The organism is Staphylococcus sp. AS1337 (assembly GCF_051408735.1).
In the GTDB taxonomy this organism is placed as follows: Bacteria; Bacillota; Bacilli; order Staphylococcales; family Staphylococcaceae; genus Staphylococcus; species Staphylococcus xylosus_B.
In genome coordinates, this window is record NZ_JBOIHZ010000002.1 from 346,029 (window position 1) to 403,699 (window position 57,671).

Genomic DNA, 57,671 nt, shown 5'->3' on the forward strand with positions numbered 1-57,671 from the left:
ACTTCATCGAGCGATTTAAAACGAATTAATAAAAAGACAATTCCGTTTTGTTTATAACAGGCATCCATGTGTTTCACTTGATGATCATGCATGTTATTTAAAGGAAAGGACGTTTTATTTTTCGTTTCTTTCGCTTCAAAGTCTAGATATCGGCCATTATAAATACCGTTATAGTCGGTGGTCGACGGCGTTCTGAAATAAGCCTCATTTATAACAGCTTTACTTCTCATCGGATAGTGAACATTTACTATTTGAACAGGTGTAGGTTTCTTATGTATTACAGCTATACCATGATTCAAATAATAAGTATTCGACAATTCTATATCGTTTTCTAGCGACATACCTCTGCCACCGTAATCAATTTTACTAGTTTTCCCCTGATGAGTTCGTCCGTCTTGAGACTTATTTCCATTAAATGGCTTTCCATTTGGGTAATTCATTTATTTTCACCACTTTAGTTTGGAAATCAAAAACTTGCTCCATTATACATGAGTACAGCAATTTTTTCCAAACTATGAAATTTGAACCAATGTATTTACAAATACATCACATACATTTTAACGTGCTTTGCCCAATTAAACAATATTTGAAACAAAATATTATAGTAATATAAGGTAAATGTTAGGCGACTCTTTAAAAAATGACTGAAAATCAATTTTATGGTAAATTTGAAGTGTAGGGGGCAGTCTCAATGCAACAAATTGTTACACAACTATTAAATGATGTTTTGTTAATGCAAGAAAGGTATGAATCCGTGAAAGCATCAGGAGAAGATTATGACTTTTATTCTACTGTTGTACCGTTTACCACTGGGATAGACCAACGCTTAAACACACTTTTGAACCGAGAATCACAAATCCTTCAATTACAGTATATGAACAAAAAGAAGTTCGACCTTTTAATTTCAAATATCGAGTCACTTTCAGTTGAATGCCATTTCAAGCGTACAAGCCGAAAATTGTTCACAGAAAAATTAAAAGCTGTACAATATGATTTAAGTTATATTCAAAGAAACGAGTTTTGCTTATGATGAAAACAATTTATGTTACTGGCTATAAATCATTTGAACTCAACATATTCAAAGATGATGCACCAGAGGTTAGCTATTTAAAGAAATTTATCGAACATAAATTAAATCAGTTGATTGAAGAAGGGTTAGAGTGGGTATTAATACAAGGACAGATGGGCATAGAATTATGGACGGCAGAAGTGGTTCTTGAGTTGAAGGCGAGCCATCCTGATCTAAAATTAGGTATAATAACGCCTTTTTATGGACATAGTGAAAGGTGGAACGAACAGAATCAAGCTAAGTATAATAACATTACACAAAAAGCAGACTTCGTTGACAGTGTGTTCCATGCACCATATGAAGGCCCACATCAGTTTAAACAAACGGATCAATTCATGTTAGATCATACAGATCAGACACTTTTAATTTACGATGAAGAGCAAGAAGCTAGTCCTAAGTTCTTTAAGCACATGTTAGTTGATTTTATGGAAAAAACAAATTATACTTGTGATATTGTGACGTTCGATGAATTAACTGAGTTCATCAACGACTTACAGTGGTCTCAAGAACAAAGTTTTGAATGAGGTGGAAAAAATGTCAGATGTTTCATTAAAATTATCAGCAAAAGATATTTATGAAAAAGATTTTGAAAAAACTATGACTCGTGGCTATAGAAGAGAAGAAGTAGATGCCTTCTTAGACGATATTATAGCAGATTATCAAAAGATGGCAGATTTAGATAATGAAGTTGTAAAACTTTCAGAAGAAAACAATAAACTAAAAAAAGAATTAGAAGAGTTACGTTTACGTGTTGCTACATCGAGACCACAAGAAAATAAAAATTTCTCTTCAAACAGTAATGCAACAACTAAAAGTAATAACAATAATAACAACAATAACAATGTAGATATTCTAAAACGAATATCTAATCTAGAAAAAGCAGTTTTCGGAAAATAACATACACGTGCATTGTGCTGATGAAATGTTATTAGCGTAGATTTCATATCATCTACATAAAGATAAGTTTTGATTTTTTCAAAACTTATCTTATTTTATTTGTTTAACAACTAAAATAATGATATACTTCTTGGGATGGTGTTTCGGGTAATCGCTATAGCGATATAGAGGAAAGTCCATGCTCACACAATCTGAGATGATTGTAGTGTTCGTGCTTGATGAAACAATAAGTCAAGGCATTAAGTTGACGGCAATGAAATAACCTAAGTCTTAGGATACGGTTAGATTAGTTTGAAAGTGCCACAGTGACGTAGCTTTTATAGAAATATAAAAGGTGGAACGCGGTAAACCCCTCGAGTGAGCAATCCAAATTAGGTAGGAGCACTTATTTAGCGGAATTCAACGTATATTTAAGGCATACTTTAGATAGTATGTAGACAGATGGTTACCACCAGCGTACGAGTGTTTCTAGTACACGTTCGCAGTACAATGGTACAAAACATGGCTTACAGAAATATCATCACTAGACCCAAGCTCTCCCAATATAGGAGAGCTTTTTTAATTGGTTAAAATGAATTGAAATAATCATCAGTTCACTATAGAACTTGATGCAATGTCATATCTATTTAAAATAACTTTTGATAAAATAAAATAAAATCTTTAATAAGAAGGAGCAAAACAATGTATCAATTATTAGCTGTATGTCCAATGGGATTAGAAGCAGTTGTAGCCAAAGAAATTCAAGAGTTAGGTTATGAAACAACTGTCGAAAATGGCAAAATCTTCTTTGAAGGCGATGAAACTGCAATTGTTAAATGTAACTTATGGTTACGCACAGCCGACAGAATCAAAATAGTAGTTGGACAATTTAAAACTACAACTTTTGAGGAACTATTTGAAAAGACAAAAGCATTGCCTTGGGAAACATTGATTGAACAAAACGGTAACTTCCCTGTACAAGGTCGTAGTGTTAAATCAACATTATATAGTGTGCCTGACTGTCAAGCTATCGTTAAGAAAGCAATTGTAGAGCGCTTAAAGCACGCTTATCAAGAACGTGGGTGGTTAAGTGAAAATGGAGCAAAATATCCAGTTGAAGTGGCTATTTTAAAAGATAATGCACTGTTAACTATAGATACTTCTGGTTCAGGCTTAAATAAACGTGGCTATCGTTTGGCACAAGGTGAAGCTCCAATTAAAGAAACACTAGCAGCAAGTTTAATCCGCCTAGCTAACTGGACAGGTGACACGCCTTTGGTTGATCCATTTTGTGGGTCGGGGACAATCGCAATTGAAGCTTGTTTAATCGCTCAAAACATCGCTCCTGGTTTCAATCGTGATTTTGTATCAGAAAAATGGGATATTATGCCAGATAGTTTATATGACGAAATGAGAGACGAAGCCGATCAACAAGCAAATTATGATCGTGAGCTAGAAATATATGCCTATGATATAGATCCAGAAATGATTGAAATAGCGCGCAGAAATGCTGAAGAGGTTGGTCTCGCTGATATTATTCAATTTAATGTTAAAGACGTTAACACATTAACTTTAGACGATGAAAAACCATATGCATTAATTGGTAACCCACCATACGGCGAACGTATAGGTGATAGAGATAAAGTCGAAGAAATGTATCGTTATATTGGATCACTTATGCAAAATCATCCACAAATATCAACTTACGTTCTTACAAGCAATACTGAATTCGAATTTTTAGTTAATAAGAAAGCAACAAAACGCAGAAAATTATTTAATGGTTATATTGAATGTACTTATTATCAATATTGGGGAGAGAAAAAACCTCGCAAGTAAATTTTTCTCATGTCTTGATTATTAGAAAGAGGTGTTACAATTGAATACAGAATTTAAAAAAGGAATTATCTTTGCTTTTGGAGCATATTTCTTATGGGGAATACTACCCATTTATTGGGGATTAATTGACGATATAGGAGCATTTGAAATATTAGCATTTCGAATTGTACTTTCAATGATTTTTATGCTATTTATCGTTACCCTTACTAAAAATACTGCGCCATTTAAACGAGATATTCAACGACTATTTACGAATCCAATACAACTCATTGCGATTATTGCAGCTGGCTATGTGATAACAATTAATTGGGGCACATTCATATGGGCTGTTACAAATGGACACGTGTTACAATCCAGTTTAGGTTACTACATAAATCCACTTGTAAGTATTTTACTTGCATTAATATTTTTAAAGGAGCGATTCAATAAACTTGAATGGATTGCCATAGGGCTTGCTGTTGTAGGTGTGTTATATATGACATTGAAAATAGGGGTATTTCCTGGTATTTCTTTATTGTTAGCAGGTTCATTTGGAATCTATGGATTGATTAAAAAACTTGTTCCTATAGATGCTATAAGCAGTATAACTATCGAATGTATTGTAACAGCGCCTGCTGGATTTATCTATTTATGGTATATATGGCATCACGGTGGACTTACATTTGGTATGAACGTTTCTTCTTTTTGGTTGTTATTCTCAGGAGCCGTTACAGCAGTTCCACTTATATTGTTCTCAGCCGGTGCCAGACGCATACCGTTATCATTAACTGGCTTCATACAATATATCGGACCTACTTTAATGTTTTTAATTGGCATCTTCCTATTCAAAGAGCCATTTGATTTAGATCAACTCATTACATTTATCTTTATTTGGGTGGGTATTATAATTTATAGCATTTCACAATATGTAAAAATCAAAAAAGATAAAAACCCAGTGATAAATTAAATTAACTATAAAATAATGTCTCTAGCGCAAGGACATCGTATTACATTTATGTGTGTAAACCGTCCTTGAACTAGGGTTTTTATTTTTTGAAAATATAATTTATAGCTTTTGACAATTCTACTTTCACGTTTACTTAACTAAAAATAGGATAACTATAATATTGTGAGTGTAAACATAAGAAGTGAATTATTTAGAAAAAATAATTATACTATACATAACACTATTAAATAATAAGAGAAAAATAAGGTCTCGTATAATAACTAAAATGTACAGGAGTGATTAGATGACAAGAGTATTGATACTAGGAGCTAATGGTGCGATTTCTAAAGCAGCTATCAACTCATTTTTAGAAAATACAACATATACCTTAAGATTATTTTTAAGAGATGCAAACAGATTACCTGACTACGCCTCAGATCGTATACGAGTTCGTGAAGGCGATGCCACAAATTTAGATGATGTTACTAATGCAATGGAAGATGTTGATATTGTTTTCGCCTCATTATCCGGTAATTTAGATAAAGAGGCACAAACAATTGTCGAAGCCATGGATGCAAATAAAGTAAAACGACTTGTATTTGTTACATCACTTGGTATCTACAATGAAATCCCAGGTAAATTTGGTGAGTGGGTACAAACTCAAATTAGCGAATCATTACCAGTCTATAAAAAAGCTGCAGACATAATTGAACAATCCGGTCTTGATTATACAATATTCAGACCAGCTTGGTTAACTGATATAAACGAAATTGATTACGAAATCACTAAAAAAGATCAACCATTTAATGGGACTGAAGTATCTAGAAAAAGTGTAGCTGCAGTAGCAGTACAAATTGCCAAGAATCCAGAACTATATTTAAATGAAAACATTGGTATAAATAAACCAAATACAAATTTCGATAAACCAAGATGGAAATAATTGATTTAAAATTAACATATTAAAAGCCAGTCCGAGACATCAATAGTTGCCTCGGGCTGGCTTTTGTAAATATAGAGAAAACAATTACAAATATTAGAGAAATATGACGAAGTCAATTCAGCAAAAAAGCATTTCTAATACGTCATATCATTGAATTTTAAATTTTGAAATTCAAAAAATATTAAAGGATTATACAACTTGTACCTATAACATCTTTAATTAAATGGTAGTATTTTCAATTTCTAACAACTTATTTTAAAATACTTACTTTAGACAAGTAACGATTTGTTATACAATAAGTAGTAATTACATATAAGTAATAAAGGGGATACGAAACATGTCTAATACTGAGCAACTCGATATTTTATATAAATTAAAAAAAGAAGTAGAAAAATCTAAAAATGGTAGATTAGTCCATATTATCAATCAAGTAATTAAAAAAGTGTTTTTAGAACAATATACTGCTACTTTTGTAGGTCATTTTTCAGCAGGAAAATCCACATTAATCAATTTACTACTAGAAGAAACGATATTACCAAGTTCTCCCGTGCCTACAACTAGTAATACCGCAATTGTTTCTGTCGCAGAGCAGCCAGGAATTATTGCAAATCTAAGTAATAAACAATATACATTATTAAATAATTACGATGATGTAAAAAAAATGAATCGCGAAAATTTCGATGTGGAATCTGTGGAAATTAAATTCCCGTCTGATAAATTTCGCAAAGGATTTACATTACAAGACACACCTGGAGTCGACTCTAATGTATCTAGCCACCAATCTAGTACAGAAGAGTTTATGTATACCAGCAACGTCCTCTTCTATACAGTAGATTATAATCACGTCCAATCTGCTTTAAATTTTCAATTTATGAAACAACTGAATCAAGCAGGTGTTCCAGTCGTGTTTGTAATTAACCAAATTGATAAGCATAATGAAGACGAAATCAGTTTCGACACATTTAAATCACGTGTTGAAAAATCAATAGCAGAATGGGAAATCGATTTAGATAAAACTTTTTATGTTTCTAAATTTAGTCATACACATAATGAAATCGAAGCACTTTCAAAATATCTCGTAGAAAAAGATAACAATCGTGAAACAATTGAGGATTATGTTAATCGAATCGTAAAATTCATCACAGAAGAACAATTATCCTATATTAAATACGAAATCCAAGATCTTTTAGATAAATTGGATATTTTCGAGGCGGACTTTGAACAAGCTTATATCAATTTCAAACAACACCAGCAGGTTAGCGAAGAAGCAAAGCTATTAAACAACCCCAATGAGTTGTATGAATTTTTAAAACAAAAAAGACAAGCAATTATCGATAATGCTTATATAATGACACACGATACAAGAGAAACGATTCGAATATATTTAGAAAGCCGTACTAAAGACTTCACAGTTGGCGGACTTTTTAATAAAAAGAAAAAAACACAAGAGGAACAACAGCGTAGATTAAATCAAGCACTTGCGCAATTACAAGAAAAAGTTAACCAAGAGATCAGACAACCACTTAGAGAAGATATGTCATTTTTAACTCGCTTTATAAATGATTCTGAAATAAATGAAGCTATATTAAATCAACATTATGAAATCCCAGAATCATTAATAACTGATTTATATCAAACACAGATTACCATTAGCAATCAGTATGTATTAACATTTTGTGATGATTTAATGAAATCTCTTAAACAGTATATCGGCAAATCATCTGATCCATTGTTCAAAGAAGCTATCAATCATGCTCAAGCAAATGATATTGGTATAGAGCAAGAAGATGACTATAATGATTATGAAAAATTTATGGAAATGCGTAATCTAAGGGAATCACTTGAGACACAAAATTACTTACATTATTACATTCACATAGATGACTCTCTCGATAAACTTATAGATAGAAAAGAAATCACTTACACACCAAAAGTAAATAAAGTAAAATCCGTTAATCATTCGAAAACAGAAACTTCTATAGAACCAAACCAAGAAGATAAAACACAAAATATTAAGCATGCGCTTGAAATTATTAAAGATGTACCGTTGTTCGAACAGAGCAAACAAAATATAGATGACACACTTACTCGACTAGATAACAAAATAGTCAAAATTGGTGTGTTCGGGACGTTTAGTGCTGGTAAAAGTAGTTTAATTAATGCTTTATTAGGTGATAATTATTTAGTAAGTTCACCGAACCCTACAACAGCAGCTATGACAGAACTAACATACGGTCACGAAAGCCAAATTACGTTAAAATCGGCCGAACAACTTTTAGAAGAAATAAACCAAGTTTTTGAAGTGGAAAATATTACATTTGATAGTATCGAGGCACTTTTAAATAAAAATACCAATAAATTAAAAGCATCACTAGAAAAAAATAAGCTAGCTTTTGTGAATGCAGTAGAGAAACATTATGGCATGTATCAAGACATGCTTAAAAATGGTTTAATACACACAATCGACCAAGATGAAATTAAAAAATGGAGCGCAGAAGACGAGTATGCTACATTTGTTAATACTGTTCATTTAAAATTACCTGTAGATTGGTTAAAAGATAAAATTATAGTAGATTCACTAGGACTGCACTCTAATAATCAACGTCATACTAATGAAACTGAAAAAGTATTAACATCAGCTGATTTAATTTTGTATGTTAGTTACTTTAACCATTCATTTACAGATAATGACAAACGCTTTATTGAACATATGAAAGCAATGAACCAATTAAACGAAAACCAAGCATTTAAAATGATAATTAATGCAACAGATTTAGCAGAGACAGAGGAAGATTTAAATGCGGTTATTGAATACGTAGGAGATGCTTTAACTCAAGTTAATATGGATTCAGACATCTTCGCAGTTTCAAGTAGAGAAGCATTAAAAACAAACGACATTGGTATCGAAAGACTTAAGAAGAGTATTGAACATTTTGTTCAAGTTGAATCCAAAAATATCCTACAAAAACAAATGTTGGGTCAACTTCACCATATTTCTGAAGCATATGAACAAATGATTGAAGCATTTCATAATGATAAAGCAGAAATCAACCAACGTAATCAAAAATTACAAAGTTATGATAAAACAACAATTTTCAAAAACAATCTACTTCAAATCGCTGAACAACGAACATCAAATGAAGTAGACGATCAAATCTATCATTTAAATGAACGATTAAAATTACAATTATTAGATGAAGTTAAATCTATCTATAATGGACAAATGACTAAAAACACGAATTTCAATGAGGAAAAACGTCAATCAACAAAATTATACTTAGATCAAATTCACCAGCGATTATATCTAGAGCAATCACTGCTTGTAGAACGTATAAAAAAATATTTCCATGAACAATTACACACTGAAATTGCACCATTAAAACAAAAGTTACAACAGTTGCACGTGTTTATAGAACCTGAATTTGATAAAAGTGAAATTGAGTTAGATAATCCTTACTTAAAAATCGATTTAACTCAAATGATTGACGCATTACCAAAATCACTTTCTAAAAAGAATATCTTACAGCCTAAAACGCAAAGCACAATTCAAGAACAAATAACACAAGAAACGATTAATTTATTAGCACCTTGTATTGCTAATTTAAGACAAGCTGTTAACGAAACAGTTGTGCAAATGCAAAGTAATGCTGAAGATAAATTTAATCAATTTGAAAATGATGCACATAGCAAAATTAAGGAACTTTTATCTTTTGAAGTTGACGATGCATTTATTCAACAACTACAAGAAACAAATAATAATTTAAAACCATATATGTAATTAGAGGAAGAGGTACTTTTATGTCCAAAAAAATATTATTAATTGATGGCATGGCTTTACTATTTCGCCATTTCTTTGCCACAAGTCTGCACAAACAATTTATGAGAAACTCTTCGGGAACACCAACAAATGGTGTTCAAGGGTTTGTACGCCATGTCTTTACTGCAATAAACGAAATTCAACCAACACATGTAGCTGTATGTTGGGATATGGGGAAATCTACTTTTAGAAACGATATGTTCGATGGTTACAAGCAAAATCGTCCTGCACCCCCAGACGAACTGATACCACAATTCGATTACGTCAAAGAAGTCTCTAACCAATTCGGTTTTGTTAATATAGGAGTCCAAAATTTTGAAGCAGATGATGTCATTGGTACTTTAGCAGAAGCCTATTCTGAACAAAACCAAGTTTATATCGTGACAGGGGATAGAGATATTTTACAATGTATTAATCCAAATGTTGAGATTTGGTTAACCAAAAAGGGATTTAATATCTACAATCGTTACACATTAAATAGATTCCAAAGTGAATATGGTTTGAACCCTTCACAACTTGTAGACGTTAAAGCATTTATGGGCGACACTGCGGACGGATATCCTGGAGTAAAAGGTATCGGAGAAAAAACAGCAATCAAACTAATTCAAAATCACGGTTCAGTTGAATCTGTTATTTCTTCTTTAGAACAATTAACACCTGGTCAGCGTAATAAAATAGAAACCGATATGGACAATCTTAAACTTTCAAAAACCTTAGCAAAAATCCATACAGAAGTTCCTTTAAATACAAATGACTTATTAGATGATATGGCATTTGGTACTGAAATAACAAAAGTTTTAAATATATGTAACGAACACGAGTTATATGTATCTGGTAAATATCTAGCTACTCATTTTAGTTAACTCAAATACATGTGACTAAGACTTATAAACTTTATACAAAGCGGACATATAAATTCAAAGTTTTTACTTTGATTTCATATGTCCGCTTTCTTCATTTTTAGTAAATTACTAGTAAGGTACTTATTTTTTATTTTGCTTTGTTATTTTATAAAGTTCATTTTTAGCATGATGATTTGCCTCTTTGTTTTGGTTTCTAGGTACCCATCTAACGAAAAACAATTCGAAATGCTGTTCTAACACTAACATCTTATCATAATAAAGTTTGAATTTTTCATTTTTAACGCTACCTTTATTAATACTATCCTCTATAAGTTTCGAATCTGTAAACACTAAAGCTGTGGATATATCATGTTTAACAGCACATTCCAAAGAAAATATTAAAGATGCCCATTCAGCACTATGATTATCCATAACACCTAAATCTTTTGTATAGTGAAAGCGCTCATCGTCAATTACTAACACGACTGCACATGCGCTTACGCCAGGATTACCAGCTGTAGCAGCATCAAAGTAAATTTTTGCCATAATTTCCACCTTTATCTATCATTTATGTTTATTTTATTTTATCAAACCAAGCACATATATACTATTTACACGACATTAAATTTCTTGTGAAATTATATGATATAGCTTATACTTTTAATTATCCATACTAAATGAGTCGGATTTGAAAGGACGTTGATATATTTGAAAAATATGTTTATTATACACGGTTATCAAGCAACTACTAAAAGCCATTGGTTTCAGTGGTTAGCTGCCGAAATGAAGCAGTTTGGTTATTCTACGGAAATCGTGTATTTACCGAATACAAACCAACCCAATTTAGATGAATGGATAACAGCTATACAAAATAGTTTAGAAAATAAGCTAAATGCAGAAACCATCATTGTTGCACATAGTTTAGGTGTAATAACTATACTTGATTATTTTTCTAAGCTTAAACACGCTCCGAATATTAAAGGCCTATTTCTCGTTTCTGGATTTAATGAGCAATTAACAAATTTACCAGAACTTGATCACTATATATTACAAACTCAGATTGATTTCCGTAAGATTAATGCACAGCACATCGTAACGATTGCCGGTAGCCATGACCCAATTGTCAATATTGATGCAACCGACAGATTGTCTCATGAATTAAAGACGGAAACATTACATGTGTCACACGAAGGTCATTTCCTTGATAGTGATGGATATAGGACTTTCAATTTTCTAAAAGACCAAATCACTCAAACATTAAATAATAAAAACTCTAGGACTGGTAGTTAACCAATCCTAGAGTTTTTTAGTAACCTTCATCTAGTTTGTTTATTTTACCCTTGCGGTACATTGATTTAGCCCAATAACCAAAAGGAACATTAAATATCGTTGATATCACTTTCAATAAGTAAGTAGTTATAAAGATTTCAAAAACTGCAGCATTTGGCATAGAACCGATAAATGCAATCGATACAAATAGTGCAGTATCAATAATATTACTGATGATTGTACTGCCGTATGCTCTAATAATAAACGTTTTATCTGAACTAAAAAGTTTTTTTATTAAACTAAATAATAATACGTCTAAATGTTGGCCGATAATGTAAGCAATCACAGATCCCAATGCAATTCTAGGAACAAGGTTAAAGATACTTTCTAATGCTTGTTGAGAACTATCAATTGGCGATGGTGTGAAATGCAATGACATTTGCATAACAATAATCATAACCAAGGTAGAACTAAAACCTATCCAAACTGCCCGTTTTGCAACTTTTCTACCATAAATATCATTTAATATGTCTGTCGCAAGATAGATCGAAGCGAACATGACATTACCCAAAGTTGCAGAAATCGTAAATACATCTACAGTTTTAATCACTTGAATGTTTGCAATAATCGTACCTATTGCAACCCAAGCAATCAGACCATGTTTACCAAACAATCTATACATGGCTACTAATAAAAGAAATGTTACTAAAAATGTTACTACTCCAAATATTTCATTAAACAATTTATTTGCCTCCTAAATTTTGTTGATGCGGGTGTTTAGAAACCGCAAAATAAACAACTAAATAATTTTACCAAATAAAACAAAAAATACAAGCAAATTAAATAAAATCATTGCCAAATGTAGATAAAAATTGTGCATAAATTTTAAGATTAAACAAACATTGTTACAAATGATATAATGATTCTAAGTGTCAAATCCTTGTAAATTTAATGTATTTATTAGGGACATTTTACTTATAGAATAACAGGAGAGTGGCGAGTATTCTAACTTATTCTGAAAAAGAAGCAATAGAAGCAATAGATCATCTTATGAACACATATTGCAATAAATGCTTACTTAAACATCACATTAATAAAACTCAAGGAAAAACACATGCCCACCATTTTTGCATATCAGAATGTTCGGTAGGGAAAGAAATTAAACAATTAGGCAATGAGCTGCAATAATTAGGAGGAATTTTAAATGGAAATCGTAGAGGTAGCACAAACACCAAACCCAAATACAATGAAAATCGTTTTACAATTATCAGGTGAGGACTATAAACCTAACACGTATACTTCTGTCAAAGAAGGTCAACCTGATTTTATCAATGCAATACTTGAATTAGAAGGCATTAAGTCTATTTTTCAAGCTATGAATTTCATATCCGTTGATAAGAAATCTGATTCCAATTGGGACGACTTATTACCAAGAGTAACCAAAACATTAGAAAATATATAATAAGGAGGTTCTTAAATGGAAATCGTACGTGTTGAACCTACGCCAAGTCCTAACACGATGAAAATTGTACTAAATGATAAGAGAAAAGATAATAAATCAAATACGTATACTACCATCCAAGATGACCAACCCAACTTTATCAATGACGTATTAGCCGTAGAAGGTATCAAATCTATATTTTATGTTATGGATTTTCTTGCAATAGATAAAAAACCAAAATACGACTGGGAAACATTATTGCCTAAAGTCACTGCTACATTAAATAAAGATGTAGCAGAATTAGAAGAACCTATGCCAGATGAACATTTTGGAGAAGTTAAGGCTGAAGTTTTAAAATTTAAAGGCATTCCTTATCAAGTAAAACTAACAACTAATTCAGAAGAAAAACGTAAGCAATTACCTGAAATTTTTGTAGATAGCATGCTTGCAGCACAGAAGGACGACGATAATATCGTTTTTCAACGCAAGTGGGAAGATTTAGGAGTTCGTTACGGTGAACTTGATGAAATTATGTCAGAAGTTTTTGAAGAGATATTAGCAATTTATCCCGATGACAAATTAGAAACACTCGTACAAGATGCATTAAACACAGATGTAGTAATTCCTGAAAAGCATTACCAGCATGTGTCACTTGAAACTTATCAAGCTACAGAAGATTGGAAAGAACGTTTAAGAATGTTGAAGGCTTTCCCAACACCAACAGAACAAGATTTCCCATTATTAGGAGATGCTGTCAGTGAAGAAGAGAAAACACCTTTAAGACGTGAAGCTATCGTCTTACTTGGAATGGTAGAAGATAAGGCTGTGCTGCCATATCTATTTAAAGGTTTACGCGATAAGAGTCCAGCAGTAAGACGAACTGCAGGTGACTGTTTAAGTGATTTAGGTTTTAAACAAGCCTTACCAGAGATGGAAAAAGCATTAGACGATCCACAAAAAATTGTTAGATGGAGAGCTGCGATGTTCATTTTTGACGAAGGTGGTCCAGAGCAATTAGAATCTTTACATGCACACGAGAATGATTCAGCATATGAAGTTAAACTTCAAATCGAAATGGCGATTGAAAGAATTGAAAATGGAGATCAAGCTCTGGGCTCAGTTTGGAAACAAATTGCTAACAGAAATAAAATATAATTGTTAAAATATTTATTATTAGATTTTAAGGAGTGTTGGAAATGAATGCATATGAAGCATATATGAACGAACTTGCTACACAGATGCGTAGCGAATTAACCGGGCGTGATTTTGAAAGTTTAGAGACTTCAGATGATGTGACGAACTATATGAATAACGTTTCAACAGACGACACTACATTCGTTGTAATCAATTCAACGTGTGGATGTGCAGCTGGTTTAGCTAGACCAGCTGCTGTAACTGTTGTAGAGCAAAATGAAAAAAAACCAACTAATAAAGTGACTGTTTTTGCCGGTCAAGATAAAGAAGCTACTGAGACGATGCGAAATTACATTCAACAAGTACCATCAAGCCCATCGTATGCATTGTTTAAAGGACAAGAGTTGAAACACTTTATCCCACGCGAACACATTGAAGGCAGAGATATTCAAGATATATGCATGGATATCAAAGATGCCTTTGATGAACATTGTTAATATGGTCAAAAATACATCTTATCTTAATTAAGTAAACTTATATAAATTCGAAACGGTAAAATAAATTTATACAGTTTAAAATTAATACTAATTAAACATATTTAAATGCCAACTTACTACGTATCTATTTTTTAATCTTGAGATATGACTAAGTTGGCATTTATTTTTTAAAATAATGCTACTTTTATAACGTTTACACTGAAATGTTGTATAATTTACCTAACATGCAATATTTTTACACAATCTTTTTTACACAATCTATAGTAAATTCTTTTAATTGTTGCTAATATCCAATAAGATTAAATAAAAATATAATTGAAAGGAGTGTGCTATTATGTTAAATAGTTTCGACCAATCTTACCATAATCTGTGTGAAGAAATTCTTGAGATAGGAAAACAAAAAAACGATCGCACAAATACCGGCACAATTTCAAAATTTGGACATCAACTCAGATTTGATTTATCTAAAGGATTTCCTCTACTGACGACAAAAAAAGTTTCATTCAAATTAATCGCTACTGAATTATTATGGTTTATTAAAGGTGATACGAATATCAAATATTTACTTCAATACAACAATAATATTTGGAATGAATGGGCTTTTGAAAATTACGTAAATTCATCTGATTATCATGGACCAGACATGACTAATTTTGGTCATAAAGCACAAACTGACGAAGCTTTCAATGCAATTTATAAAGAAGAAATGCAGAAATTTAAGCAACAAATATTAAATGATAATGATTTCGCTTCAAAATACGGTGATTTAGGTAATGTTTATGGTAAACAATGGCGCGATTGGGAAGATAAACAAGGTAACCATTTCGATCAGTTAAAAACAGTAATTAATCAAATTAAAAATAACCCTAATTCTCGTAGACATATCATTTCTGCGTGGAATCCAACTGAAATTGATACAATGGCTTTACCACCATGCCATACGATGTTCCAATTTTATGTTCAAGATGGAAAATTGAGTTGCCAATTATATCAGAGAAGTGCTGATATATTCTTAGGTGTGCCATTTAACATTGCAAGTTATAGTTTATTAACGCACTTAATAGCTAAAGAATGTGGTTTAGAAGTCGGAGAATTTGTGCATACTTTTGGTGATGCTCATATTTACTCAAATCATATCGATGCAATAGAAACACAATTATCACGTGATAGTTTTGAACCACCTAAACTTAAAATTAATTCTGATGCTTCAATTTTCGATATAAATTATGAAGATTTAGAAATTGTAGATTATGAATCTCATCCTGCTATTAAAGCACCGATTGCAGTTTAAAACATAAGCTTTTATTTAAATTAATAAACCTTTTACTATATAATTAAGACCATGAACTTTATAAATACTTATTTAGAATTTCACTATTAGGAGGAAAATTATGACACTGTCGATACTAGTAGCTCATGACCAACAACGTGTCATCGGGGTAAATAATCAATTACCTTGGCACTTACCTAGTGATTTAAAACATGTTAAAGCTTTAACAACGGGCAATACGCTTGTCATGGGACGTGCAACATTTGATTCTATTGGGAAACCACTTCCTAATAGACGTAATGTTGTTTTAACAAGAAACAAATCATTCCACCATGAAGGTGTAGATGTCATACACTCTATGGAAGATATTTATAACTTACCAGGGCATGTATTCATTTTTGGTGGTCAATCACTCTTTGAAGAAATGATTGATAAAGTTGATGATATGTATATCACTGTGATAGAAGATAAATATAATGGCGATACATTTTTCCCGCCATATACTTTTAAAGAATGGGAAGTTGAATCATCAGTCAAGGGGGAAATTGATGAAAAGAACACAATTCCTCACACTTTTTTATATTTGACACGTAAGGAAACTTCATAGGAGGAAATTATGATGAAAAAGAAAATTGTAACCGATTCAACATCTGATTTGTCACACGAGTATTTATCTGATAATGATATACATGTGATACCACTTAATTTAACAATCAATGGCGAAGCCTATGTAGACCAAGTAGATATTTCATCTGAAGCATATATTCAAAAAATGCAGGAAGATGCAGATGTTAAAACAAGCCAACCCGCAATTGGTAAATTTATTGAAATGTATGACGAACTAGGTGCAGACGGTTCTGAAATTATAAGTATTCATATGACTTCAGGTTTAAGTGGCACATATCAAACAGCGCTACAGGCGAGTCAAATGACTGATAGTAAGATAACAGTTATTGATTCTAAATCCATTTCTTTTGGGCTAGGTTATCAAGTACAGCATATTGTAGACTGGAATAACGAAGGATATGACACTACAGATATCGTATCTAAAATTACTGAATTACAAAAAAATATAAAACTGTATGTTGTAATAGGTCAATTGAGTCAACTAATCAAAGGTGGTCGCATTAGTAAAACTAAAGGTTTGATTGGTAATATGATGAAAATCAAACCAATTGGAACACTTGAAGATGGCAAAATCGAATTAATACACAATTCAAGAACTCAAAATGCAAGTGTACAATTTTTAAAGAAAGAAATTAGTTCATTTATTGGTGATAGAAATATAAAATCTATAGGAATTGCACATGCAAATATTATTGAATTTGTAGATAAAGTTAAAAAACATTTTTCAGAAGAATTCAACTTTACACAGTTCGACACAAATGTAACAACACCTGTGATTAGTACACATACAGGTCAAGGTGCAATTGGTCTCGTAGTTTTAAAATCATAAGTCCATTAAAGGGTCGCTATGAATATACTTGAAACAATATGTCTTAATTAATAAATAAACAATTTTATAGCGTATCTCTTAAAATAATGGTAACTTTATGACAAAATAGACTTAGGAGGTATATTATGGCTTATGCAACATTAGCTGGAGGTTGTTTTTGGTGTTTAGTTAAACCATTCACTTCATATCCAGGTATAGAGAGTGTTATTTCTGGATATAGTGGTGGTCATACTGATAATCCTAATTATGAAAGTGTAAGTACTAACCAAACGGGTCATGTAGAAGCAGTACAAATCACCTATAATCCGGAAATTACTTCCTTCGAAAATATATTAGATGTTTATTTTAAAACATTTGATCCAACAGACAATGACGGTCAATTTTTTGATCGTGGTGAACATTACGAGCCAGCAATTTTTTATCATGATGAAACACAAAAAAAAGCTGCCGAAGCAAAGATACAACAATTAAACGAGCAAGCAATATTTGATAATCCTGTTATCACGCCCATTAAACCGTATAAAAACTTTTATCCTGCAGAATCTTATCATCAAGATTATTATAAAAAAAACCCGCTACATTATGAACAATATCAACGCGGTTCAGGACGTAAAGGTTTTATAGAAAAGCATTGGGGGAAACAAAATGATTAAAAAAAATAAAAATGATTTAAACGAAATGGAGTACTTAGTTACACAAGAAAATGGTACTGAACCTCCATTTCAAAACGAATATTGGAATCACTTTGATAAAGGTATCTATGTAGACAAAATTTCTGGGAAGCCATTATTCACTTCAGAAGAAAAATTTGAGTCAGATTGTGGTTGGCCAAGTTTTTCAAAAGCATTAGATAATGAAGAAATTATTGAACTTGTAGATAAAACATTTGGCATGGTAAGAACGGAAGTTCGTTCAGAAGATGCAAATAGTCATTTAGGCCATGTATTTAATGATGGACCAAAAGAAAGTGGCGGCTTGAGATATTGCATTAATTCTGCTGCAGTACAATTCATACCATTCGACAAGCTAGAAGAACTAGGTTATGCAGATTTAATACCACATTTTGAAAAATAAGGAGCGAACAAGATATGTTTAAAAAATTATTCGGTAAAGGTAAAGAAGTAAATAAAGATAGCGCTATTTATGCACCACTTTCTGGAGAATATGTAAAAATTGAAGACATACCAGACCCAGTATTTGCTCAAAAAATGATGGGTGAAGGTTTCGGTATTAACCCAACAAATGGAGAAGTCGTTTCACCAATTGATGGTAAAGTAGACAATGTCTTCCCAACAAAACATGCTATTGGCCTTAAAGCTGATAACGGATTAGAATTACTTGTTCATATCGGTTTAGATACTGTTCAATTAGATGGCCAAGGTTTTGATATCCTTGTCGAAAGTGGCGACACTGTAAATGTTGGAGATCCATTACTTAAATTTGATTTAGACTACATTAAGGAACATGCTAAGTCCGTTATTTCTCCAATCATTATTACAAATTCTGATAATACATCTTCAATTTCTGTTTCTGATGTAACTACAGTTACAAAAGGCGAAACTAAAATCGTTGATGTAACAATGAACTAATGAAAGATCATTCATTTTATCAATTTGCACTTACGGTACGAGGCCGTAGTGACGCAAAAGGCGAATTAGCAGAAGAAATTTTTGATGACTTATCTTTCCCAAGACAAGAAAAAGATTTTCATATACTTTCTGAATATATTGAAACTCGAGGAGACTATACAGTTTCATTAGCCGTATTTGATGATTTATATGAAGAATATACAGAGTGGCTAAAATTTTAATACTTAAATAATTGAGGAGATATAGTAAAATATATTAAAATATTTAAGTATCATTTACAGGGCTGGGATTAAACTAAATGGTTCAATCCCAGCTAATTTTATTTTATGACAAATGGATAGATTTTATTTTTACATATGTATTGGAAGTGATTAAATGTCAGATCATAAAGACATAAACGAACAAAATATTGATGCTAACGAAGATAAAGATCAACAAACAAATTCAAAAACCTTTAAATTCAAACGCAGTTATTTCATTTTACTATTATTAGCTACCATACTTATTACAGCAGTAATTACTGTTTTCGCTACAATATGGATAGGTAATTGGAAAAGTGGTTTAACAAGCAACCAAAGGCATGAAGTACAAAAGATAGAAGAAGTTTATAAAACTTTAAACAATGAATATTACAAAGATACAAATCCTGAAAAACTTTCTTCTGCAGCAATTGATGGTATGGTAAAAGATTTAGATGATCCTTATTCAGATTACATGACAAAGGATGAAACAAAATCATTTAATGAAGATGTTTCTGGTGATTTTGTTGGTATTGGCGCAGAAATGCAAAAAAAAGGTGATAAAATTGAAATTACAAGTCCGATGAAACAATCACCAGCAGAAAAAGCAGGTATTCAACCAAAAGATATCGTTAAAAAAGTGGATGGTAAATCCATAAAAGGACAACCTTTAGAGGCTATTGTTAAAAAAGTGAGAGGCAAACAAGGTACAGACGTTACTTTAACTATTGAACGAGCTAATCAAACGCATGATATTACAATTAAACGTGATAAAATCCATGTAAAAAGCGTTGAATATGAAAAACATAAAAATGTGGGTGTCTTTACAATTAATAAATTTCAAAATAGTACTTCTGGCGAACTAAAATCATCATTGATTAAAGCACATAAAGATGGTGTACGTAAAATCGTTTTAGATTTACGCAATAATCCTGGGGGCCTTTTAGATGAGGCTGTAAAAATGGCTAATATTTTCATAGATAAGGGAGAAACTGTAGTTCAACTTGAAAAAGGCAAACACAAAGAAAAGATACAGACTTCAAATGATGCCTTAAAAGAAGCAAATGATATGGACGTATCTATTTTAGTTAATAAAGGATCAGCCAGCGCATCAGAAGTTTTTACTGGCGCTATGAAAGACTATGATAAGGCAAAAGTTTATGGTGCTAAAACATTCGGTAAAGGTATTGTTCAAACAACACACGAATTTGATGATGGCTCCTTATTAAAATTCACTAATATGAAATGGTTAACACCAAAATCTCATTATATACATGGCAAAGGTATTGAACCTGATACTAAAATAAGCGAACCAGCATATCAATCTTTAAATGTCATTCCTAATGATAAAACGTACCACTTGGGTGATAATGATAAAAATGTTAAAACAATAAAAGTAGGTTTAACTGCATTAGGTCATAAGACGTCAAATGAATCCAATGAGTTTGATAGCTCACTAGAAACTGCAATTAAGTCATTCCAAAAAGAAAATGACTTAAAAGTGAATGGCACTTTTAATAAAGAAACAAATGAGAAGTTCACACAACAATTAGTAAATAAGGCAAATAAAGAAGATACTGTACTCAATAAACTTTTAAAAACAATAAATTAAAATTAGAGAGGTATAAGTTTCATGATTAGAATTGCTAACAAAAATGATTTGTTAAGTATATTAAATATTGTTGAAGAAGCTAAAGCAACTATGCAACAAGATAACAATAATCAGTGGGATGAGCACTATCCTTTAGAAGAACATTTTAAGAAAGATATAGAGAAAGAAGCACTCTTTGTAATAGAAGAAAATGATGAAATTTTTGCGTTTATAGTTGTCGACCAAGAACAAGCAGAGTGGTATGATAATTTAGAATGGCCTGTTAATAGACAAGGTGCATATGTCATTCATAGACTTGCCGGTTCAGCAAGCTATAAAGGGGCTGCAACACAATTATTTGATTTTGCAGTTAATCTTGCACTTGATCATGATATTCATGTGATATTGACAGATACTTTTGCATTAAATAAGCGTGCGCAAGGTCTATTTAGTAAGTTTGGATTTAATAAAGTAGGCGAAATAGAGATTGATTATCATCCTTTTAATAAAGGGGCACCATTTTATGCCTATTATAAAAAATTAGAAGAATAGAGGTAATAATATGACGAAAATCGCATTTACCGGTGGAGGCACAGTTGGTCATGTATCAGTTAATTTAAGTTTAATTCCAACTGCACTCGAAGAAGGTTACGAAGCCTTTTATATCGGTTCAAAAAAAGGCATTGAACGTGAAATGATCGAATCTCAGTTACCTTCTATTAAATATCATTCGATATCTAGCGGTAAATTGAGACGATATATATCATGGGATAATATCAAAGACGTATTTAAAGTTTTAAAGGGTATATTAGACGCGAGAAGTGTATTAAAAAAGGAAAAACCTGATTTATTATTTTCTAAAGGTGGGTTTGTTTCTGTACCTGTAGTTATAGCAGCTAAATCTTTAAAGATTCCTACTATTATACATGAATCTGATTTAACACCAGGTCTAGCAAATAAAATTTCGCTCAAATTTGCTAAAAAGATTTATACTACATTTGAAGATACCCTACAATTTTTACCTAAAGAAAAAGCAGATTTTGTAGGTGCAACTGTTAGGGAAGATCTTAAAACTGGAGATAAAAAGAGAGGTTATCAACTCACAGAGTTCAAAGATAACAAAAAGGTACTATTAGTTATGGGCGGTAGTTTAGGAAGTAAAAAGCTTAATAGTATCATTAGAGAAAACCTTGATGCTTTGCAGGCTTCTTATCAAATTATTCATTTAACAGGTAAAGGGCTAATCGATGAACAATATACGAATCAAAAAGATTATATTCAATTTGACTTTGTTAAAGATGATTTAACTGATTTACTTGCTATTACTGATACAGTAATTAGTCGCGCTGGTTCAAATGCAATTTACGAATTCTTAGCCCTTCGTATACCGATGCTTTTAATACCATTAGGACTCGATCAATCACGAGGTGATCAAATTGATAATGCTAAGAACTTTGAAACTAAAGGTTTTGGTAAGACAATCCCTGAAGATGCTTTAACCGAACAAAAATTAATAGATCAATTAAATGATATTGAAACTAATCGTGATACAATAATTAATCAAATGCAAACATATAAAGAAAGTTTCACGCGACAAGACTTATTTAGAAAAATAATTAAAGACGCATTAAGTTAATAAGGAGGTTATGCAATGAGTCGTTGGAAAAGAATATCTTTACTCATCATTTTCACGTTAATATTTGGCATCATTGCATTCTTCCACGAATCTAGGCTAGGTAAGTGGATTGATAACGAAGTGTATGAATTTATATATTCTTCTGAAAGTTTTATCACTACAACTATTTTTCTTGGTGTTACTAAAATTGGAGAAGTATGGGCAATGGTTTGTTTATCGCTTTTATTAATAGCTTATTTAATGTTAAAACGCCTAAATATCGAAGCACTATTTTTTGCAATTGCTATGGGGTTATCAAGTACACTAAATCCTTTATTAAAAAATATCTTTGATAGAGAACGTCCAACATTACTTAGGCTAATAGACATCTCAGGTTTCAGTTTTCCAAGTGGACATGCAATGGGCTCTGCAGCTTTTTTTGGAAGCGCCATGTATATTGCCAATCGAACAATGAAAGGTAGATCAAAAGCCTTCATGGTTGGTTTATCTGCTTTATTTATCATTATGATTTCAACATCGCGTGTGTATCTTGGTGTCCATTATCCTACCGATATCATTGCAGGTATTATCGGTGGCGCATTCTGCGTAATTCTATCAACATTAATATTACGTCACAAATTACAAATTTAATTCCTGTTAATCAAGTGCTCTCCGAAAAGTTCAAACTTTGCAGAGAGCATTTTTGCATTATCTTAATAGAGCAATAACTTAAATGAAATGATTTAAATAATATAAACTGAGAAATTCTCAACGTAAAAAGACAGTTAAATGATAATGTAATCATCTAACTGTCTAATATGTGTCAAAATTTATTATAAAAACCGATTTTACAAAGTAAAACCGGTTTTTATATTCACGTTGTCTCGCAACGTTAGTCTTTTACGGGCATATAAAAGGGGATATTTTTGAAAATGATCAATCCAAATAAGAACGAAATATGTGTGGGGGGGAATGTCTTACTTTTGGAATTGATAATCATTTTCAATTACATTATACAATACTGAGAATGATTGTCAATTGAATTTCCGAAATTTTTTAATTTCGTAAGAAAACTCTGTAAATTAGCATCGATCGTATTAATTCATAAGGACTTTTAATATATAATTATTTTTAGCAATGACTTTCTACAATTAACTATTTCATATAATATATAACTTGAGGTGCTACTTATGACAAAAATTTTAATAGTAGAAGATGAACAAAATCTTGCTCGTTTTATTGAACTTGAACTTGAGCATGAAAACTATGAGGTCGATATTGAATATGATGGACAACCTGGTTTAAATAAAGCATTAACTAATGATTATGATCTAATTCTCTTAGATTTAATGTTACCAAGTATAAATGGCCTAGAAATATGTAGGCAAATTCGTCAACAACAAACAACGCCTATAATCATTATTACAGCAAAAAGTGATACGTATGATAAAGTAGCTGGATTAGATTACGGCGCAGATGATTATATAGTAAAACCATTTGATATAGAAGAATTATTAGCTAGAATTCGCGCTATGTTACGACGCCAGCCACAAAAAAATGTGATTGATATTAAAGGTATTATCATTGATAAAGATGCATTTAAGGTAACCGTCGATGGCCAATCTTTAGATTTAACTAAAACAGAGTATGATTTATTATATCTATTAGCAGATAATAAAAATCACGTATTACAAAGGGAACAAATTATTACGGATGTATGGGGATATGACACAGAAGTAGAAACAAACGTCGTTGATGTTTATATACGTTATTTAAGAAATAAACTCAAACCATTTGGTAAAGATAAATGTATAGAAACTGTTCGTGGCGTTGGGTATGTGATTAGACAATGAAACAGCGTAAATTAAAAACTAAATGGATGATGATTACTACAACCATTACATTTTTAACTATATTTGTATTTAGTCTAATTATTATATTCTTTTTAAGTAGCTCACTCAGACATAACGAATTAAGCGAAGCTAATCGTAGTTCTGATGATATTGTTCAATTATTTGAATCAAAAAATATTGATCATATAACGCCCTTGGATTTAAATGCTTCATTAGGAAATTTTCAAAAAGTGATTCTATTTAATGATGATGAAAAAAAATTAATCGAAACTTCAAACGACAAATCAATTACCTTCTCACCAGAAGTAGTTCCTAAAGATAGAAATAATATTGTGATTAAAAAACATCACAACACCGATTATTTAATAATAACGGACCATATAGAATCGCCAAAATTTAACGGTTATAGTGTGATTGTACATTCTTTGGAAGATTACAACGCACTCGTTAATTCTCTTTACTTTATAGCATTAATCTTTGGGGTAATCGCTACGTTTATTACAGCAATTATTAGTTATTTCTTTTCATCACAAATCACAAAACCTTTAATATTGATGTCTAACAAAATGCAACAAATACGTCGAGATGGCTTCCAAGAAAAAGTTGAGTTATCTACAAACTACGAGGAAACTGATAACTTAATCGCTACGTTCAATGAAATGATGTTTCAATTGGAAGAATCGTTTAATCAGCAAAGACAGTTCGTTGAAGATGCTTCACATGAACTTCGAACGCCTTTACAAATTATACAAGGTCATTTGAATTTGATCAATCGATGGGGGAAAAAAGATGCAGCTATTTTAGAAGAATCTTTAGATATATCGTTAGAAGAAATGTCTAGAATTACAAAATTGGTAGAAGAATTATTATTACTTACGAAAGAAAATAATAATAGTCGAGATGGAAACATTGAAAATGTAGAAATCAATGCAGAAATTACGTCACGTATTAAATCATTGAAGCAACTTCATGAAGATTATACTTTTGAATTTGATGCATTTCCTAAGCCATTGAATATAAAAATCGACCGCTATCAATTAGAACAAGTTTTGATTATTTTTATTGATAATGCAATGAAATATGATCAGGTTAACAAACATATCCATATTCAGACAAAGTTAAGAAATAAACAAACATCTATAGAAATTACAGATCATGGTGTTGGTATTCCTAAGGAGGATATTGAATTTATCTTTGATAGATTTTACAGGGTAGATAAATCACGTTCACGTAAACTAGGCGGTAATGGATTAGGGCTATCAATCGCCAAAAAGATAATAGAATTAAATCATGGTAAGATTCAAGTAGATAGTGTAGTAGGTCAATATACAACTTTTAAAATTACATTTTAATAATACTTCTATTGACTTTTAAAAAATAATACAGCAACAAACAAAAACACCTAAACTAATATTAAAGGTACATTCAGCGCGGGTTAATTCTAATCTATTGTTATTCAAAAAATGTACTTGTGACACTTTCCAAGAATACAAAATACACTTACAACGAATTTTTTCACTATTGTATATATTTACTGGAGGTGAGGTATAAATCTTATTATTATAATTAGATTTATATTGCACCTCCTTTTTTCGTATTAGTGAGTTATTGGTACTTTAATTTGTATATATTTAATGCTATTATTGATTTGTAAGCGTTTCAACTATTTTGTGGAGGGTGTAAAATGAGCAACGAAAGTCAGGTTTCCGAGGCACCTGTAAATTTCGGAGCAAATCTTGGATATGTTTTAGATTTATATGATATATATCTAAATGATCCTGGTGCAGTTCCTGAAGATTTGCAAGTCCTTTTTAGTACAATTAAAAACGGTGAAGCAAACATCACAACAAATAATGAAAGTCAGAGTAACATAACTAAGGGAGATAGCACAATCAAACGTGTTATGCGCCTTATCGATAATATTCGTCAATATGGGCATTTGTTGGCAGATATTTATCCAGTTAATAGGCCTGAAAGAGAAAATGTTCCCAAATTAACAATAGAAGATTTTAATTTGGACAAAGAAACACTTGAATCAATTTCAGCCGGTATTGTTTCTGACCATTTTAAAGACATTTATGATAATGCATATGAAGCAATTGTACGTATGGAAAAACGTTACAAAGGTCCAATTGCCTTTGAATATACCCACATTAATAATAATAGAGAACGTGTGTGGTTAAAGCGTAGAATTGAAACTCCATACAAAGCAACATTAAATGATAATCAAAAAATCGAACTATTTAAAAACTTAGCCCACGTTGAAGGTTTTGAAAAGTATTTACACAAAAACTTTGTTGGAGCTAAACGTTTCTCCATCGAAGGTGTAGATACTTTGGTACCTATGCTACAACAAACATTAAGAATTGCGAGCGACGAAGGCATCCAAAATATCCAGATAGGTATGGCCCATCGTGGTAGATTAAATGTTTTAACACATGTTTTAGAAAAGCCATATGAAATGATGATTTCTGAATTTATGCACACAGATCCGATGAAATTCTTACCTAAAGATGGTAGCTTAGAATTAACATCCGGCTGGTCTGGTGACGTTAAATATCATCTTGGTGGTGTGAAAACAACCCAATCATATGGTACTGAACAAAAAATCTCCTTGGCGAACAATCCAAGTCATTTGGAAATCGTATCACCAGTAGTCCTTGGTAAAACACGTGCTAATCAAGATACAACTGATAAACCAGGCTCAGTAACTACGGAATTTAAAAAATCTATGCCTATATTAATTCATGGTGACGCCGCTTATCCTGGACAAGGTATTAATTTTGAAGCTATGAACTTAGGTAACTTAGATAGTTATTCAACAGGTGGTTCACTACACATTATTACAAATAACCGTATAGGCTTTACAACCGAACCGCAAGATGGCCGTTCTACAACTTATTCTTCAGATGTTGCAAAAGGATACGACGTTCCAATCATGCATGTAAATGCTGATAATGTCGAGGCAACGATTGAAGCAATTGAAATTGCAATGGCATTTAGGAAAGAATTCCATAAAGATGTAGTTATCGATTTAGTAGGTTACCGTCGCTACGGTCATAATGAAATGGATGAACCATCAATTACAAATCCACTACCATATCATGAAATACGTAAACATGAGTCAGTTGAAATCTTATACGGAAAACAACTTGTCAGCGAAAATATAATTTCAGAAGATGAAATGAATAATATCATTGACGAAGTTCAAAAAACTTTAAGAACTGCTCATGACAAAATTGATAAAAACGACAAAATGGACAACCCAGAAATGCAAAGGCCTGAAAGTTTAGCAGAACCAATACAAAATGACGATTCGCAATTAAGCTTTGAACAGTTAAAAGAAATTAATGATGCAATGCTTACTTATCCGCCAAACTTCAATGTATTGAAGAAGCTAAATAAAGTACTAGAGAAACGTAAAGAGCCATTTGAAAGTGAAGATGGATTAGTTGACTGGGCTCAAGCAGAACAATTAGCTTTTGCAACTATCACTCAAAATGGAACACCAATACGTTTAACTGGTCAAGATAGTGAACGTGGTACTTTTAGTCACCGTCACGCTGTGTTACATGACCCAGAAACTGGAGAACAATATGTACCATTACACAATGTTCCTGATCAAAAAGCAACATTTGAAGTGCGTAACTCTCCATTATCAGAAGCTGCTGTTGTAGGTTTTGAATATGGCTATAATGTGCAAAATAAATCATGTATGACTATTTGGGAAGCACAATACGGGGACTTCTCAAATATGGCTCAAATGATTTTTGACAACTTCTTATTTAGTTCACGCGCTAAATGGGGCGAACGTTCAGGACTAACTTTATTCTTGCCTCATTCATTTGAAGGACAAGGTCCAGAACATTCATCTGCACGTTTAGAAAGATTTTTACAATTAGCTGGGGAAAATAATTCAACTATCGTTAATTTATCTAGTTCAAGTAACTATTTCCATTTATTACGTGCACAGGCAGCTAATCTTGGTACACAGTCTATGAGACCATTAGTAGTTATGTCACCGAAGAGTTTATTACGTAATAAGACTGTTGCAGATCCTATCAGTAAATTTACTTCTGGTAAATTCGAACCAATTTTAGCAGAAGATCACGATAAAGCATCAGTGAAAAAAGTTATTTTAGCATCAGGTAAAATGTTTATTGATTTAAAAGAGTATTTGGCTAAAAATCCGAATGATTCTATTTTAATCGTAGCAGTAGAAAGACTTTATCCTTTCCCTGCTGATGAAATTAATGCATTATTAAACGAATTACCTAATTTAGAAAATGTAGCTTGGGTACAAGAAGAACCTAAGAACCAAGGTGCATGGTCATTCGTTTATCCTTATCTAAAAGAATTAACAACTGATAAATATGATTTAAGTTATCACGGTCGCATCCAACGTTCAGCTCCCGCTGAAGGTGATGGTGAAATTCACAAACTCGTACAAAATATGATAATCGAACAAAGTACAAACATTAACTAGGGGGAAGTTAAGCATGCCAGAGGTAAAAGTTCCAGAATTAGCAGAATCCATAACAGAAGGTACCATTGCAGAATGGTTAAAACAAGTCGGTGATAGCGTAGACAAAGGTGAAGCTATTGTTGAATTAGAAACAGACAAAGTGAATGTAGAAGTTGTTTCAGAAGAAGCAGGCGTGCTTCAAGAGCTATTGGCTAATGAAGGCGACACTGTAGAAGTTGGTCAATCAATCGCAGTTGTTGGAGAAGGTAGCGGTAATAATACTTCCGAGTCATCAACGAAACAAGAAGATACAAAAGCAACTGACAATTCAAATAAAGAACAACAATCATCTGAATCAACTGAAAGTAAATCAGATATGTCATCACAAGATAATGGACAACGAGTAAATGCTACACCATCTGCTCGTAAATATGCCCGTGAAAAAGGTATTGATTTATCTGAAGTATCACCATCTTCTAACGATGTAGTGAGAAAATCTCATGTTGATCAAAGTCAACAACAATCAAATACCCAACAATCACAACCAGCTGCTAAAGAAGAAACTAAAAAACCAACGCAACAAAACCCATCAAAACCAGTTATTAGAGAAAAAATGTCTCGTCGTAAGAAGACAGCTGCCAAAAAATTATTAGAAGTATCTAATAATACAGCTATGTTAACTACTTTTAACGAAATCGATATGACAAATGTTATGGACTTACGTAAACGTAAGAAAGAACAATTCATCAAGGACCATGAAGGTACGAAACTTGGTTTCATGTCATTCTTTACAAAAGCAGCTGTAGCAGCGTTGAAAAAATATCCAGAAGTAAATGCTGAAATTGATGGCGATGACATGATTACTAAACAATATTATGATATCGGTGTTGCAGTTTCTACAGAAGACGGTTTACTTGTACCGTTTGTTAGAGATTGCGATAAGAAAAACTTTGCCGAAATTGAAGATGAAATTGGTAATTTAGCTAAAAAAGCGCGTGACAAAAAACTTGGTTTAGATGATATGGTTAACGGATCATTTACAATTACAAATGGCGGTATCTTTGGTTCAATGATGTCTACACCTATCATCAACGGTAGTCAAGCTGCGATTTTAGGTATGCATTCAATTATAACTCGTCCAATTGCTATCGATGCAGATACAATTGAAAATCGTCCAATGATGTACATCGCTTTAAGCTATGACCACAGAATCATTGATGGTAAAGAAGCTGTAGGTTTCTTAAAAACAATTAAAGAATTAATTGAAAATCCAGAAGATTTACTATTAGAATCTTAATCCACAACACAAAATAGTTTACTAACCCTAATACAACGGCGTTCAGCGTCGTTGTATTTTTATAGTTATATATAATTTTAAAAGTCCTGATCAAAAACCATCTAATTTGTATAAAGTTATATATCAAAAAACTTAGAAAGCAAAAGAGAGTGGCATATAGGCACAATTTTCAAATTCGTAGGGTTGGGCGTCAGAAATTCTATTATAACGTTAAAAACGCCTTTAAAATACAAATTCTAAATATTTAACACTTAGGAATTTAAAACACACACTTTCGGAATTATAAAACATTCACAATATAAAATTGTTATTATGTAATGTAAGATATAGGTTTAAAATTATTTGTAAAAGGAATGATTTTATAACTTTTTAAAATGCTTTAAAATTTGGTATCATTATGTCATTAGTCATGTGCACAGCTTTTTATATTATCCCGCCACCTGAACACATTTTAGGGAAAATAGTTTATTCATTAATTACTACTTGCATAGGTTTATTGCTAGTTTATTTTATAATAGGCAAAGAAAACATGAAAAGAAGATAATACTGAAAGTTCATAAACAAATTCTAAATCTAATATTTTATTAACTTTATGTAATAAATGATGATTAGGAAGTACATACGAAAACATACACAGTAAAAGAGAGTGCCTACACATAAAATTGCGTAGGCACTCTTTAATTTAATAATGAATGACCATGTTCAGTCTCATTGTTGTCTCATGCTCGTTTAAATATTTATGAAACGTGTTCCCATTAAACTTTATTGATTCATTTGTTTTCACAACAACTCGTTCGTCACCCAATACAAGGGTCAATGTACCATCAAATACAGTAATATATTCATTTGCACTTGAGCCATGTGGTTCTCCATTCATGGCGCCTCCAGGCTCTATTACAACCATATGGCTTTCAAATTTTTTGGCAATATCAAATTTGAAGTAAGGATAAACGCTATATTTATGCTCAGGTGACAATAAAGGTTGTATGTCTTGAACCGTAATTTTTTTTACAAATTCTTCATTGTCTTGTGTCAATTCCGCAAAAGATACTTTTAAACCGTTAGCAATTTTCCACAATGTAGTAATGGATGGTATCGATTCTTTGCGTTCAATTTGTCCTAACATCGTTTTACTTACCTCTGTAAGAACTGATAAATACTCTAATGAATAACCATTTTGTTTTCTATATAATTTTAGATTTTCTGCGATAACGTCATTGATTTCTTTCACCTAAAAACACCTCATATTACAATATAACGTACAAAAAGAACAATATAAAGTACTACGTTATAACGTTTTTAAAGACGTTATAACGTAGTATCCGGTGGGGTAGGGGAGCTTGTTATGCTTAAATACCTTCATGACAACGTTTTGTGGAATGAAATCATCTCACAAAATTATTTATAATGACCACAACTATATTCGTAAAGTAGACTTATCACTATATTATTTAACCATTTGTTAAATGTTGTTGATAATAACTTTTAGGACTACATCCGTATATTGTTTTAAAACGTCTATAAAAATTCGAATAATCAGTAAATCCACATAAAACTGCTACTTGTTGAGGGCTTTCTCCTTTTTTTAACATTCTTTGTGCATTTTGTAGCCTTATTTGTAATAAATAGCGGTAAGGAGGATATCCTACTATTCGTGTAAAGTACTGTGTTATTTTATATCGACTAACATAGAATTTCTTTTCCAAATCTTCTAAAGATATCTGGTCAGCATAGTGTAATTCCATATAATCTAAGACTTGTCTAACTAACTGCATTTGTGGATCGTCATCCATCTTTGCTTCAGTATTTTCTATGGAAACTCTGTTGAGCAATACGAAAAATTGAGTCAACATAGATTCTTCAGCTAGTTTTTTGCCGTATCTATTATTTTCTTGCTCATTCAAAAGGCCTTGTAGTAAATAATAAAGCTCCCGTTTTTGTACTTCTGTTAACTGTAGTGAATGTTTAAAGTTAGGTGATTTGGTATCAAAACATTGCATTAAATTACATTCAGGAGTGGAAAGTGACTCTAATAACTGCGCATCGAACCTCAGACCAATTCTTTCAGCGTGTCCCTCCATCTGTTCATTCAACTGATGAAATTCGTACGGTGTAATTACCAACATAGAACCCACGTCTAATTGAAATTGCTGTCCCTCAATCGTGTACAGCATATTTCCAGATAGTGAAAAGAAAATTTCATAATGATCATGATAATGTAGCTCATTACCAAAGTGGCCATCACTAATTTTATGCCATACTGCATATTCTCCCTCGAATGGTAGTGAAATAGTATCAAATTTTAGTTTAAATGTTTCATCGTCTAACATTGATAGACCTCCCGCTCAAAATACAATCTTTTTATCTTTTTTTACAATGTTTAAAATTTTCTAATAATTTATACTCACATTATAACACTTAAAGTTTATTATTATGAAAGGATGATTTATATGGCCAAACCACAAATTGGAGTACAGATGATGATGTTAAAGCAAAAAGTGAAAGAAGATGGGATCTACAATGTATTGCGAACTATTCATGGTCTTGGATACCAAGCTGTAGAAGTCTCACAAATTGAAATGACCCCTCATAACATTTCTGAAATGCAAAAAGCCATCAAAGATTTCGATATGAATATTGCTGCCATGTCATGTGGAGTAGAAGATATTTCACCTGATCAAAAATATCCTGGAGATACTTTACAAAATGATTTTGAAAAGATTGTTGCAGATTGTAAAGCAGTTGACTGCAATATATTAAGAATTGGTATGTTGCCGGTGAATTACATGGGGTCAAAAGACCGTATACTAAACTTTGCAAAAATTTGCGATGATTATGCACAACGATTAAAAGCAGAAGGCATTGATTTATATTATCACGCACACAATCTTGAATTTGTTCGCTATGACGGACAATTTATGCTTGATTTAATGCGCGATAATACAGAGAATTTAGGATTCGAATTAGATGTACACTGGATATGGAGAGCTGGTCTTAATCCTATAGACGTTATACCAAATTATGCGCAACGAATTCGCGCAATCCATTTAAAAGATTTTCGCGTAGGCGAAATAGACATGGATCAATATCCTGGTGAAGGTCATGAAAAGATATACTATATGCTACATATGATTACGCAATTTGCAGAACTAGGTGAAGGTACCTTACCTTTAAAAGACATTATTGAAGTTGGGTTAAAAAGTGGTAGTGAATACTTCTTCGTTGAACAAGATGAATTGTATGGTGCCGATCCTTATGATTGCTTAGTTACAAGTCGAGATTATTTATTAGAACTAGGTTATAAACATTGGTTTTAATATCTGATTACAATTATAGGCAAAGTGGAGATTTCACAAATTCACGACCAATAAAATGTAAGCGATTACAATAATGTGCATTATTTTAAAACAAATGGAGGTAAATTCATGCTAAATAACATTGCTATATCAGGTTTTTCTGATGAAATTTCATCAGATTTAGACACACAATTGCAAAAGGTATCAGAATTAGGTATGCGTTACATTTCATTACGTGGCATTGACGATGAAAATATAGGTGATTATACAGTCGAGAAAATAAAGAATAACGTTATACCAAAATTAAAAGAATGGAATATTTCAGTCTCATCTATTGGTTCTCCAATAGGTAAAATATACATTCAAGATGAAGAAGCATTCGAAAAACAATTAGATGTCTTAAAAAACTTGTGTCAAATCGCAAATGTATTATCTTGTAAGTATATTAGAATTTTCAGTTTTTATATACCTAAAAATCAAAATTTTGATGATTACCAACATACAGTCATTAAAAAATTAAAAGTATTTGCAAAAATCGCAAAGCAATATAACGTCGTTTTACTGCATGAAAATGAAAAAGATATTTTCGGTGATATAGCTCGTCGTTGTAAATTCATCCTTGATGAAGTAGAATCTGACCATTTTAAAGCGATTTTTGATTTTGCCAATTTCGTTCAATGCGGAGAAGACACACAAGCTTGTTATGAACTCTTAGCACCTGACATTGAATACATCCACATTAAAGATGCGGTCTATAAAGACAGTATTAACGTTGTTTGTGGCACAGGCGATGGCCAAATTGAGTCTATTCTTAAACAAGCGATAGATAGCGGCTATGAAGGTTTCTTGACTTTAGAACCTCATCTTGTTGTATTTGATGCAATTAAAGATTTAGAAATAGAGCATTCTACTGAAACAATTCAAAATACAGCTGCAAAAGATGGCGCTGAAGGATATCAAATTCAGTATGAAGCGCTTTTAGAAATTTTAAAAAATATTGAAAATAAGGAGAATGTATAATGACAAATATTCGTTTAGGCATAATTGGATTAGGAGCGCAAGGCAATACTTATGCTAACTTTATCAATGAAAATAAAGTGAAAAATGTAGTTATTGGAGCAATTTGTGATATCGATCCTGATAAAAAAGCATTAGCTAGCGAAAAATATCCAAATACGCCTTTTTATAAAGATTATATCGATTTATTAGAAAGCGGAGATGTTGATGCTATTGTGACAACAGTACCACATTATTTGCATACTGATATAGGTAAAGCCGCATTGGATAGAAACATACATGCACTATTAGAGAAACCAGCTGATATCTATGCCGAAAAAGTAAAAGAAATTAGTGACTTAGCCGCTTCTAAACCTGAATTAACATTCGGTATTTTCTTTAATCAAAGAACCAATCCACTTTATCAAAAAGTTAAAGCCTTAATTGATGATGGAGAAATCGGACAAATTAGACGTACAAATTGGATTATTACTACTTGGTGGCGTCCGCAAGCATATTATGATCAAAGTTCATGGCGTGCAACCTGGAATGGAGAAGGTGGTGGTGTATTAGTTAATCAAGCACCACATCAAATAGATTTAATGCAATGGTTGTGTGGACTACCAGAAAAAGTATATGCCAATGTAAAGTATGGGTCTCAGAGAGATTTAAATGTTGATGATGATGTGACGACCGTATTAGATTACGGTAATGGGGCGACAGGTGTTTTCATCACATGTACTCATGATGTCATAGGCACGGATCGACTAGAAATCACAGGAGACAAAGGAAAAATCTTAGTCGAAGATAGTAAGAAAATAACTATCAAACGCTTAAAACAGTCAGAAAATGAAATGAACCAAACCATGACTTGGGCAGATGTAGCAGAAATCTTCAAAGGTGACGGTATGGGAGATATCTATGAGATAGATACTTTTGAATTTGATAGTGTATGGGGGAAGCAACACATAAATGTACTTGAAAACTTCGCTGCAAATATCATTGATGAAACACCGCTTATAGCACCTGGTAGCGATGGAGTTAATGGCGTTAACTTCGTAAATGCAATTTATCTTTCTAGTTGGTTAGGCAAAGAGGTAACATTGCCTGTAGATCCAACAGAATTCAAAAAGGCTTTACAACATAAAATCAATACAGAAGATAAATAAATCCACCTATAACAGGAGATGATAAAATGTTGAAAGTTGGTGTAGTCGGTTTAGGAGATATCTCACAAATTCATATACATGCAATACAACAAAATCCTAAAGCTCAATTAATCGCAGTTTGTGATGAAAATGAGTCATTAAAAAACAAATTACCTCATAGCAATTTTTATAATAATCTAAATAACATGTTAGATTCAGAAAAGTTAGATTGTGTTCATATTTGTTTACCTCACCACTTACATGTATCTGCTACTACAACATGTGTTGAAAAAGGTGTACATGTATTACAAGAAAAACCCTTAGCTGTGAATGCGAAAGAAGGACTCGAATTAGTCGCTTTACAACGTCAATATTCAGAAATTAAGATAGGTGTATGCTTCCAGAATAGATATAACGACACCTTCCAGACATTAAAAAACATTGTTCGAAGCGGACAATACGGAGAGGTCGTTGGAGTAAAGGGTCTTGTTACATGGTTTCGACCTGAATCCTATTACACAAAGAAACCTTGGCGTGGACAAATGGCTTATGCAGGCGGAGGTGTTCTAATCAATCAATCCATTCATACATTAGATTTAATGCAACTACTTTGCGGGAATGTAACCTCTATTAAAGGAACCGTATCTCAATTATTAGATTATGATATTGAAGTAGAAGATACAGCATCTGCACATATTAAATTTGAAAATAATGCGAACGGTATGTTCTTTGCTACTAACGCTAATTTTGGAAATTCAAGTGTAGAGTTACAGGTTATATTTGAAAACGAAAAATTAACAATTAAAGATAATATACTTACACGTATGAATAAACAAGGTTATAAGATTCAAATTAATGAAGATGAAAAGCTAGATGGTGATAAATCGTATTACGGTCCTAGCCATGGCAAGTTGATTAACCAATTCTACGATTGCATTATTGAAGATACTGATGATTATATACAGCCTAAAGATGCATTAGCATCTATCGCCATGATTGATGCTATACAAAAATCTTCCAAATCAAACAGTGTGGTTCATTTTGCTAGTAATTAAATAGTTTTATTATCATTCATAATTTATTGCACATCGATTTTTATCGTTGTGCATTTTTAATTCGAATATAATTATATTAAAATTATTATCAATTGAATTTATACATATATTTCCATATACTAAACATAATATCGATAACAGTAGGTGTATTAATGTGAACAATCAATCAAAAGTTATTTTAGACCTCGCCGTAAGTCTCGATGGCTATATAGAAGGGCCAAACGGAGAAATTGACTGGTGTATTATGGACCCAGAAATGAATTTCAATACTTTTTTAAAACAAATTAGCGCTATCATATTCGGTAGGAAAAGCTATGATTTATGGGGGACTTATACACCTCAATTAGGTAATGAAGAAAATGGAGACTATAGTATGTGGCAAGAGATTCACAGCAAACAGAAATATGTATTTACGCACCAAAAAAATCTTGTTTCTGCAGATGTCGAATATATAAATCCAGAAGATATGCTAGTTAATATAGACAAAATAAAAGCTCAACAGACTAAAGATATTTGGTTATATGGCGGTTCTAATATTATAACTTCTTTTATAAATAATGACTTAATTGATGAATATCGCTTATCTATACACCCTATTGTGTTAGGTTCTGGAAAACCTTTATTTGAACATTTAGCAAATAGAATTAATCTGATACATGTAAAAACTAATACGTACCAAAGTGGCGTTGTACAACTTATATATAATAAAAACAAATCATTATAGCTGCGTATTGTATAAAGGAGTATATATATGACTGAAATAGCAGTAGAAATGGATCAGGTAACATTAAAGCTTAACAATAAAACAATCATCAATAATTTATCATTTCAAATACCCAAAGGTTCAATCACCTTATTAAAAGGGAAGAATGGCGTCGGTAAAAGTTTGACACTCAAATTGATGACAAAATTAATAACACCAAATACCGGTATTATTAATGTCTCTGGCTACACAAGTTACGCGCCTGACAGTTTCCCTAAAAACATAAAACTAACAACAAAATCATTTCTAACAACTATTCAAAATTTGAATATGAAGCGGAAATCTGACAGTCATACCGTCGATGACTATTTAGCACTATTAAACCTATCTTCATTACAAAATACTAAATTACATCATCTTTCAAAAGGCTCTTTACAAAAAGTGAATATCATCCAAACTTTATTAACGGATGCGGATATAATGGTGTTTGACGAACCATTTTCAGGTTTAGATAAAATGTCAGAAGCACAATTTTTAACTCGTTTAAAACAACTATCGAAAACTAAAACAATAATTATTACAGATCATGATTCTAATATTGAACATACAATTGCGACTCATATATTAAGTTTAGATGATTATACATTTATGCCACAATCTAATTATCAAGAATTGAAGTCTATCACGATTACCAACCAACAATATGTTAGTGAAATCATTGAACGTGATTTAGCGTCGTGGGTATGTGCTAAATTAACTTCAAACCATCAATATGTAACCTTGCAAGTTGACAAACAAAATTTAAATGTCGTTTTACAACATTTACTAAAGCATAATTGCGAAATAATCGAAGTAAAGGATCTTTAAAATGCTATATTCTTTTTTAAAATATGAACATCTAAAATTTTTAACATCTTATCAATTCATTGCACCGGTATTTACATACTTACTGTGGGTCATTGGCATTTATATCTATCGAGATATGCCTGTGCTATCAAGCTATGGCTCTACAGCGATTGGTTTATTTATAGTAATGACGTGGATAACTATTATTAACTTCAGTCGTGACACTTTAAATGAACGTCATATTTTCTATATGCAATTAAAATCAAAGGCTACTTATTTGTTAATAAAAATACTATATTTATATATATTTAGTACATTGCTGCTTATTTTCTCATTGATCTATCCATTTTTACTTAATGTATTTGATAAACCTGTTTCATTTAATTTTGTCTTAATTGGGATAGTTACTCATCTGCTATTAAGTATGTTTGGTATTGTATTAGGCGCTTTTATTACAAATACGAAAATTGCCACTAAATCTTACAGGTGGTTATTAACAATATTTATTATGCTCATCATTTTCACTAAAGAGGTACTTATAACGACCGTACCATTTACAAAATGGTTATTCTGGTTATTACCACCAATTAGCAATCTTTTAAATCAATTGAATAGCGATAATTTGTCAATTCTTAATATCCATTTCCTTCTGTTATGTTTATTTGCTGTAATTTATATTTTAATAGCACTTAAATTGCTTATTGTACTATTTAAAAAGACCTAATTAATTCACTATAAAAAGACATCCCTACAAGTTAGAATGTATAACAATCTTGTAGGAATGTCTTTTTATTGATTTAAATAGTTATAATGTACCTAAAATTACAATTAAGCAATATAAACAAATAGTTCAATAATAGCAATAATTAAAAACACCAAAAATACAACGCCGTAAATATTATTCTTTTTAGCGCTCTGCTCATTTTGAGATTTTTGTTTTGCTTTATTGTTTACGTTAGTGAAGAAGGTAATACCAGAATAAACTGCAATAAGTACGGTTATACCAAACACAAACCACATACCACCCATTATGACAAGCCTCCTTTATTAATAATCAATATACAACTAATCTTTTTATAAGATTAAAATCATGATATATACCTATATTAATACATTTTTTCAGTTCATCCAATGTATATTCTAAAAATTTAATTAATATACACATTTGCCATAAACTTCATCGTATAAATAACGCGTAAAATAAGTTATAATGATTGAAAAGCTATGAATAAAGGGGTTAATATAATGAATGGTCTTAGAAGTGTAACCACAGGGACAGATAATTTAGAAAAAACTAAAACTTTATTTAAAGATGTATTAGGTCTAAACGTTGCAGATAAAGGGCAAGCTCTCCGTTTTGGTGATGCAGAACTAAACTCCGGCACACGTATCCATTTTGTAGAAATACCAAACTATACAAATCAAGAGAATCATATTGAAAATATTGGTTTACGTTTACCAAGTGACGAGGGTTTAGATGAATACCAAACTATCTTAGATGACCATCAAATTGATCATAGTGAAATTACTGATTTAAATGGGCATAAGTATTTTGAATTTAATGACCATAATCATCAGACATTCAATATTTATTCAAACGAACATAATACGGGTGCACCTTTAGGAATGCCCACATTTGATAGTACTGTTAACCCACTGCATCAAATTCAAGGTTTAGGGCCAGTCTTACTTAAAGTAAATGAATTATTACTTACTCAATCTATTTTGACAAAAGTGTTTGGCCTTACGCATTTCGCTGAATACACACCACATCCTGACGCAGACTATAAAGTACAAGTCTTCCGAATCGGGGAAGGTGGTTTAGGTGGGGAATTACACTTACACGCTACTGAAGAAGATTTGAAAATGCCGAAACATGGTATTGTAGAACAAATTGAGTTTGCAACTGAATCCAAAGCACAATTCCAAAATGCATTACAACAACTTGAATCTATAGGTATTCCTTACCAATCGTTAGATCAAGAAGGTGAAAAATCCTTAAGAATTAGTGAAAAAAGTGGTATCACTTTTATATTGACTTTAGAAATTAAATCATAGAAAGAGGAATGTTTATTTATGTTACACGAAACATGGAAAGAAAATACACCAGTGAAAAAAGTTGAAGTTATTCATACAAATGCTAAGAAATTCACAGTTTCTGATATGTTAACTGTTGGGCAACAATATGATGTTATAAATGAAACTGAAGAATATTACCAAATTATTGATAACTCTGGGCTTGTTGGTGGTTATTACAAAGAATATTTTAAAGAGGTATAGAATTAACAAATAAATCTTGCGCTCATATTGTGTTGAGCGTTCAAATAATTTCTTAACAAATAGGGCTAGGGCGAAATATGATGATGTATTCATGCCCCAGTCTATTTTTAATGATTTTTTATAAATAAGTAAGCCATATTTTATATAGAGGAGACAATTCATGATGACAAGTACAAACTATATTAATAGAGATAAAACAGTCTTTAACGATGCAGAAGCTTTAATGCAACTAAATAAAAACATTTTACTAAAAGGACCTACAGGATCTGGTAAGACGAAATTGGCAGAAACATTAAGCGAAACAATGAATCGCCCAATGCACCAAATCAATTGTTCAGTCGATTTAGATGCGGAAAGCCTACTTGGATTCAAAACCATACAAACCAACGACAACGGAACACAAGAAATTGTTTTTATAGATGGACCAGTAATTAAAGCCATGAAAGAAGGCCATATCCTGTATATTGATGAAATTAATATGGCTAAACCTGAGACGTTACCTATTTTAAACGGCGTGTTAGACTACCGTAGAAAACTGACGAATCCATTTACAGGAGAAGTCGTTAATGCAGCACCTGGATTCAACGTCATTGCAGCAATCAACGTTGGATATATAGGAACTTTGCCAATGAACGAAGCATTAAAAAATCGTTTTGTTGTCATTCAAGTAGATTATATCGATGGTGATATTTTAAGTGATGTCATTAAACAACAAAGTCAGTTAAATGACACTGTATTAATTCAAAAAATCATTAAGTTTAATGAAGACTTACGTACGATGACAAAACAAGGTCAAATATCTGAAGAAGCGGCTAGTATTCGTGCAATAATAGACTTAAGTGATTTAGCTACTATTATGCCAATTGAACGTGCCATTCAACGAACAATAATAGATAAGTTAGAAGATGAGCGAGAACAACAAGCTATTTTAAACGCGGTAGAATTAAACTTTTAGTGAGGGATAAACATGAGTGACCGTTTTATAAAATTCAATGACGAGCAGCTAGATGCTAAACAAGTGATGATGCTTCAGGATTTAGCACGTCTTTTATTGAAAAATGAGCAAACACAAGTTAAGATTCAAAAGTTCCCTTATTACGATCCAATTAATAATACTTTAATCACGAGTTCTTTTTGGTCACATAGGGATGAATATGTTGAAACTACAGGATTAAAAACTGACGTCATGCTCGCTACTTATGGTTATCAGATGATGGATGAAAAGGTTGTGAATCATGTTATACAGAATCAGGAGTTCAAACATCCTAAATTCTATCAACAGCTTTTCAAACTACTCGAAGATCAACGCATCTTAAGCACGATAGCAAAGGAACGCCCATCAACAAAATCAGCTATTCAGATGCGTAATGAAGTTAGGCTTAACTACACTAAGACACAAATAAATGTATACAGAACCAAAACTACTTTTACAGATTTATTATTTCTATATCTGGAGGCTTCTTTTATAACAGAAAACTTTTACGATATACCACAAATACATCCACAAATTGATGATGTGTTAAATAATATGTATATGTACTTACCGAACTTTTTCTATAACAAGACTTCTGAAGATAATATGTATTTAGTAGAGCGAATTATGTTCCAAATTGACGATATATTAAAAGAGGATATGCTAAACGAATATTATCATTTACCAAAAAAAGTTTATGAATCTATACAAGCACTTCAATTCGAGGATTTAACTAGAACAGATGCGAGCAATACAGACGGTAGTTCAAATGAAGATAAAGACGAAGATTCAGTAAGTGAAGAGATGGAATCAAATAATCAAGATAGTGCCTCACAAGGTGGCGCATACTTAGAAATGGAATTAAATGAAGGGGAAAATAGCCAAGTCATGGGTGATAATGATAATGCGCGTGAAGGCGATCCTGCTGATGATATGACTGATATGCAAACCAAAAAGGGGAAAGGTTCATCTAATAATATAGAAGACGATCAAGGCGGTTCTGTTGGGCATAATCAAGCTTTCGCTTTAAAAGGAATTAATGAAAACGTCGAAATCAAATGGAACATCCCTGAAATTCAACCTCAATTTATCCACCAATACCAAAAGGTTGAATCTGATGTCCAGTTTGAAACCAAAGATTTAATTCAAATCATACAAAAAACGATTGATAGAGAATATCAAGATGAACGACATAATTTAACAAAAGGCAGATTACAAAAAAACCTACTCAATTGGTTTATAGACGATCAATATAAACTATTTTATAAAAAACAAGACTTAAGTCAGTCATTCGATGCTACGTTCACATTATTAGTAGATGCTTCAGCCAGTATGCAAGATAAAATGGAAGAAACAATTAAAGGTGTCGTACTATTTCACGAAACATTAAAGAGCCTAAATGTAAAACATGAAATATTGGCATTTAATGAGGATGCCTTCGATGCCGATGAAGCAAACCAACCCAATACTATAGATGAAATCATCACATACAATCGTTCTATGATGGATAAAGATGGGCCAAGAATAATGGCATTAGAACCACAAGATGATAATAGAGATGGTGTTGCTATTAGAATTGGTAGTGAAAGACTCATGCGTCGCTCCCATAATCAGCGTTTCTTAATTGTATTTTCAGATGGAGAACCTTCTGCATATAATTATAGCCAAGATGGTATATTAGATACTTATGAAGCGGTTGAAACAGCTCGTAAAATGGGCATTGAAGTCTTCAATGTGTTTTTGAGTCAAGAGCCTATCACAGAAGATATTGAGCAAACGATTCATAATATATATGGACAATACGCTTTATTTGTAGAAGGTGTTGAAAATCTCCCATCCCAATTATCACCATTATTGAAAAAACTATTATTAAAATCATTTTAAATAGGCTAATTTTGACAAATAATAAACGATATATTTAAATATTCTGAAATTTATATGGACGATATCTAATTAACCATGATAGAATAGGTAATATTATTTTATTGGTTAGAAGGAGCAAGTCATATGAATAAAAATACATGGATTATAGGTTTTACATTGTTCGCAATGTTTTTTGGGGCAGGTAATCTTATTTTCCCACCAAATTTAGGCTTAGATAGTGGACAGTATTTCTGGCCATCAATCTTAGCATTTGCTTTAACAGGTATTGGACTCCCACTATTAGGCGTTATCGTAGGCGCGTTAGATAAACAAGGTTATATTGGATCATTAAATAAAATTTCACCTAAGTTCTCTATCATATTCCTAGTCATCATCTATCTTACAATTGGACCACTGTTCGCGATTCCTCGTACAGCATCGACATCGTTTGAAATGACAGTGACACCGATTGCACACACAAATAGTAGTTTAGCATTGTTTATCTTTACTGTAATATATTTCTTGATAGTTTTATATTTATGTATTAATCCAACTAAAATGGTAGATCGTATTGGTTCGCTATTAACACCATTGTTATTGATCACTATTTTAGCAATGATTATCAAAGGATTTGTTGATTATGGTAGTAATTCCCATAGTCAAGCTACTGAAGCATTCACATCGAACTTTGCAGGTTTCTCACAAGGATTCACAAATGGTTATCTAACTATGGATGCCATTGCAGCTATAGCTTTCTCAATGATTGTTGTTAATGCAGTAAAATCAACAGGTATTACACATGCCAATCAAATTTTCAAACAAACGTTAATGGCTGGCGTTATTGCAGCTGTAGCTTTAATGTTTATTTATATCTCATTAGGATTTATAGGTAATCATATGGCAGTACCTCAGGAAAAAATAGCGAGCCTGACTGCAAATGACCAAAATATTGGGACATATTTATTAACGACTATGGCCAGTGTTGGATTTGGAACATTGGGTAAATATTTATTAGGTATTATTGTGGCACTTGCTTGTCTTACAACAGCTTGCGGTTTAGTCGTAGCTGTATCAGAATATTTCCACAGAATTTTCCCAAGAATATCTTATAAAATATATGTAATTGTGTTTACTCTAATTAGTTTTATTTTAGCAAACCAAGGACTTAACTCAGTTATTACTATGTCTGTACCAGTACTAAGTATTGTGTACCCTGTAGCAATTACATCAGTATTACTTATTTTATTAGCACGTTTTGTACCTACAAAACCAATTACACAACAAATTCCCGTTACTATTGTTACAATCGTATCTATTTTAAGTGTCATTCATACACAAGGCTGGCTAAAATTGAGTTTCATTGATAGCTTGCCGTTAAAAGACTATTCACTTGAATGGTTCCCAATTGCTGTTGTGACAACAATCATAGGTTATATTGTAGCTACAGTGGTAAAAAATCAAAAACCAATTGTTTACGAAAAAGAATAATATTTAAAATAAAAGCAAATCGGCGCTTAAACTGACGTTGATTTGCTTTTTTATATAAATAATCGATAAATATATGCTTTTATATTATTTAAACTTTTTACTAATCCCCAATAATATATTGATTATAATAAGCGATATATTTCACAATCATATTCATAAAACACGATGATTTGGAGAAAATGAATTTGAAAAGTCGATTTGATTAGTTTTTAAAAATAAGCTATACTCTTTACTTCAAGTGTTTCGTCAAAGAGCAATATAAGAGTATTATGGTGATAGTCACTTTGTATTTTCATAAGTTCAAAATAGTGTATTTTATAGAATATGACTTTTTAATATAGATAAAACAAGCTTAAATTAATTATTTATGGTTTTCACATAAACAGTTACACCTCTCATATTATAGATTCAGCTTTACTATTTAATGTCCTAATAAATCTCTTATTAAAATTATTAAAAATAGCATCACACACTCAATAATTATATTGTTCAGAACACGTATAATAGAGGGGTCGAATAATATTAAATATTCACAATGGAAAGAAAAATTAGATTGGCCAGTATTTTTAATTAGTGGGGGCATCCTAGTTTTATTTGTACTGATGTCATCCGTTTTTACACAGGCAACTTCGAATTTAGTTCAGAAAGGTTTTCAAATCTCAATTACTTATTTCGGAGCTTTTTGGCAAATATTACTTCTTGCAACGTTTGCCGTAGGTGCGTTTTTAGCATTTTCAAAATATGGTCGTGTTCGACTAGGAAACGCTTCTAAACCAGAAATGGGTTATTTTAGGTGGGCTGCCATCGTAATTACATCAGGCTTAGGCGCAGGAGCTATTTTTTGGGCTGCAGCAGAACCAATGTATTATTTTATAGATGTCCCACCAACAATGGATTCTGATATTAAAAATGGCAGTACTCAAGCCATACCAGCTGCTATGGCACAAAGTTTTACCTCTTGGGGCTTTACAGCGTGGGCAGTTTATGGAGCAATCAGTGGTATAATTATTATGTATGCACACTATAATAAACATTTAAAAATGCGTCCACGTACACTACTATATCCAATTTTTGGTAGTAAAATAGAAAAAAGTAAAATTGGATGGATTATAGATGTTTTTTGTATTTTAGGTGCTGTAGCTGGTACTATTGGTACAATTGGGTTCTTCGGTTTTCAATTTAGTTACTGGTTACATAGTATTTTTGGTATACCAGATAATATAATTACTCAAATATTATCTGTCACAGGATTAATGGTTGTTGTGACCATTTCTGCCACTACTGGCATCGAGAAAGGCATACAATTTTTAAGCAAATTAAATGTATGGCTGGCACTAGCACTTGCAGCATTTATATTATTATTAGGTCCTGGGCACTTTATTATAGATACATTTATATCTTCATATGGTGTTTATATAACTCACTTTTTAGAAATTAGTACATTTAGAGGAAATGATAAATGGGCTGGCACGTGGATGTTATTTTTCTTTGGTTGGTTTATAGGATATGGGCCTTTAATGGGAATGTTAGTTGCTCGTGTATCTAGAGGTCGTACAATTAGAGAAATATTTTTACTTGTATCTATAGTAGCTGCAGTAGTTTCTCATATATGGTTTTCTATTCTTGGTGGTAGTGGTCTATCTTATGAGCTCAAAAACAGTGGTACAATTAGCGGGCCATTAACGAATAATGGATTACCTGCAGCAGTCATTTCAATTGCATCTCATTTGCCATTAGGTACCGTAATGGTAATTGTTTTATTATTGTTGACGTTAATATTTGTCATCACAACTGCTGATACGATGTCGTATTCAATTTCGATGTCTGTTACTGGAGAAGGTGATCCACCGAAAATGATAAGACTCTTTTGGGTTGTTATTATGGGTGTTATATCAATCATTTTAATAAATATAGGGGAAGGTAGTATCAATGCCATTCAATCTTTTATTATTGTTACAGCCGTTCCGATATCAATCATTATGTTGCCAGCAGTTTGGACAGCACCAAAAATTGCACATAAATTAGCTATAGAACAAAACATAGCAGTGAATAAAGAAAAAGAAACTTCAAAAAACAATATTTTAACTGAAAAATCTTCTGATAACGATTAAACTTTTAGCATAGCAATGCCAGAACATATACTATAACTGTTTAAGTTTAGCGCTAAAATAAAATTGAAAGTAAATTTATTTTAGATTCAAAAAGGGCGTATTCATTATTAAAAATGGATACGCTTTTTAACTATAATAAATTTTTTGGCGTAGACGATACTAGGAAAAAATAGCCTTATAACAAGTTTTCACGACTTAATGTACTATCAACAAAAACTCCGAAACATCTATTTATGTCCCGGAGTCACTGATCGAATTAAATATTTAATTAAGCATCAAAAATTTATTTGTTTTGTTTCATATCTAAAAGTTGATTTTGTAATTCAGTTTCAAGTTGATTTAATTCGGACTCAGCTTGTTTACGTTTATTACGACCTTGTTCTTGAATCTGTAGTGTCTGTTCTATTGTTTCAATAATATCATTTTGCGTTGTTTTTAGAGTCTCAATATCAACGACGCCACGTTCATTTTCAGTAGCAGTTGCTAGAGCATTTTGTTTCAGTAGTTCAGAGTTCTTTAATAATAAATCATTAGTCGTATCGGTAACAGCCTTTTGAGCAGTTACTGCGTTTCGTTGTCTCATTAAAGTTAGTGCAATTGACATTTGATTTTTCCACAAAGGAATACTTGTGAGAATAGAACTTTGAATTTTTTCTGCTAATGCTTGATTAACATTTTGAATCATTCGTATTTGCGGCGCTGTTTGTATCGCAATTTGTCTAGATAGTTGTAAATCATAAATACGTTTATCTAATCGATCAATAAATTGTTCCATATCCGATGCAGCTTGCACATCCATCTGATTACCTGTTGATTTTGCCTGCGCTCTTAATTTAGGCACATCTTCTTGTTGCAGATCATGTTGTTTCTTTTTGGCTGCTTCAATATACAATGATAATTCATCAAAATAGTCTTTATTCATATTGTATAATTCATCTAACATATCTACATCTTTGACTAAGTTGTTTTTATGTTTGTCTAACTCGATAGATATGCGATCTATTTGTGAACCAACCGATTGCATCTTTGAAAAAATTTCATTTACAGATGCCTTTGTTCTTCTAAAAATACGCTTTAATTTAGATTGATTTTCTGGATTCAATTCATCAGGGTTTACTGATTTCAGTTTACTCATTAGTCCATTCAACGATTCACCAACTGGTCCAACATCAGTTGTTTTAACTTCATTTAAAATACGGTGTGAGAATTGTGACATATGTGATTGAGCTTCTGTACCATAATTCAATAAGCCATCATGGTCCATGGGTTTTATTTTTTCACTCAACTCATTAATCTTTTGTTGGTCTTCTTGAGTATACTGGGTAGAATTCACGACTTCAGATTCACTTGTAGAATTTTCTTCTATATATTTATCTAATGGATGTGAATTTATATAGTCTTGTTCTCTTGCCATAAAATCTCTCTCCATTCTTGTTTTAATTTGCTACTTCTTATTCCGACTTTGTTCTATCTTGTTTAATTCCATCTCTATATCTAACTTACTATAATCCTCATCATTAATTCTTCTTAAATCAGCTACCAATGTTCTTTTAACTTCATCCAAAGTAATTCTTGTTTGTTCTAATTTTTGTTTTTCTTCTTTAGTCTTCTTAGGTGATTTTGACAACCTTGTATAAGCTTCAATTAAATTTAATGCATTATCAATATGCGAATAGAAGAAACTTTCGACTTTAAAAAATGAACTTGGTTGTTGTTTTACTGCATAAAATATAGCTCGAGATATTCGATAGATTTCATTTACTTGTCTAAAGTCTTTAATAGATCTGACATTTACAAATGATTTGAATATCCGTCTGATTTTATCCTGTGCATTGTTTAATTGACTGTTTACAAAGTGATAATCTCGACGAGTTAGACCAATTTCTTTTAAATATTTTCTAGAAGTTAATCGTTGAGTAGGGAAGTAAAACGTTATAAATGTTGCTATAGAAATCAACAAATCAAAAATAAAATAAATATCTAAGGCAAATATACTAACAAACCATGCGATAACTGCTGCTGGCAAAGCAATAATTGTCCCGAAAATACGAGAAATATTATATCTCAAACTTCATCTTCCTTTATATAGTTTTAAAATCTTTCAATGATTGCTCAATTTCTATCTCTTCAGTAGTAAAGTCCTCAACATGGGAGGCTGGGGAAGCACCTTCTGTAACTGCATTAATAAACTGTGTTAATGATTGTTCATCACCTTGAGCATATATATCAACGTAATTATCTACATTTTCAACAGTACCAACAATATGATACTTTTGTGCTATTTTTTGGGTATAATAACGAAAACCTACACCTTGTACCATCCCAAATACTTTAATGTGTTTACGTTTCATAAAATCACCTCTTAATTAATATTATACGAAATTTAACGCTACAAAACTAATATTTAAGTTTATAAACTGATAGTTTATCGGCCAAAAGTATGAGTCAGATAACTTGATTTTGTATCTTAACTCGTTAAAATATTACACATAGACAAAAATTGTACGTCTCTAAATCAAAATAAGAACGTCTATATTTAGTTTTATTTTATTTCTATTTATAAACATGGGGGATTTAATTTAGAGTATATGTGTGATCAAAATACATACATAGGTATAAGCACTTTGTTCTATAGGTCTAAATAACGAGGTGCACATTTAGTTACACCAAAAAAGTAATTTGGGCTATATATGAAAGGGTGAAGATTTACAATGTGGACAGTTGCAAAAATTCGAGCTGATTATGAAGGCTGGTGGTTATTTAGTGACTGGACTGATCATATCGTAGAACAGTATGACTTCGAGACTTACGATGAAATGTTAAATTTTTATACATCATTAATTTTTAAAAGCAAAAATTCATTCGATAACTATTTAGTTGGAAAGCACAATATTCATGCGTTTTATAACAATTGTGAATTAGGATTTTGTGAAGATTGTGATGAAGATTTACAAATATTCTATAGTTTTATAGTTTTAAATGAAAATGAAGTTTATTTTAATTTGCCTATAATTGAATAAACAATTAATTAACGTTTGCCTTGCAATTCAACTGAAAATATCCTATAATATTAGTCAAGCAATTGTTTTATTCCATATTGCAAAGAATATTGTACTAACAGATTCATCCTGTTTCATTGTATTTTTTGTAATATGCGAATAACGCATATTGAATGAATATTAGTCTTGGAGGTTTCACATTTATGAAACAAGGTACAGTAAAATGGTTTAACGCTGAAAAAGGATTTGGTTTTATCGAAGTTGAAGGAGAAAACGACGTATTCGTACACTTCTCAGCAATTAACCAAGAAGGTTACAAATCATTAGAAGAAGGTCAATCAGTTGAATTTGAAGTAGTTGAAGGCGACCGCGGTCCTCAAGCTGCAAACGTTGTAAAACTATAATATAGATTGCAATATTGACTATTTAAAGAACCTTGTTAAAGGTTCTTTTTTTATATCACCCCTAGCGATGAGCTAGGGGCTCTTAATACACATGCATTCTCTCATGTGCTCCTTTGCTATTAATTGTCATATTGCTTAATTACAGTGGCTTAATGCATACATAAGTTATATTATTTTACATCAGTATCAACTAAATAAAAAAGTGGTTCCATCAACCTTAAAGGAGATGGAATCACTTTTTTTAATTTATTTCGTATCATTAATGATCAATTGACGTAATGATTGACGTTTAATAACTTCTCTAGCTTTACCGTCTTTCAAGAAGAATACTGAAGGCTTCTGCATTTGATTATAGTTTGAAGCCATTGAATAATGATAAGCACCTGTAGATAAAACTGCTAAATAATCGCCACGTTTTACTGTGCTAGGTAATTTTGCATCCTTGATAATAATGTCACCAGACTCACATAATTTTCCTGCAATCGTAACTGTTTCATCTTTAGGATCATTTCTATTAACAAGTAGGGCTTCATATTGTGCATCGTATAATGATGTTCTAATATGATCACTCATACCTCCATCAATAGAAACGTATTTATTAACATTAGGGATTTCTTTAATTGTTCCAACTTCGTATAAAGTGATACCAGCTTCACCTACAATTGAACGCCCAGGTTCAATACCGATTTCAGGAATAGGGTAACTAGCTTCTTCAGCAATCGATTTAACCGCAGTAGTAATTTCCTCAATACCTTCTTCAATAGGGAAACTTACATCTCCTTCAACATATTTAATACTGAAGCCACCGCCAAGATTTATTAGCTCTACTTCAATATCATTTTCTTTCAACCAATGAACTACAAGTTTTGTAGTCTCAATCATTGCTTCAGTACCTTCAATTTGTGAACCTACATGAAAATGAACACCTTTAAGTTTTAAATATTTTGAAGTTTTAACTTTCTGTACACCTTGAATAGCTAATCCATGCTTGATAGATAAACCGAATTTACTATCTTCTTGTCCAGTTTGAATAAATTCATGCGTATGCGCTTCAACTCCTGGGTTTAATCTAATAACTACATTCACTTCTTCATTTGCGTAACGGTCAATAAGATCAATTTCTTCCAATGAATCTATAACGATATAGCCAACTTTGCTTTCTAAAGCATATCGAATTTCATGTTTCGTCTTATTATTTCCGTGAAAGTGGATATGTTGTGGGTCAAATCCAGCTTCTAAAGCCGTGTATAGTTCACCCTCAGAGACAACATCTAATTCAAGATTTTCTTCTTGAACCAATTTAACCATTTGTAAACAAGTAAATGCTTTAGATGCATATGAAACATTATAATTTAATCCACTTTTTTTAAAGGCTTCATGAAAACGTCTCATTTGATTTCTAATTTGTACTTCATCATAGACAATTGTAGGCGTCCCAAAACTTTGCGCTATAGTTTTAAGACTTGTACCTCCCATTGTAAGTTCGCCACTATCATTATATTCTACTACCATAATTTATCTATACTCCTTTATTAGTGAGTCGTGATTCATTGCACTCAGTTGTTCGGAATTGGCACCGACACCTTTAAACGTGTATTCATCAACACGTATATCATTATTATATAATATAACTTCATCTCGTGCATTCACACTATCATCGACTTCTACGAACATATGACTCATCATCAACGCACGTATAGGGAAACGTTTGCCGTTTATCATTGCTTCATGCTTCGCTCTTGATTTAAGAATGCCATCACCATAACCAATATCAACTACTGCTAGTTTAGTCTGATCTTTTGTTGCTTCAAACGCAAAACTATAACCACAGTAATCACCTTGATTTACTTCTCTTACTTGAATGATATTGCCTTTAACCGTTAATGATTGTTGAATGACTGTTTCGTCTATCGTACTATATGGTCTTGATCCGTACAAAGCAATACCCACACGTGCATGTGTATGATTAGGAAATATACCTTCTTCTCTATAATAACTTGCACTATTTTGAGCATGAATCATATCAAATTGATAGTTTTCAGCAAATAATGCCTCTACAATATCTAACCAAGCTTCACGTTCAATTTTATAATCAGTCACGTCAAATTCATCTGCATAGCCAAAATGGGTCCACAAACCCACAATATTCATTTTATTTGTATTTTGATTTTGCTCATGATGTGAAAGTAGTTCTTTAATTTCATCTATCGTCTTCATTCCTGAACGATGTAATAAATTCTCATATTCCACATGTACTTGTATATCATATAGTTCATTAAAATTCTCATAATAAAATGATAGGGAAGGTAAAGTCATTTGTATGTCATAAGCACGTACTTTATCAAATTCATAGACAGCATTCATTAAAAAAATAGTAGCATCTGGAGCTAGTTTACGAATCCGTATAGCTTCTCTTAATGAAGTCGTGCTAAATGTATTAATACCTATTGCCAAAAATTGTGTGACTGCAAACTCTAATCCATAATGATATGCATTATTTTTAACGACTGCCATCAATTGGTTGTCTTGTTTTACATTTTCAGCGTTTTTTCGAAATTTTGCTGTATCCACAGACCAAATAGCTGTCATTTTACGCGCACCTCACTGTAAGAATTTAATATTTGTTCATAATAATCAGCAATTCTAATAAGCATATGTTCATTAAAATTCAAATGAGAGGTATGTAACCCTGTAACAAATCCTTTGGATTCGTCACGTACACCTACAAAAACAAAATAACTTGGAGCTAGTTGACTATAAAAACTAAAATCTTCTCCAAATAAATATGGTGTAGGTTTATCAATCACTTCAAATTTCGCATTTCTCAAACCAGTTTCTACACGTTTACGCAAATTCGGATCATTATAAGTAGGGGGATAACCTTCTTCAAATTTCACTTCACAGTCGACATTGAATAATAATTTCACACTTTCTGCAATTTTAGCCATTTGTTGCTTAACTATTTCTAAATCATTAATATCATAAGTGCGAATAGTACCTTCCAAATATCCATGACTAGGTACCGTATTAATAGCTTCTCCAGCTTCAAAATGCCCCATATGAACTATATTTCGTTTCAAACCATTCAAATGATATTGTTGAATTTGACCAACTTGACCCAGTACATGTTGCAATGCTTCTCCACAAGAATATCCTTGCTCTTTATCTGCTACATGACTTGATAGACCATTTAAATAAAATCTATATTCTGTAGCACTTGCAGTAATTTCTTCATCTCTAATGACAACACGACCTTCATTTTCAAATGGCATCACATGGACACCAAACACAGCTTCAATAGGGTAATGACTAAATGCACCAGCTCTAATTAGTCGATTGGCGCCACCACCTGTTTCTTCAGCAGGTTGAAAGATAAAGACAATATTTTGAGGAAGTTCACCACGATCAGCTATGACTTTACAACGTTTGACAAAGAGCATTAACGCCGTTGTATGTCCATCATGCCCACATGCATGCATCACATTATCCGTTTTACTTTTAAAATCTATATCATTTTCTTCAAAGATTGGCAACGCATCGATATCTGCTCGATAAGCAATTGTGTGTTCGCCATTACCAGGTAAGTACGCAATAACCCCTGTATCAAGGGGTCTTTGATATTCGACTCCTAATTCTTCTAAAAAGTTAGCAATATATTCAGTTGTTTCATATTCATGTAAGCTCAACTCTGGATGTTGATGCAAGTAACGTCTATGTGTTGTAACAAATTCTAACTCATTCATCAAAATCAAATCCTTTTAGTTAAAGTTATATTTAGACTCTATTTTGTTCTTACAAGTCTATTATGTATCATTCTATATTATAAAAATGAGGAGGTAAGACGACCTTGTTATATATGAAATCACTATCACATATAACAAGTTGAGACATTATAATAAATTTTATGCAGTCTCGTCTAAACCTCCCATTTTGCTATTTCAACATTTACTTAAATTTCATCAATATGTTTTCATTTACAATAAATATCTTTTATTTTAATTAAGTATTAGTCATTTAATTTTCTTAACGCTGAAACAATCTCGCGTTTTGAATCTTCAACTTCGCTTGTTTGTTTAATGACTTTTGCAGGAGTACCAGCTACTACAGAACCTTCAGGTACATCTTGTGTTACAATTGCGCCTGCCGCAACAATAGAACCTTTACCAACACGAACACCTTCAAGAATTACTGCATTTGCACCAATTAATACATCATCTTCAATGACTACTGGTGATGCGCTTGGTGGTTCTATTACTCCTGCTAATACTGCACCAGCTCCAACATGAACATTTTTACCAGTAGTAGCACGTCCACCAAGCGTTGCATTCATATCTACCATAGTACCTTCACCAACTACAGCTCCGATATTAATTGTAGCACCCATCATGATTACTGCACCATCTTCAATAATCGCTTGTTCGCGAATAAAAGCGCCAGGTTCAATTCGTGCATTAGTGTTTGTTAAGTCTTTCAACGGAATTGCAGAGTTGCGACGATCCATTTCAACTTCTAATTGATCAATACTTGATTGATTGCTTTCGTAAAATTGTTTCCATTCGTCAGCTTCACAAAAGATTACTTTTGAATCAGCGGAACCAAAGACTTTAAAACTTTCAGGGAAGTTCATATTTTCAAACTTCCCATTTGCATATACTTTTAGTGGTGTGGATTTTTTTGCATCACTAATAAATTGAATAATTTCTTCTGCCGTTAAATGTTGTACCATAATTAAATACGCTCCTTAGGGTTTATAGGTTGTCAAATGTATAATAGTCATTTGCTTTATTGATTAATTTTTCTGCTGCGCCAATTGCACCATTGGCAAAAATATCTTTAGACTGTGCACGATGAGTTATTTCAATCGTTTCATCTGTACCAGCAAAAAGTATATCATGTTGTCCTACGATAGTGCCTCCACGAATTGAATGAACTCCAATTTCATCTTGAGTACGCTTTTCATTGTTTTCATGTCTATCATAAACTGGTGTAGATTGTGTACGTAATGATTCAATCACATCGTAAAGTTTAACTAGAGTACCACTTGGTGCGTCAACTTTTTTATTATGGTGAGCTTCTGTAAGCTCAATATCAAAGTCTTCTAGTAATGGCACAGCAGCTTCTAAAATTTTAGTTAGTGCGTGAACGCCATAACTCATGTTTGCACTGAAAAATACAGGCATACGATTACTTAGTTCTTTTAGTTTATCGATAATTGTATCTTTTTCACCAGTGGTCGCAATTACCAATGGTAAAGTGAAATCTTCTTCTAATAGAGGTAATAATAATTCAGGGTTTGAAAAATCAATAGCAACGTCTGCGTCTGTAACATCCGCAATATGTTGATAAGTAGGGTAAGGGTAGTCTTTAGTTTCATTTCTTACAATTATCCCTACAATTTCATGTCCCTTTTCTTCAGCTAGTCTAGCAACACGTTGATTCATTGCGCCATAGCCAATAAGTACTACTTTCATGCTTTTTCACCTGCTTTAAAATTTTCATAAGCTTGTTCTAATGTTTCTCGTTCACTGTCTTCAAGTGGAACTAATGGTAAACGAACTTCATAATTTCCAAATCCTTCCAATGCTGTTAATACTTTTACTGGAATAGGGTTTACATCTACTGATAGGGCATCAAGCAATGTTTGAATTGGTTGAAATTGCGTTTCAATATTTTCTCCATTTTGTTTAGCGTCGTATAGCGCTTGGAATGATTTCGGAATCACATTTGCAACAACTGAAATCACACCGTGACCATCTTTATTAAAATATTCAACCACATTATCGTCATTCCCACTATATAATGCGAAGTCATCTAGGTTAAGACGTTTTTTTAAATCGTCTAAATAATCAAAATCATTTGTTGCATCTTTTAGTGCGACGATATAATCATTTTGACTTAAAGTTTCGACAGTTTCTGCTTCAATTGTCATATTCGTACGGGAGGGAACATTATATAAAACGACTGGTAATTTAACTGCATCAGCAATTGTCGTAAAATGTGCAATTAAACCACGTTGGTTTGTTTTATTATAGTAGGGCGTAATCAACATGATTGCATCTGCGCCTAATTCTCTAGCACGTACTGAGGCTTGAATAGATTTTTGTGTATTGTTAGTACCTGTCCCTGCAATTACCGGTACTCGACCATCTACATGATTAATGACACTTTCTAATATTTGATCTTTCTCATCATCATTAAGTGTAGGGTTTTCTGCAGTAGTACCATTGACTACGATAGATTTCGTATCGTTCTCTATTAAATAATCAACATGTCTTCTAATGGCTTCATAGTCTACTTCATTGTGTGTGAATGGCGTTGCTAAAGCTACACCAACACCTTCAAAAATATGTCCCATGTTATTTAACTCCTTTCAAGCTCATCACTTGTTCAAGAATTTGTACTGCATTTAATGCTGCACCTTTCAATAAGTTATCAGAAGTACACCAAACGTGGAATGTATTATCTAAACTATCATCACGTCGAATACGTCCTACAAAAATTTCATCTTTATTAGTAGAATGTATCGCTAATGGGTATTCATTCTTCTGTGGATTATCAACAAGTACAACGCGATCATCATTTTCAAATAATGCTTGTATTGCTTCAACTGTCGCTTCTTTTTCTAATGTTACACTCATGTGCACGCTGTGACTATCTTGTACTGGTACACGAACACATGTCGCTGTAACTTTTAAATCATCTGTATTTAAGATTTTACGTGTTTCATCAATCATTTTTTGTTCTTCTTTTGTATACCCGTCTTCTAGGAAACTATCTATATGTGGTAACACATTATTATAAATTGGATGTGGGTAAGCTTCAGGCGATTTGCCATTTGCACCTTCTGCTAAATCTGCCTTACCTTTAACACCAGATCCAGATACTGCTTGATAAGTTGTGTATGCTACGCGTTTCAAACCATAAGTTTCTTGTAATGGTTTAAGTGGCACAACTGATTGAATCGTAGAGCAGTTAGGATTCGCAATAATCTTTCTATCTAATTTAGGTTCATTGACTTCTGGTACGATTAAATCGATACCTTCAGTCATTCTCCATTGGCTGGAGTTATCAATAACAATAGCACCTGCTTCTTCAAAGATAGGTGAGAAGTGCTCACTTGTACTACCACCTGCGCTCATCAATACATAATCAAATGATTCTTTAGCCGCATCTTCAGTTAACTCTCTAACTGTATACGTTTGACCTTGGAATTCTACTTGTTGTCCAGCTGAACGTGCTGATGAAAACAGCACCAATTCATCAAATGGAATCTCTTTTCTATCAATAGTTTCTAACATTTTTCTTCCTACTAAACCAGTTGCACCTGCAATTGCTAATCTTGTCATATACAATACACTCCAATGTTATTTTTTAATAGTAATATAATTTTGAAAATTCAGATATCAAAGGCTTGATAAAGGGTTTGAACAGCTCGTTCACCATTCATAGCATCAATAACACATGAAATACTAATTTCTGAAGTTGTTG

At 32.1% G+C, this 57,671-nt stretch carries 60 protein-coding genes and 1 other RNA gene (2 of these 61 cut by a window edge); 44 read left to right on the forward strand and 17 right to left on the reverse strand.

The features are described 5' to 3' along the window. Nucleotides 1-440, reverse strand: partial view of a Holliday junction resolvase RecU gene (recU, locus tag ACSUE0_RS04400; RefSeq protein WP_436956247.1) — the 5' portion only. 187 nt of this gene lie to the left of the window's left edge; the window shows 440 of its 627 coding nt (coding positions 1-440); the start codon lies at nucleotides 438-440; the stop codon falls past the left edge of the window. A gap of 251 nt (nucleotides 441-691) precedes the next feature. Here recU and ACSUE0_RS04405 point away from each other — a divergent pair, with 251 nt between their 5' ends. The 9 genes from ACSUE0_RS04405 to ACSUE0_RS04445 all read left to right on the forward strand — a co-directional run bounded on the left by ACSUE0_RS04405 (nucleotide 692) and on the right by ACSUE0_RS04445 (nucleotide 10,326). Then, nucleotides 692-1,030, forward strand: a complete 339-nt coding sequence (locus ACSUE0_RS04405; RefSeq protein ID WP_119614775.1) for a DUF1798 family protein — start codon at nucleotides 692-694, stop codon at nucleotides 1,028-1,030. Next, nucleotides 1,027-1,593 (forward strand): DUF1273 domain-containing protein, encoded by a 567-nt coding sequence (locus ACSUE0_RS04410; RefSeq protein WP_119614774.1) that lies wholly within the window; start codon nucleotides 1,027-1,029, stop codon nucleotides 1,591-1,593. Before ACSUE0_RS04405 ends, ACSUE0_RS04410 begins: the two co-directional genes overlap by 4 nt. A gap of 10 nt (nucleotides 1,594-1,603) precedes the next feature. Further along, a complete protein-coding gene (locus ACSUE0_RS04415) occupies nucleotides 1,604-1,966 on the forward strand; it encodes a DivIVA domain-containing protein (RefSeq protein WP_017724491.1) in 363 nt (120 codons plus the stop codon). A 139-nt stretch (nucleotides 1,967-2,105) separates the two neighbouring features. After that, nucleotides 2,106-2,480, forward strand: an RNA gene (gene rnpB / locus ACSUE0_RS04420) — RNase P RNA component class B. 167 nt (nucleotides 2,481-2,647) lie between these two features. Then, a complete protein-coding gene (locus ACSUE0_RS04425; RefSeq protein WP_017724489.1) occupies nucleotides 2,648-3,781 on the forward strand; it encodes a THUMP domain-containing class I SAM-dependent RNA methyltransferase in 1,134 nt (377 codons plus the stop codon). Between the two features lie 40 nt (nucleotides 3,782-3,821). Beyond that, nucleotides 3,822-4,727 carry an EamA family transporter RarD gene (gene rarD / locus ACSUE0_RS04430; RefSeq protein ID WP_119614772.1) on the forward strand — a complete coding sequence of 302 codons (906 nt, stop codon included), beginning with the start codon at nucleotides 3,822-3,824 and terminating at the stop codon, nucleotides 4,725-4,727. Between the two features lie 283 nt (nucleotides 4,728-5,010). After that, nucleotides 5,011-5,646, forward strand: a complete 636-nt coding sequence (locus tag ACSUE0_RS04435) for an SDR family oxidoreductase (RefSeq protein ID WP_119614771.1) — start codon at nucleotides 5,011-5,013, stop codon at nucleotides 5,644-5,646. 337 nt (nucleotides 5,647-5,983) lie between these two features. After that, complete coding sequence (locus ACSUE0_RS04440) at nucleotides 5,984-9,424, forward strand: dynamin family protein (RefSeq protein ID WP_436956251.1); 3,441 nt, start codon at nucleotides 5,984-5,986, stop codon at nucleotides 9,422-9,424. Nucleotides 9,425-9,444: 20 nt separating this feature from the next. Further along, on the forward strand, nucleotides 9,445-10,326 hold the full coding sequence (locus tag ACSUE0_RS04445; protein WP_119614948.1) for a 5'-3' exonuclease: 882 nt from the start codon (nucleotides 9,445-9,447) through the stop codon (nucleotides 10,324-10,326). A gap of 120 nt (nucleotides 10,327-10,446) precedes the next feature. Here the strand turns inward: ACSUE0_RS04445 and ACSUE0_RS04450 are convergent, their stop codons facing one another. Beyond that, a complete protein-coding gene (locus tag ACSUE0_RS04450) occupies nucleotides 10,447-10,851 on the reverse strand; it encodes a ribonuclease HI family protein (RefSeq protein ID WP_436956253.1) in 405 nt (134 codons plus the stop codon). A gap of 171 nt (nucleotides 10,852-11,022) precedes the next feature. Here ACSUE0_RS04450 and ACSUE0_RS04455 point away from each other — a divergent pair, with 171 nt between their 5' ends. Beyond that, nucleotides 11,023-11,595 (forward strand): RBBP9/YdeN family alpha/beta hydrolase, encoded by a 573-nt coding sequence (locus tag ACSUE0_RS04455; RefSeq protein WP_343237131.1) that lies wholly within the window; start codon nucleotides 11,023-11,025, stop codon nucleotides 11,593-11,595. Nucleotides 11,596-11,611: 16 nt separating this feature from the next. Here the strand turns inward: ACSUE0_RS04455 and ACSUE0_RS04460 are convergent, their stop codons facing one another. After that, nucleotides 11,612-12,316, reverse strand: a complete 705-nt coding sequence (locus tag ACSUE0_RS04460; RefSeq protein ID WP_107556252.1) for a queuosine precursor transporter — start codon at nucleotides 12,314-12,316, stop codon at nucleotides 11,612-11,614. Nucleotides 12,317-12,567: 251 nt separating this feature from the next. Here ACSUE0_RS04460 and ACSUE0_RS04465 point away from each other — a divergent pair, with 251 nt between their 5' ends. The 19 genes from ACSUE0_RS04465 (at nucleotide 12,568) to sucB (ending at nucleotide 30,021) form a co-directional block, all read left to right on the forward strand. Next, the gene (locus tag ACSUE0_RS04465; protein ID WP_119614945.1) at nucleotides 12,568-12,762 is read left to right on the forward strand and encodes a zinc-finger domain-containing protein; all 195 of its coding nucleotides are present in this window, start codon (nucleotides 12,568-12,570) and stop codon (nucleotides 12,760-12,762) included. A gap of 16 nt (nucleotides 12,763-12,778) precedes the next feature. Next, entirely contained in the window at nucleotides 12,779-13,036 is a 258-nt protein-coding gene (locus tag ACSUE0_RS04470; protein ID WP_119614944.1) for a NifU N-terminal domain-containing protein, read from the forward strand. A 15-nt stretch (nucleotides 13,037-13,051) separates the two neighbouring features. Beyond that, nucleotides 13,052-14,170 (forward strand): conserved virulence factor C family protein, encoded by a 1,119-nt coding sequence (locus ACSUE0_RS04475; RefSeq protein ID WP_436956256.1) that lies wholly within the window; start codon nucleotides 13,052-13,054, stop codon nucleotides 14,168-14,170. Between the two features lie 41 nt (nucleotides 14,171-14,211). Continuing rightward, nucleotides 14,212-14,646 carry a bacilliredoxin BrxA gene (gene brxA / locus ACSUE0_RS04480; protein WP_119614942.1) on the forward strand — a complete coding sequence of 145 codons (435 nt, stop codon included), beginning with the start codon at nucleotides 14,212-14,214 and terminating at the stop codon, nucleotides 14,644-14,646. A gap of 334 nt (nucleotides 14,647-14,980) precedes the next feature. Then, nucleotides 14,981-15,937 carry a thymidylate synthase gene (locus tag ACSUE0_RS04485; RefSeq protein WP_436956258.1) on the forward strand — a complete coding sequence of 319 codons (957 nt, stop codon included), beginning with the start codon at nucleotides 14,981-14,983 and terminating at the stop codon, nucleotides 15,935-15,937. Between the two features lie 100 nt (nucleotides 15,938-16,037). Then, nucleotides 16,038-16,523, forward strand: a complete 486-nt coding sequence (locus ACSUE0_RS04490; protein WP_436956260.1) for a dihydrofolate reductase — start codon at nucleotides 16,038-16,040, stop codon at nucleotides 16,521-16,523. A gap of 9 nt (nucleotides 16,524-16,532) precedes the next feature. After that, entirely contained in the window at nucleotides 16,533-17,372 is an 840-nt protein-coding gene (locus ACSUE0_RS04495; RefSeq protein WP_119615144.1) for a DegV family protein, read from the forward strand. 125 nt (nucleotides 17,373-17,497) lie between these two features. After that, nucleotides 17,498-18,025 carry a peptide-methionine (S)-S-oxide reductase MsrA gene (gene msrA / locus ACSUE0_RS04500; protein WP_436956262.1) on the forward strand — a complete coding sequence of 176 codons (528 nt, stop codon included), beginning with the start codon at nucleotides 17,498-17,500 and terminating at the stop codon, nucleotides 18,023-18,025. Then, nucleotides 18,018-18,446 (forward strand): peptide-methionine (R)-S-oxide reductase MsrB, encoded by a 429-nt coding sequence (msrB, locus tag ACSUE0_RS04505; RefSeq protein WP_017724473.1) that lies wholly within the window; start codon nucleotides 18,018-18,020, stop codon nucleotides 18,444-18,446. Before msrA ends, msrB begins: the two co-directional genes overlap by 8 nt. A gap of 14 nt (nucleotides 18,447-18,460) precedes the next feature. Continuing rightward, on the forward strand, nucleotides 18,461-18,961 hold the full coding sequence (locus tag ACSUE0_RS04510) for a PTS sugar transporter subunit IIA (RefSeq protein ID WP_017724472.1): 501 nt from the start codon (nucleotides 18,461-18,463) through the stop codon (nucleotides 18,959-18,961). Next, nucleotides 18,961-19,182, forward strand: coding sequence for a YozE family protein (locus ACSUE0_RS04515; RefSeq protein ID WP_436956265.1), 222 nt, complete (start codon nucleotides 18,961-18,963; stop codon nucleotides 19,180-19,182). The genes ACSUE0_RS04510 and ACSUE0_RS04515 overlap by 1 nt, the downstream gene beginning before the upstream one ends. 154 nt (nucleotides 19,183-19,336) lie before the next feature. After that, nucleotides 19,337-20,812 (forward strand): S41 family peptidase, encoded by a 1,476-nt coding sequence (locus ACSUE0_RS04520; RefSeq protein WP_436956267.1) that lies wholly within the window; start codon nucleotides 19,337-19,339, stop codon nucleotides 20,810-20,812. A 21-nt stretch (nucleotides 20,813-20,833) separates the two neighbouring features. After that, nucleotides 20,834-21,343 (forward strand): GNAT family N-acetyltransferase, encoded by a 510-nt coding sequence (locus ACSUE0_RS04525; protein WP_119614863.1) that lies wholly within the window; start codon nucleotides 20,834-20,836, stop codon nucleotides 21,341-21,343. A 10-nt stretch (nucleotides 21,344-21,353) separates the two neighbouring features. Further along, nucleotides 21,354-22,427, forward strand: a complete 1,074-nt coding sequence (locus ACSUE0_RS04530) for an undecaprenyldiphospho-muramoylpentapeptide beta-N-acetylglucosaminyltransferase (protein ID WP_119614864.1) — start codon at nucleotides 21,354-21,356, stop codon at nucleotides 22,425-22,427. 15 nt (nucleotides 22,428-22,442) lie between these two features. Then, nucleotides 22,443-23,057, forward strand: a complete 615-nt coding sequence (locus tag ACSUE0_RS04535; RefSeq protein ID WP_119614865.1) for a phosphatase PAP2 family protein — start codon at nucleotides 22,443-22,445, stop codon at nucleotides 23,055-23,057. 539 nt (nucleotides 23,058-23,596) lie between these two features. Further along, nucleotides 23,597-24,259 (forward strand): response regulator transcription factor, encoded by a 663-nt coding sequence (locus ACSUE0_RS04540; RefSeq protein ID WP_436956270.1) that lies wholly within the window; start codon nucleotides 23,597-23,599, stop codon nucleotides 24,257-24,259. After that, on the forward strand, nucleotides 24,256-25,611 hold the full coding sequence (locus ACSUE0_RS04545; protein ID WP_119614867.1) for a HAMP domain-containing sensor histidine kinase: 1,356 nt from the start codon (nucleotides 24,256-24,258) through the stop codon (nucleotides 25,609-25,611). Before ACSUE0_RS04540 ends, ACSUE0_RS04545 begins: the two co-directional genes overlap by 4 nt. A gap of 332 nt (nucleotides 25,612-25,943) precedes the next feature. Continuing rightward, nucleotides 25,944-28,745 (forward strand): 2-oxoglutarate dehydrogenase E1 component, encoded by a 2,802-nt coding sequence (locus ACSUE0_RS04550; protein ID WP_119614868.1) that lies wholly within the window; start codon nucleotides 25,944-25,946, stop codon nucleotides 28,743-28,745. 13 nt (nucleotides 28,746-28,758) lie between these two features. Next, the gene (gene sucB / locus ACSUE0_RS04555; RefSeq protein ID WP_119614869.1) at nucleotides 28,759-30,021 is read left to right on the forward strand and encodes a dihydrolipoyllysine-residue succinyltransferase; all 1,263 of its coding nucleotides are present in this window, start codon (nucleotides 28,759-28,761) and stop codon (nucleotides 30,019-30,021) included. Nucleotides 30,022-30,703: 682 nt separating this feature from the next. Here the strand turns inward: sucB and ACSUE0_RS04560 are convergent. Next, nucleotides 30,704-31,252, reverse strand: coding sequence for a helix-turn-helix domain-containing protein (locus tag ACSUE0_RS04560; protein ID WP_436956273.1), 549 nt, complete (start codon nucleotides 31,250-31,252; stop codon nucleotides 30,704-30,706). 220 nt (nucleotides 31,253-31,472) lie between these two features. Further along, nucleotides 31,473-32,351, reverse strand: coding sequence for an AraC family transcriptional regulator (locus ACSUE0_RS04565; RefSeq protein ID WP_436956275.1), 879 nt, complete (start codon nucleotides 32,349-32,351; stop codon nucleotides 31,473-31,475). A gap of 120 nt (nucleotides 32,352-32,471) precedes the next feature. Between ACSUE0_RS04565 and ACSUE0_RS04570 the strand changes: the two genes are divergently transcribed. The 7 genes from ACSUE0_RS04570 (at nucleotide 32,472) to ACSUE0_RS04600 (ending at nucleotide 38,789) form a co-directional block, all read left to right on the forward strand. After that, nucleotides 32,472-33,338, forward strand: a complete 867-nt coding sequence (locus ACSUE0_RS04570; RefSeq protein ID WP_436956277.1) for a sugar phosphate isomerase/epimerase family protein — start codon at nucleotides 32,472-32,474, stop codon at nucleotides 33,336-33,338. A gap of 108 nt (nucleotides 33,339-33,446) precedes the next feature. Beyond that, complete coding sequence (locus ACSUE0_RS04575; protein WP_119615001.1) at nucleotides 33,447-34,337, forward strand: sugar phosphate isomerase/epimerase family protein; 891 nt, start codon at nucleotides 33,447-33,449, stop codon at nucleotides 34,335-34,337. Further along, entirely contained in the window at nucleotides 34,337-35,482 is a 1,146-nt protein-coding gene (locus ACSUE0_RS04580; RefSeq protein ID WP_436956279.1) for a Gfo/Idh/MocA family protein, read from the forward strand. The genes ACSUE0_RS04575 and ACSUE0_RS04580 overlap by 1 nt, the downstream gene beginning before the upstream one ends. Before the next feature lie 26 nt (nucleotides 35,483-35,508). Next, nucleotides 35,509-36,516 (forward strand): Gfo/Idh/MocA family protein, encoded by a 1,008-nt coding sequence (locus ACSUE0_RS04585; protein ID WP_436956281.1) that lies wholly within the window; start codon nucleotides 35,509-35,511, stop codon nucleotides 36,514-36,516. Nucleotides 36,517-36,670: 154 nt separating this feature from the next. Then, a complete protein-coding gene (locus ACSUE0_RS04590) occupies nucleotides 36,671-37,240 on the forward strand; it encodes a dihydrofolate reductase family protein (RefSeq protein ID WP_436956283.1) in 570 nt (189 codons plus the stop codon). A gap of 27 nt (nucleotides 37,241-37,267) precedes the next feature. Further along, a complete protein-coding gene (locus ACSUE0_RS04595) occupies nucleotides 37,268-38,086 on the forward strand; it encodes an ATP-binding cassette domain-containing protein (protein WP_436956285.1) in 819 nt (272 codons plus the stop codon). 1 nt (nucleotide 38,087) lies between these two features. Next, complete coding sequence (locus ACSUE0_RS04600; protein WP_119614134.1) at nucleotides 38,088-38,789, forward strand: ABC transporter permease; 702 nt, start codon at nucleotides 38,088-38,090, stop codon at nucleotides 38,787-38,789. A gap of 104 nt (nucleotides 38,790-38,893) precedes the next feature. Here the strand turns inward: ACSUE0_RS04600 and ACSUE0_RS04605 are convergent, their stop codons facing one another. Continuing rightward, nucleotides 38,894-39,094, reverse strand: coding sequence for a hypothetical protein (locus tag ACSUE0_RS04605; RefSeq protein WP_042362709.1), 201 nt, complete (start codon nucleotides 39,092-39,094; stop codon nucleotides 38,894-38,896). Nucleotides 39,095-39,310: 216 nt separating this feature from the next. On the opposite strand from ACSUE0_RS04605, the gene ACSUE0_RS04610 reads away from it, so the two are divergent. The 6 genes from ACSUE0_RS04610 to ACSUE0_RS04635 all read left to right on the forward strand — a co-directional run bounded on the left by ACSUE0_RS04610 (nucleotide 39,311) and on the right by ACSUE0_RS04635 (nucleotide 46,780). Beyond that, a complete protein-coding gene (locus tag ACSUE0_RS04610) occupies nucleotides 39,311-40,123 on the forward strand; it encodes a VOC family protein (RefSeq protein ID WP_119614135.1) in 813 nt (270 codons plus the stop codon). Between the two features lie 18 nt (nucleotides 40,124-40,141). Then, nucleotides 40,142-40,345: a DUF6501 family protein gene (locus tag ACSUE0_RS04615; protein WP_042362710.1), complete on the forward strand. Its 204-nt coding sequence runs from the start codon at nucleotides 40,142-40,144 to the stop codon at nucleotides 40,343-40,345. Nucleotides 40,346-40,508: 163 nt separating this feature from the next. Continuing rightward, on the forward strand, nucleotides 40,509-41,300 hold the full coding sequence (locus tag ACSUE0_RS04620) for an ATP-binding protein (protein WP_436956440.1): 792 nt from the start codon (nucleotides 40,509-40,511) through the stop codon (nucleotides 41,298-41,300). A gap of 12 nt (nucleotides 41,301-41,312) precedes the next feature. Further along, entirely contained in the window at nucleotides 41,313-43,202 is a 1,890-nt protein-coding gene (locus ACSUE0_RS04625) for a vWA domain-containing protein (protein ID WP_436956287.1), read from the forward strand. A gap of 123 nt (nucleotides 43,203-43,325) precedes the next feature. Then, the gene (gene brnQ3, locus ACSUE0_RS04630) at nucleotides 43,326-44,669 is read left to right on the forward strand and encodes a branched-chain amino acid-like transporter carrier protein BrnQ3 (RefSeq protein WP_436956289.1); all 1,344 of its coding nucleotides are present in this window, start codon (nucleotides 43,326-43,328) and stop codon (nucleotides 44,667-44,669) included. Nucleotides 44,670-45,271: 602 nt separating this feature from the next. Continuing rightward, a complete protein-coding gene (locus ACSUE0_RS04635) occupies nucleotides 45,272-46,780 on the forward strand; it encodes a BCCT family transporter (RefSeq protein WP_436956442.1) in 1,509 nt (502 codons plus the stop codon). Nucleotides 46,781-47,063: 283 nt separating this feature from the next. Here ACSUE0_RS04635 and ACSUE0_RS04640 read toward each other — a convergent pair whose 3' ends face one another. From ACSUE0_RS04640 to ACSUE0_RS04650, 3 genes are read right to left on the reverse strand one after another with little or no spacing between them, the layout of a single operon-like run. Continuing rightward, a complete protein-coding gene (locus ACSUE0_RS04640) occupies nucleotides 47,064-48,194 on the reverse strand; it encodes a toxic anion resistance protein (protein ID WP_119614139.1) in 1,131 nt (376 codons plus the stop codon). Nucleotides 48,195-48,224: 30 nt separating this feature from the next. Next, on the reverse strand, nucleotides 48,225-48,848 hold the full coding sequence (locus ACSUE0_RS04645) for a 5-bromo-4-chloroindolyl phosphate hydrolysis family protein (RefSeq protein WP_119614140.1): 624 nt from the start codon (nucleotides 48,846-48,848) through the stop codon (nucleotides 48,225-48,227). Nucleotides 48,849-48,861: 13 nt separating this feature from the next. Then, entirely contained in the window at nucleotides 48,862-49,131 is a 270-nt protein-coding gene (locus tag ACSUE0_RS04650; RefSeq protein ID WP_119614141.1) for an acylphosphatase, read from the reverse strand. A 360-nt stretch (nucleotides 49,132-49,491) separates the two neighbouring features. On the opposite strand from ACSUE0_RS04650, the gene msaA reads away from it, so the two are divergent. After that, nucleotides 49,492-49,800, forward strand: a complete 309-nt coding sequence (gene msaA, locus ACSUE0_RS04655; protein ID WP_017724442.1) for a regulatory protein MsaA — start codon at nucleotides 49,492-49,494, stop codon at nucleotides 49,798-49,800. A 182-nt stretch (nucleotides 49,801-49,982) separates the two neighbouring features. Then, on the forward strand, nucleotides 49,983-50,183 hold the full coding sequence (gene cspA, locus ACSUE0_RS04660; RefSeq protein WP_001831260.1) for a cold shock protein CspA: 201 nt from the start codon (nucleotides 49,983-49,985) through the stop codon (nucleotides 50,181-50,183). Between the two features lie 246 nt (nucleotides 50,184-50,429). Here the strand turns inward: cspA and lysA are convergent, their stop codons facing one another. The 8 genes from lysA to ACSUE0_RS04700 all read right to left on the reverse strand — a co-directional run. Next, nucleotides 50,430-51,695 (reverse strand): diaminopimelate decarboxylase, encoded by a 1,266-nt coding sequence (lysA, locus tag ACSUE0_RS04665; RefSeq protein WP_119614142.1) that lies wholly within the window; start codon nucleotides 51,693-51,695, stop codon nucleotides 50,430-50,432. 3 nt (nucleotides 51,696-51,698) lie between these two features. Continuing rightward, nucleotides 51,699-52,772 carry an alanine racemase gene (locus tag ACSUE0_RS04670; RefSeq protein WP_436956293.1) on the reverse strand — a complete coding sequence of 358 codons (1,074 nt, stop codon included), beginning with the start codon at nucleotides 52,770-52,772 and terminating at the stop codon, nucleotides 51,699-51,701. Further along, nucleotides 52,769-53,926, reverse strand: coding sequence for a M20 metallopeptidase family protein (locus tag ACSUE0_RS04675; RefSeq protein WP_119614144.1), 1,158 nt, complete (start codon nucleotides 53,924-53,926; stop codon nucleotides 52,769-52,771). Before ACSUE0_RS04675 ends, ACSUE0_RS04670 begins: the two co-directional genes overlap by 4 nt. A 263-nt stretch (nucleotides 53,927-54,189) precedes the next feature. Further along, the gene (dapD, locus tag ACSUE0_RS04680; RefSeq protein WP_119614145.1) at nucleotides 54,190-54,909 is read right to left on the reverse strand and encodes a 2,3,4,5-tetrahydropyridine-2,6-dicarboxylate N-acetyltransferase; all 720 of its coding nucleotides are present in this window, start codon (nucleotides 54,907-54,909) and stop codon (nucleotides 54,190-54,192) included. 22 nt (nucleotides 54,910-54,931) lie between these two features. Further along, a complete protein-coding gene (dapB, locus tag ACSUE0_RS04685; protein WP_119614146.1) occupies nucleotides 54,932-55,654 on the reverse strand; it encodes a 4-hydroxy-tetrahydrodipicolinate reductase in 723 nt (240 codons plus the stop codon). Further along, nucleotides 55,651-56,538, reverse strand: a complete 888-nt coding sequence (gene dapA / locus ACSUE0_RS04690; RefSeq protein ID WP_436956296.1) for a 4-hydroxy-tetrahydrodipicolinate synthase — start codon at nucleotides 56,536-56,538, stop codon at nucleotides 55,651-55,653. The genes dapB and dapA overlap by 4 nt, the downstream gene beginning before the upstream one ends. Before the next feature lies 1 nt (nucleotide 56,539). Beyond that, complete coding sequence (locus tag ACSUE0_RS04695) at nucleotides 56,540-57,529, reverse strand: aspartate-semialdehyde dehydrogenase (RefSeq protein ID WP_119614148.1); 990 nt, start codon at nucleotides 57,527-57,529, stop codon at nucleotides 56,540-56,542. A 50-nt stretch (nucleotides 57,530-57,579) separates the two neighbouring features. Then, on the reverse strand, nucleotides 57,580-57,671 hold the final stretch of the coding sequence (locus ACSUE0_RS04700) for an aspartate kinase (RefSeq protein ID WP_119614149.1). The gene runs 1,111 nt beyond the window's last position; only the last 92 of its 1,203 coding nucleotides appear in the window; its start codon lies off the right edge, out of view — the gene reads right to left on this strand; the stop codon is at nucleotides 57,580-57,582.

Bases quoted from the DNA above. Each gene is read 5' to 3' on its own strand.
- ACSUE0_RS04405 (WP_119614775.1), top strand. From the start codon at position 692: ATGCAACAAATTGTTACACAACTATTAAATGATGTTTTGTTAATGCAA.
- ACSUE0_RS04410 (WP_119614774.1), top strand. From the start codon at position 1,027: ATGATGAAAACAATTTATGTTACTGGCTATAAATCATTTGAACTCAAC.
- ACSUE0_RS04415 (WP_017724491.1), top strand. From the start codon at position 1,604: ATGTCAGATGTTTCATTAAAATTATCAGCAAAAGATATTTATGAAAAA.
- ACSUE0_RS04425 (WP_017724489.1), top strand. From the start codon at position 2,648: ATGTATCAATTATTAGCTGTATGTCCAATGGGATTAGAAGCAGTTGTA.
- ACSUE0_RS04435 (WP_119614771.1), top strand. From the start codon at position 5,011: ATGACAAGAGTATTGATACTAGGAGCTAATGGTGCGATTTCTAAAGCA.
- ACSUE0_RS04440 (WP_436956251.1), top strand. From the start codon at position 5,984: ATGTCTAATACTGAGCAACTCGATATTTTATATAAATTAAAAAAAGAA.
- ACSUE0_RS04445 (WP_119614948.1), top strand. From the start codon at position 9,445: ATGTCCAAAAAAATATTATTAATTGATGGCATGGCTTTACTATTTCGC.
- ACSUE0_RS04450 (WP_436956253.1), bottom strand. From the start codon at position 10,851: ATGGCAAAAATTTACTTTGATGCTGCTACAGCTGGTAATCCTGGCGTA.
- ACSUE0_RS04455 (WP_343237131.1), top strand. From the start codon at position 11,023: ATGTTTATTATACACGGTTATCAAGCAACTACTAAAAGCCATTGGTTT.
- ACSUE0_RS04470 (WP_119614944.1), top strand. From the start codon at position 12,779: ATGGAAATCGTAGAGGTAGCACAAACACCAAACCCAAATACAATGAAA.
- ACSUE0_RS04475 (WP_436956256.1), top strand. From the start codon at position 13,052: ATGGAAATCGTACGTGTTGAACCTACGCCAAGTCCTAACACGATGAAA.
- brxA (WP_119614942.1), top strand. From the start codon at position 14,212: ATGAATGCATATGAAGCATATATGAACGAACTTGCTACACAGATGCGT.
- ACSUE0_RS04485 (WP_436956258.1), top strand. From the start codon at position 14,981: ATGTTAAATAGTTTCGACCAATCTTACCATAATCTGTGTGAAGAAATT.
- ACSUE0_RS04490 (WP_436956260.1), top strand. From the start codon at position 16,038: ATGACACTGTCGATACTAGTAGCTCATGACCAACAACGTGTCATCGGG.
- ACSUE0_RS04495 (WP_119615144.1), top strand. From the start codon at position 16,533: ATGATGAAAAAGAAAATTGTAACCGATTCAACATCTGATTTGTCACAC.
- msrA (WP_436956262.1), top strand. From the start codon at position 17,498: ATGGCTTATGCAACATTAGCTGGAGGTTGTTTTTGGTGTTTAGTTAAA.
- msrB (WP_017724473.1), top strand. From the start codon at position 18,018: ATGATTAAAAAAAATAAAAATGATTTAAACGAAATGGAGTACTTAGTT.
- ACSUE0_RS04510 (WP_017724472.1), top strand. From the start codon at position 18,461: ATGTTTAAAAAATTATTCGGTAAAGGTAAAGAAGTAAATAAAGATAGC.
- ACSUE0_RS04515 (WP_436956265.1), top strand. From the start codon at position 18,961: ATGAAAGATCATTCATTTTATCAATTTGCACTTACGGTACGAGGCCGT.
- ACSUE0_RS04520 (WP_436956267.1), top strand. From the start codon at position 19,337: ATGTCAGATCATAAAGACATAAACGAACAAAATATTGATGCTAACGAA.
- ACSUE0_RS04525 (WP_119614863.1), top strand. From the start codon at position 20,834: ATGATTAGAATTGCTAACAAAAATGATTTGTTAAGTATATTAAATATT.
- ACSUE0_RS04530 (WP_119614864.1), top strand. From the start codon at position 21,354: ATGACGAAAATCGCATTTACCGGTGGAGGCACAGTTGGTCATGTATCA.
- ACSUE0_RS04535 (WP_119614865.1), top strand. From the start codon at position 22,443: ATGAGTCGTTGGAAAAGAATATCTTTACTCATCATTTTCACGTTAATA.
- ACSUE0_RS04540 (WP_436956270.1), top strand. From the start codon at position 23,597: ATGACAAAAATTTTAATAGTAGAAGATGAACAAAATCTTGCTCGTTTT.
- ACSUE0_RS04545 (WP_119614867.1), top strand. From the start codon at position 24,256: ATGAAACAGCGTAAATTAAAAACTAAATGGATGATGATTACTACAACC.
- ACSUE0_RS04550 (WP_119614868.1), top strand. From the start codon at position 25,944: ATGAGCAACGAAAGTCAGGTTTCCGAGGCACCTGTAAATTTCGGAGCA.
- sucB (WP_119614869.1), top strand. From the start codon at position 28,759: ATGCCAGAGGTAAAAGTTCCAGAATTAGCAGAATCCATAACAGAAGGT.
- ACSUE0_RS04565 (WP_436956275.1), bottom strand. From the start codon at position 32,351: ATGTTAGACGATGAAACATTTAAACTAAAATTTGATACTATTTCACTA.
- ACSUE0_RS04570 (WP_436956277.1), top strand. From the start codon at position 32,472: ATGGCCAAACCACAAATTGGAGTACAGATGATGATGTTAAAGCAAAAA.
- ACSUE0_RS04575 (WP_119615001.1), top strand. From the start codon at position 33,447: ATGCTAAATAACATTGCTATATCAGGTTTTTCTGATGAAATTTCATCA.
- ACSUE0_RS04580 (WP_436956279.1), top strand. From the start codon at position 34,337: ATGACAAATATTCGTTTAGGCATAATTGGATTAGGAGCGCAAGGCAAT.
- ACSUE0_RS04585 (WP_436956281.1), top strand. From the start codon at position 35,509: ATGTTGAAAGTTGGTGTAGTCGGTTTAGGAGATATCTCACAAATTCAT.
- ACSUE0_RS04595 (WP_436956285.1), top strand. From the start codon at position 37,268: ATGACTGAAATAGCAGTAGAAATGGATCAGGTAACATTAAAGCTTAAC.
- ACSUE0_RS04600 (WP_119614134.1), top strand. From the start codon at position 38,088: ATGCTATATTCTTTTTTAAAATATGAACATCTAAAATTTTTAACATCT.
- ACSUE0_RS04605 (WP_042362709.1), bottom strand. From the start codon at position 39,094: ATGGGTGGTATGTGGTTTGTGTTTGGTATAACCGTACTTATTGCAGTT.
- ACSUE0_RS04610 (WP_119614135.1), top strand. From the start codon at position 39,311: ATGAATGGTCTTAGAAGTGTAACCACAGGGACAGATAATTTAGAAAAA.
- ACSUE0_RS04615 (WP_042362710.1), top strand. From the start codon at position 40,142: ATGTTACACGAAACATGGAAAGAAAATACACCAGTGAAAAAAGTTGAA.
- ACSUE0_RS04620 (WP_436956440.1), top strand. From the start codon at position 40,509: ATGACAAGTACAAACTATATTAATAGAGATAAAACAGTCTTTAACGAT.
- ACSUE0_RS04625 (WP_436956287.1), top strand. From the start codon at position 41,313: ATGAGTGACCGTTTTATAAAATTCAATGACGAGCAGCTAGATGCTAAA.
- brnQ3 (WP_436956289.1), top strand. From the start codon at position 43,326: ATGAATAAAAATACATGGATTATAGGTTTTACATTGTTCGCAATGTTT.
- ACSUE0_RS04635 (WP_436956442.1), top strand. From the start codon at position 45,272: ATGTCATCCGTTTTTACACAGGCAACTTCGAATTTAGTTCAGAAAGGT.
- ACSUE0_RS04640 (WP_119614139.1), bottom strand. From the start codon at position 48,194: ATGGCAAGAGAACAAGACTATATAAATTCACATCCATTAGATAAATAT.
- ACSUE0_RS04650 (WP_119614141.1), bottom strand. From the start codon at position 49,131: ATGAAACGTAAACACATTAAAGTATTTGGGATGGTACAAGGTGTAGGT.
- msaA (WP_017724442.1), top strand. From the start codon at position 49,492: ATGTGGACAGTTGCAAAAATTCGAGCTGATTATGAAGGCTGGTGGTTA.
- cspA (WP_001831260.1), top strand. From the start codon at position 49,983: ATGAAACAAGGTACAGTAAAATGGTTTAACGCTGAAAAAGGATTTGGT.
- lysA (WP_119614142.1), bottom strand. From the start codon at position 51,695: ATGGTAGTAGAATATAATGATAGTGGCGAACTTACAATGGGAGGTACA.
- ACSUE0_RS04670 (WP_436956293.1), bottom strand. From the start codon at position 52,772: ATGACAGCTATTTGGTCTGTGGATACAGCAAAATTTCGAAAAAACGCT.
- ACSUE0_RS04675 (WP_119614144.1), bottom strand. From the start codon at position 53,926: ATGAATGAGTTAGAATTTGTTACAACACATAGACGTTACTTGCATCAA.
- dapD (WP_119614145.1), bottom strand. From the start codon at position 54,909: ATGGTACAACATTTAACGGCAGAAGAAATTATTCAATTTATTAGTGAT.
- dapB (WP_119614146.1), bottom strand. From the start codon at position 55,654: ATGAAAGTAGTACTTATTGGCTATGGCGCAATGAATCAACGTGTTGCT.
- dapA (WP_436956296.1), bottom strand. From the start codon at position 56,538: ATGGGACATATTTTTGAAGGTGTTGGTGTAGCTTTAGCAACGCCATTC.
- ACSUE0_RS04695 (WP_119614148.1), bottom strand. From the start codon at position 57,529: ATGACAAGATTAGCAATTGCAGGTGCAACTGGTTTAGTAGGAAGAAAA.